This window comes from Mesorhizobium sp. PL10 (assembly GCF_053714315.1).
Map to the genome: position 1 here is coordinate 1 of NZ_JBSKBR010000031.1, position 47176 is coordinate 47176.

General features: G+C 58.9%; 38 protein-coding genes and 7 pseudogenes. 27 read left to right on the forward strand and 18 right to left on the reverse strand.

Annotated features, from left to right (window positions below; genetic code table 11):
- Positions 1–313 precede the first annotated feature (313 nt).
- The gene (locus ACWGTO_RS29080; protein WP_454578230.1) at positions 314–1015 is read left to right on the forward strand and encodes a class I SAM-dependent DNA methyltransferase; all 702 of its coding nucleotides are present in this window, start codon (positions 314–316) and stop codon (positions 1013–1015) included.
- A gap of 432 nt (positions 1016–1447) precedes the next feature.
- Positions 1448–1750, forward strand: a complete 303-nt coding sequence (locus ACWGTO_RS29085) for a LysR family transcriptional regulator (RefSeq protein WP_454578231.1) — start codon at positions 1448–1450, stop codon at positions 1748–1750.
- 290 nt (positions 1751–2040) lie between these two features.
- Here the strand turns inward: ACWGTO_RS29085 and ACWGTO_RS29090 are convergent, their stop codons facing one another.
- The 3 genes and pseudogenes from ACWGTO_RS29090 to ACWGTO_RS29100 form a co-directional block, all read right to left on the reverse strand.
- On the reverse strand, positions 2041–2385 hold the full coding sequence (locus ACWGTO_RS29090; protein ID WP_454578232.1) for a transposase: 345 nt from the start codon (positions 2383–2385) through the stop codon (positions 2041–2043).
- Positions 2294–2764: a transposase gene (locus tag ACWGTO_RS29095; RefSeq protein WP_454578233.1), complete on the reverse strand. Its 471-nt coding sequence runs from the start codon at positions 2762–2764 to the stop codon at positions 2294–2296. Before ACWGTO_RS29095 ends, ACWGTO_RS29090 begins: the two co-directional genes overlap by 92 nt.
- A 217-nt stretch (positions 2765–2981) precedes the next feature.
- Positions 2982–3227 (reverse strand): annotated as a pseudogene (locus ACWGTO_RS29100) (transposase); the annotation flags it as partial.
- A 242-nt stretch (positions 3228–3469) separates the two neighbouring features.
- On the opposite strand from ACWGTO_RS29100, the pseudogene ACWGTO_RS29105 reads away from it, so the two are divergent.
- Positions 3470–3600, forward strand: a pseudogene (locus ACWGTO_RS29105) (IS256 family transposase); the annotation flags it as partial.
- Between the two features lie 695 nt (positions 3601–4295).
- On the opposite strand, the gene ACWGTO_RS29110 reads toward ACWGTO_RS29105, so the two are convergent.
- The 5 genes and pseudogenes from ACWGTO_RS29110 to istA form a co-directional block, all read right to left on the reverse strand.
- Positions 4296–5096: an NAD(P)H-binding protein gene (locus tag ACWGTO_RS29110; RefSeq protein ID WP_454578234.1), complete on the reverse strand. Its 801-nt coding sequence runs from the start codon at positions 5094–5096 to the stop codon at positions 4296–4298.
- Positions 5097–5624: 528 nt separating this feature from the next.
- Positions 5625–5754: pseudogene (locus tag ACWGTO_RS29115) on the reverse strand (transposase zinc-binding domain-containing protein); the annotation flags it as partial.
- 12 nt (positions 5755–5766) lie between these two features.
- Positions 5767–6873: a mandelate racemase/muconate lactonizing enzyme family protein gene (locus tag ACWGTO_RS29120; protein WP_454578235.1), complete on the reverse strand. Its 1107-nt coding sequence runs from the start codon at positions 6871–6873 to the stop codon at positions 5767–5769.
- 1410 nt (positions 6874–8283) lie between these two features.
- Complete coding sequence (istB, locus tag ACWGTO_RS29125) at positions 8284–9096, reverse strand: IS21-like element helper ATPase IstB (protein ID WP_454578236.1); 813 nt, start codon at positions 9094–9096, stop codon at positions 8284–8286.
- On the reverse strand, positions 9086–10615 hold the full coding sequence (gene istA / locus ACWGTO_RS29130) for an IS21 family transposase (protein ID WP_454578267.1): 1530 nt from the start codon (positions 10613–10615) through the stop codon (positions 9086–9088). The genes istB and istA overlap by 11 nt, the downstream gene beginning before the upstream one ends.
- Before the next feature lie 638 nt (positions 10616–11253).
- Here istA and ACWGTO_RS29135 point away from each other — a divergent pair.
- Complete coding sequence (locus ACWGTO_RS29135; protein WP_454578237.1) at positions 11254–11589, forward strand: tyrosine-type recombinase/integrase; 336 nt, start codon at positions 11254–11256, stop codon at positions 11587–11589.
- Here the strand turns inward: ACWGTO_RS29135 and ACWGTO_RS29140 are convergent.
- Positions 11561–12034, reverse strand: coding sequence for a hypothetical protein (locus tag ACWGTO_RS29140; RefSeq protein ID WP_454578238.1), 474 nt, complete (start codon positions 12032–12034; stop codon positions 11561–11563). The two genes, ACWGTO_RS29135 and ACWGTO_RS29140, sit on opposite strands and share 29 nt — an antisense overlap.
- A 494-nt stretch (positions 12035–12528) precedes the next feature.
- Between ACWGTO_RS29140 and ACWGTO_RS29145 the strand changes: the two genes are divergently transcribed.
- On the forward strand, positions 12529–13329 hold the full coding sequence (locus ACWGTO_RS29145; RefSeq protein WP_454578239.1) for a CmcI family methyltransferase: 801 nt from the start codon (positions 12529–12531) through the stop codon (positions 13327–13329).
- A 19-nt stretch (positions 13330–13348) separates the two neighbouring features.
- Here the strand turns inward: ACWGTO_RS29145 and ACWGTO_RS29150 are convergent.
- Positions 13349–13625, reverse strand: a pseudogene (locus ACWGTO_RS29150) (transposase); the annotation flags it as partial.
- A 712-nt stretch (positions 13626–14337) separates the two neighbouring features.
- Between ACWGTO_RS29150 and ACWGTO_RS29155 the strand changes: the two are divergent.
- Positions 14338–15069: an SDR family NAD(P)-dependent oxidoreductase gene (locus tag ACWGTO_RS29155; RefSeq protein WP_454578240.1), complete on the forward strand. Its 732-nt coding sequence runs from the start codon at positions 14338–14340 to the stop codon at positions 15067–15069.
- A complete protein-coding gene (locus tag ACWGTO_RS29160) occupies positions 15062–15826 on the forward strand; it encodes an SDR family NAD(P)-dependent oxidoreductase (RefSeq protein ID WP_454578241.1) in 765 nt (254 codons plus the stop codon). The genes ACWGTO_RS29155 and ACWGTO_RS29160 overlap by 8 nt, the downstream gene beginning before the upstream one ends.
- Positions 15827–16213: 387 nt before the next feature.
- Here ACWGTO_RS29160 and ACWGTO_RS29165 read toward each other — a convergent pair whose 3' ends face one another.
- Positions 16214–16657, reverse strand: a complete 444-nt coding sequence (locus ACWGTO_RS29165) for an ATP-binding protein (RefSeq protein ID WP_454578242.1) — start codon at positions 16655–16657, stop codon at positions 16214–16216.
- Between ACWGTO_RS29165 and ACWGTO_RS29170 the strand changes: the two are divergent.
- A pseudogene (locus ACWGTO_RS29170) lies at positions 16611–16849 on the forward strand (ATP-binding protein); the annotation flags it as partial. The gene ACWGTO_RS29165 and the pseudogene ACWGTO_RS29170 overlap by 47 nt on opposite strands.
- Before the next feature lie 330 nt (positions 16850–17179).
- Here the strand turns inward: ACWGTO_RS29170 and proX (ACWGTO_RS29175) are convergent.
- Positions 17180–18157 carry a glycine betaine/L-proline ABC transporter substrate-binding protein ProX gene (gene proX / locus ACWGTO_RS29175; RefSeq protein WP_454578243.1) on the reverse strand — a complete coding sequence of 326 codons (978 nt, stop codon included), beginning with the start codon at positions 18155–18157 and terminating at the stop codon, positions 17180–17182.
- Positions 18158–19039: 882 nt separating this feature from the next.
- Here proX (ACWGTO_RS29175) and ACWGTO_RS29180 point away from each other — a divergent pair.
- The 5 genes and pseudogenes from ACWGTO_RS29180 (at position 19040) to ACWGTO_RS29200 (ending at position 24171) form a co-directional block, all read left to right on the forward strand.
- Positions 19040–20527 (forward strand): aldehyde dehydrogenase, encoded by a 1488-nt coding sequence (locus ACWGTO_RS29180; protein ID WP_454578244.1) that lies wholly within the window; start codon positions 19040–19042, stop codon positions 20525–20527.
- A 1-nt stretch (position 20528) separates the two neighbouring features.
- Entirely contained in the window at positions 20529–21416 is an 888-nt protein-coding gene (locus ACWGTO_RS29185) for a dihydrodipicolinate synthase family protein (RefSeq protein WP_454578245.1), read from the forward strand.
- Between the two features lie 2 nt (positions 21417–21418).
- Complete coding sequence (locus tag ACWGTO_RS29190; protein ID WP_454578246.1) at positions 21419–22756, forward strand: NAD(P)/FAD-dependent oxidoreductase; 1338 nt, start codon at positions 21419–21421, stop codon at positions 22754–22756.
- A gap of 366 nt (positions 22757–23122) precedes the next feature.
- Positions 23123–23962, forward strand: a pseudogene (locus ACWGTO_RS29195) (IS630 family transposase); the annotation flags it as partial.
- A 53-nt stretch (positions 23963–24015) separates the two neighbouring features.
- A complete protein-coding gene (locus tag ACWGTO_RS29200; protein ID WP_454578247.1) occupies positions 24016–24171 on the forward strand; it encodes a hypothetical protein in 156 nt (51 codons plus the stop codon).
- 941 nt (positions 24172–25112) lie between these two features.
- On the opposite strand, the gene ACWGTO_RS29205 is transcribed toward ACWGTO_RS29200, so the two are convergent.
- Positions 25113–26147: a GlxA family transcriptional regulator gene (locus ACWGTO_RS29205; RefSeq protein ID WP_454578248.1), complete on the reverse strand. Its 1035-nt coding sequence runs from the start codon at positions 26145–26147 to the stop codon at positions 25113–25115.
- Between the two features lie 71 nt (positions 26148–26218).
- Entirely contained in the window at positions 26219–26911 is a 693-nt protein-coding gene (locus ACWGTO_RS29210; protein ID WP_454578249.1) for a corrinoid protein, read from the reverse strand.
- A 432-nt stretch (positions 26912–27343) separates the two neighbouring features.
- Between ACWGTO_RS29210 and ACWGTO_RS29215 the strand changes: the two genes are divergently transcribed.
- The 6 genes from ACWGTO_RS29215 to ACWGTO_RS29240 all read left to right on the forward strand — a co-directional run bounded on the left by ACWGTO_RS29215 (position 27344) and on the right by ACWGTO_RS29240 (position 34695).
- Positions 27344–28339: a LysR substrate-binding domain-containing protein gene (locus tag ACWGTO_RS29215; protein ID WP_454578250.1), complete on the forward strand. Its 996-nt coding sequence runs from the start codon at positions 27344–27346 to the stop codon at positions 28337–28339.
- 279 nt (positions 28340–28618) lie between these two features.
- Positions 28619–29632, forward strand: a complete 1014-nt coding sequence (locus ACWGTO_RS29220) for an ABC transporter permease (protein WP_454578251.1) — start codon at positions 28619–28621, stop codon at positions 29630–29632.
- A gap of 172 nt (positions 29633–29804) precedes the next feature.
- Positions 29805–30857 (forward strand): quaternary amine ABC transporter ATP-binding protein, encoded by a 1053-nt coding sequence (locus tag ACWGTO_RS29225; protein WP_454578252.1) that lies wholly within the window; start codon positions 29805–29807, stop codon positions 30855–30857.
- Positions 30858–30926: 69 nt separating this feature from the next.
- Complete coding sequence (locus ACWGTO_RS29230) at positions 30927–31691, forward strand: SDR family NAD(P)-dependent oxidoreductase (RefSeq protein ID WP_454578253.1); 765 nt, start codon at positions 30927–30929, stop codon at positions 31689–31691.
- A gap of 270 nt (positions 31692–31961) precedes the next feature.
- Positions 31962–33482, forward strand: coding sequence for a trimethylamine methyltransferase family protein (locus ACWGTO_RS29235; RefSeq protein WP_454578254.1), 1521 nt, complete (start codon positions 31962–31964; stop codon positions 33480–33482).
- A gap of 232 nt (positions 33483–33714) precedes the next feature.
- The gene (locus ACWGTO_RS29240) at positions 33715–34695 is read left to right on the forward strand and encodes a GlxA family transcriptional regulator (protein ID WP_454578255.1); all 981 of its coding nucleotides are present in this window, start codon (positions 33715–33717) and stop codon (positions 34693–34695) included.
- A 76-nt stretch (positions 34696–34771) separates the two neighbouring features.
- On the opposite strand, the gene ACWGTO_RS29245 is transcribed toward ACWGTO_RS29240, so the two are convergent.
- Positions 34772–35725 (reverse strand): LysR substrate-binding domain-containing protein, encoded by a 954-nt coding sequence (locus ACWGTO_RS29245; RefSeq protein ID WP_454578256.1) that lies wholly within the window; start codon positions 35723–35725, stop codon positions 34772–34774.
- Positions 35726–36080: 355 nt separating this feature from the next.
- On the opposite strand from ACWGTO_RS29245, the gene ACWGTO_RS29250 reads away from it, so the two are divergent.
- From ACWGTO_RS29250 to proX (ACWGTO_RS29270), 5 genes are all read left to right on the forward strand, one after another.
- Positions 36081–36926, forward strand: a complete 846-nt coding sequence (locus ACWGTO_RS29250; RefSeq protein WP_454578257.1) for a 3-methyl-2-oxobutanoate hydroxymethyltransferase — start codon at positions 36081–36083, stop codon at positions 36924–36926.
- Positions 36927–36930: 4 nt separating this feature from the next.
- Positions 36931–37947 (forward strand): sterol desaturase family protein, encoded by a 1017-nt coding sequence (locus ACWGTO_RS29255; RefSeq protein WP_454578258.1) that lies wholly within the window; start codon positions 36931–36933, stop codon positions 37945–37947.
- Positions 37948–38048: 101 nt separating this feature from the next.
- Positions 38049–38372 (forward strand): 2Fe-2S iron-sulfur cluster-binding protein, encoded by a 324-nt coding sequence (locus tag ACWGTO_RS29260; RefSeq protein WP_454578259.1) that lies wholly within the window; start codon positions 38049–38051, stop codon positions 38370–38372.
- A gap of 66 nt (positions 38373–38438) precedes the next feature.
- Positions 38439–39701: an NAD(P)/FAD-dependent oxidoreductase gene (locus ACWGTO_RS29265; protein WP_454578260.1), complete on the forward strand. Its 1263-nt coding sequence runs from the start codon at positions 38439–38441 to the stop codon at positions 39699–39701.
- Positions 39702–39816: 115 nt separating this feature from the next.
- A complete protein-coding gene (proX, locus tag ACWGTO_RS29270) occupies positions 39817–40824 on the forward strand; it encodes a glycine betaine/L-proline ABC transporter substrate-binding protein ProX (RefSeq protein WP_454578261.1) in 1008 nt (335 codons plus the stop codon).
- 233 nt (positions 40825–41057) lie between these two features.
- Here the strand turns inward: proX (ACWGTO_RS29270) and ACWGTO_RS29275 are convergent.
- From ACWGTO_RS29275 to ACWGTO_RS29285, 3 genes and pseudogenes are all read right to left on the reverse strand, one after another.
- Positions 41058–42591, reverse strand: a pseudogene (locus ACWGTO_RS29275) (hydantoinase/oxoprolinase N-terminal domain-containing protein).
- A 140-nt stretch (positions 42592–42731) separates the two neighbouring features.
- Complete coding sequence (locus tag ACWGTO_RS29280) at positions 42732–43541, reverse strand: SDR family NAD(P)-dependent oxidoreductase (protein ID WP_454578262.1); 810 nt, start codon at positions 43539–43541, stop codon at positions 42732–42734.
- Between the two features lie 10 nt (positions 43542–43551).
- Positions 43552–44313, reverse strand: coding sequence for an SDR family NAD(P)-dependent oxidoreductase (locus ACWGTO_RS29285; RefSeq protein ID WP_454578263.1), 762 nt, complete (start codon positions 44311–44313; stop codon positions 43552–43554).
- A gap of 384 nt (positions 44314–44697) precedes the next feature.
- Between ACWGTO_RS29285 and ACWGTO_RS29290 the strand changes: the two genes are divergently transcribed.
- From ACWGTO_RS29290 to ACWGTO_RS29300, 3 genes are all read left to right on the forward strand, one after another.
- Positions 44698–45948, forward strand: coding sequence for a M24 family metallopeptidase (locus tag ACWGTO_RS29290; RefSeq protein WP_454578264.1), 1251 nt, complete (start codon positions 44698–44700; stop codon positions 45946–45948).
- A gap of 42 nt (positions 45949–45990) precedes the next feature.
- Positions 45991–46398 carry a hypothetical protein gene (locus ACWGTO_RS29295; RefSeq protein WP_454578265.1) on the forward strand — a complete coding sequence of 136 codons (408 nt, stop codon included), beginning with the start codon at positions 45991–45993 and terminating at the stop codon, positions 46396–46398.
- 72 nt (positions 46399–46470) lie between these two features.
- Positions 46471–46749, forward strand: coding sequence for a tautomerase family protein (locus ACWGTO_RS29300; RefSeq protein WP_454578266.1), 279 nt, complete (start codon positions 46471–46473; stop codon positions 46747–46749).
- Positions 46750–47176: the final 427 nt, after the last annotated feature.

Here is a 47176-nt window from a genome sequence, read left to right on the forward strand (position 1 = left end):
GCATCAGCTACCGCGGCAGCGGTTTAGTTCAATCAGATATTCTCGCCGATGGGAATCCCTCACGATTCCATCAGGTCAGATTATGCTCTAAGATACATTCCGACATCCTGTAGGTCTTGACGGCTACGCGACATAGGTTTGCCCAACCGACTCCTCCATTTTCCAAGCTCAAGTAGCTGAAACAGTTCCCGTAAATGGGTTCTTCGCGTCGTTCTGCCAATTGGCATGAGTTTTGATGCTCTCGATGCGAACGCCGACAGGTGCCGGACGGGCGCTACGGCTGATCATCGGACCCAATACAAAGGAGCTGTTAATGAGCACCCAGGATCAGCAGACGGCACCGGAGGAAGCCGTACGAGAGCGCATCAAGGCATCCCATAACCTTGATGGCGACGCAGGTCGCTTGGCCAACTTATACCGCGGATGGGCGAGCACCTTCGATCAGGATCAGGTCCGCGTCGGGTACTGTGGACCCACGATCGTGGCAGAACTGGCAGGCGCCGTGCAGACGGCTTATTTGGCCGGGCAGCGAAATGGCATCGCAATCCTGGACGCTGGTTGTGGAACAGGGCTCGTCGGCGTGGAACTCGAACGCCTCGGGTTCCGGCTGATCGATGGGTTCGATCTTTCGCAAGAGATGGCTAAAAAGGCGCTGCAAACCGGCGTTTACCGCCATGCGCGGGGAAATGTTGACCTTAACGGTCGGCTCTCAGACTACGCTAGCACGAGATATGACCTAACCGTCTGCTGCGGTGTTTTCACTCTCGGTCACGTTCGACCGGACGGGTTGCGCGAGTTGGCTCGCGTGACCCGTCCGAACGGATTTATAGTAGCAAGCACCCGCAAGAGTTATGCGAAATCAACATCCTTTGAAGTCGAGGTGCAGCGTCTACAGGATGAGGGTTTCCTTGAATTGGTGCAGTGTCTAAGGAACGGCAGATACCTCGCCGACGAAGACGGGCACTACTGGGTCTTCCGAATACCAACGTCCGCACCGACGGAGGAACGGCCATGATGGCGCTACCGCACAACTCATTTGCGACAACTTGCAGCTACGCGAGGCGACGAAGCGCGTGCCCACGAGTGCCCTTGCAGGATACGGTCCGCGTAACAGAGCTTCTCTTTGGATTTGACGTAGTAACCGGATCGCACCTCGCCAGTGAACCATACGGGCGTTCTATTCACAGCCCTTCTTGTCCGAAGCTGGACAAAATGTCGGAGCCCGACGAAACGGCCAGGCGATGGGCTGTCGATATTGATCAGGTGCTGCTCATAACTTTGCGCCAACCGGCGCGCAAGTTGCGCAGACAACGGAGTAGGGCCGCAGTTTCGTGATTGATCTCAGCCTTCCAAGTCTACTTCGTAGAGTTCCGGCTCTCTCGCTATGAGCCCGAGGCTCGATTCCCGGTCGCTCGATTCGGGTCTGCCGATCCGATCGGAGCATTCAATGTCTCATCGATGTTATGATCTCGCATTTTTCATTGCTCTTGAGGCATTCGAAGCCTCGACATTTCATCTTTCGTTTGAGCTTGCAGCTTCTGAGTTGAATTTGACACCGGGAGAGATTAGTCGGCAGATCAAAGTCATCGAGGACGAGCTCGGTGCTCCGCTGTTCGTGAGGGCGGCATCTGGCGTGGTGCTTACCAGCGTTGGGAAAGATCTCCACATTGAGCTGGCAAGCATTTTCTCAACGACGTCCCGGGCCTTGACGACATTAAGCGCGGCAGCCGTAGCCCGATGTCCCGACTAGCCCGCTTCTCTCACCGCGCCCAGGCTCAAAGCGCATCTTGACTGGCGCGGGTCGGTGCTGATCATCCCCGTTTTGAGGACGGGCGCAGCCAGCGCCGCGGAGCGCGGCGGTGCTGAGCTCTGCAATTTTCCTCTGTTGTTTGCGGGAAGGGGTCCGGCGGCGTCAGCGGGCCGCGGCGCATATTCGAGCGTGGGCCACGGCAAAATTCGTCCGCGTATGGACAGGCTGAAGCCATTGCGACCTTGATCCGACGCACCGAGACACGGACCTGCGCACCGATCTTCAGCAGCTCAGCCTGATCGTGCCACAGTGGCGTTGGCGAGCCTGGTGTGGGCGAGGCCAAGGCGGCGCAAGGCGCAGATCAGGACGTAGGCAAACGAGGCGAACCAGAGCCGCAGCTGATTGGCGCGCATGGTGTGAGCGCTGGTGCGGTCGGCGTAGAGGTCGAGCTGGCACTCCTTGATCCGGTTCTCCATGTCGCTGTGGGCACAGTAGAGATCCTCGTAAAGCCCCGTGCCGCCCAACGCGTTGGCTTGAGCGAGGTCACGACGAAGCGCGGATTGGCGCCCTGCGTCGTCCACGGCCCCGGCGACGATCCGCCGTCGGCGTGACCAGCTGTCTTTCGTTGACCACATGAAGCCGCGGAATACGCGCGCGGCCTGGTCGCTTTCCTGGATGCCAGGTAAGCTTCCTGCAAGGCTGGAGCGATCTTCTTCGCCAGCCGCTCGTTGCGGGCAAAAAGACATAGTCGACGCCGTTGGCCTCGCACCAGGTCATCAGCTCTTCCCGGGCAAAACCGGAATCGGCGCGCAGGACAATGCGCACTCTGCGCCACTGCCTGCGGATCTGCCGCACGATCCGCTCGACCTCCTCGATCGCTCCCTTGCTGGCGTCGATGTTGGAACGCCTGAGCTTTGCCGCCAGCAGGTGCCGGCCGCAGAAGATGTAGAGCGGCAGGTAGCAGTAGCAGTTGTAGTAGCCGTGGAAGAACCGGCCTTCCTGGTGACCCTGCAAGGGTCATCGGCGGCGTCGAAATCGAGCACGATCTCGCCCGGCGACGTGTCGTGGGCTTCCAGGAACAGGTCGACGAACAGAGCTTCGATCGCCTGCGTCTCGTGGCCGATCTTGTGGTAGCGCGTCGGCTCCCCCGACCCGAGGCTCCAGCCGGGTGGAGCGTCGACATGCCCGCAAGCACCGCGCAATCCTCCCGCTTCGGCGTCAGGCTTTCCGACACAAGGGCCAGAACGGGGTCGTGGCGGAGCGTGTCGTGGTCGTCGACGTCCTCATATCCCAGCGCGATCGCCGGGATGCGCTGTCCCACCAGCGTTTGTATGCTGCGCACCGTGCAGTCCGGATCGCGTCGGTCGATGAAGCAGGCAGCCACCCGGCGGAACAGCCCGACGATTTTGTCAACGTCGCGCACAAGCAAGGCGCCGGCATCTGAGGTGATCGCTCCGCCGTCGAAACCGGCGATCACTTTGTGGCCGTCGGCCTTCAAATTCGAGCTGGTCGGAGATACAGTGTGTGTGCATCGGACCCCGTTCCTGAATCTGGTAACTCTTTGTCACAAAAGCAGTTTCTCAGATTCTTGGGACCGATGCACCCCTTACCTTGAGATATTCAGGCTAGCTCTGCCGACGCGTTACGGTCGATCAATCTAAAATTCAGCGTGTGCCCGCTGTAAGGCTCAGCCTCTGCGGACGTTTCGCCCAAGAGCTCAAGGCGCTGTCGAAGGCGATCCGAGCCACTTTCGGCAAGGACAGCCTGATCCAGCGCACAAGGCGCGCAACATCATGGGTCGGCTGCCCAAGCAGCTTCACGCCTCGGCGCGCCGGGTGCTGAGCCAGGCGAGCTGGCTCTTGTGTCATCCGACGGATGATCGATAAATGGCTGAACGCAGGAGCCGTCGCTGTATTTCGACATTTTCGCAGATGAGCAGCGCTGTCCCAAGGCACGGGACTGAACCAAGCGCTGCTCCCACCGAGAGGGCGAGACCCGAGTTGGATGGAATCATCAGTGCCGACATCGTTGTCCTCGGGGCGGGCTTTGCCGGGTTGGCATGAGCTACGGGATTCGCTCAGCTCGACCACGACTTTTCATCGCATTCTCGATGCCTGTATCGCGACGATTAAGGAGACCGGCCACCGTAGTTGTCGCCGCGCGCGATCCCGATATCGTCGGGAACGGGGCAAGTGGCCAGAATTCAGGATTCCTCATCTACTTGCCCCACGACATCTCCTCAGGCAATTTCGTGTCGATGCTGCTGCAAAAAGCTGGAACGAGATAACCGTCGCCTGTCGAAGTAGGGGCGCGATTCAACCTCGCATTCCGGGAGTGGCGTGCCGGACGCGAATAGCTGCGAAACGCAGCGCGAGCCTGCTTTAATCGTGCCTACCTCGCGCCCCCTTCCGGCCGACCGCGGCTCCAACTTGGCGTCGCCCCTCCGCGATGTCGCGCCATGGGCTCCTTCTTGTCGCAAATTGGATGAGTCAACGCGCCAGCTGAGAGCGCTGGACAGGGTATCCCATCCTGGCCCGGCCAGGAGCTATTGTGCCGCTCGTCGAGCGGCGGCGCAGGCAATCTCTAGCGCGTCTAGTGACGTACGCACCAAAGCCGCGAGGTCCGTTGCTCGAGTTTCCAAAAACCCGGCCGCTGCCGCCGACGAAATGGACATCAGCATGGGAGGTTGGAAAGCGAACAGTGGCAGAGCCGAAAGCCGCGCGCGTTCCTCTTCAAAGCTGCTTGGCTCATAAGGGATTGCAATTTTTTGCGCGAGGTCTGCAATGGAAAAGGCGCTAGCTCCCGACAGCTCGTAGCAGCGGCCGGCATGCCTAGCTGGATCGCTCAGCACCGCAAGCGCGGCTTCGGCCAGATCCGCTCTTGCAACGGCGGAAATCCGGCCCTCGCCAAAAGGGGTGGAAATCACCCCGTCGCGCGGCGCGGCGAGAGAGCCGATCAGTTCTGCGTAGAGACCATTGCGGAGGATGGTCCAAGCCATGCCGCTTGCCCGAAGCTCGCGTTCAGTCCAGCGGTGGGCCAAGGCAAAGCCGAGATGATCGCTCGCACAGGTAAGGCTCGTGTACACGATATGCTTCACGCCCTGCGCGCGGGCAGCAGTGAGAACGGCACGGTGTCGACGCATTATGCAATCGTCTTCGGCAGAGCCTGCCGAAGTCACGAACAGGGTCTCGGCCCCCGCGAAGTCAAGCGTTTCAGGTTTGTCGAAGTCGATGTTCCGGTCAGCACCGGCGGTTCTGCTGCCGGTGATAATCGCAATGCCCCTCTGCCGCGCCTGTGCTACAATCTGCGATGCCAACTGACCCGAGGCTCCGGTGATGAGAATCATGGCTTCTTCCTTTCATGGATGCAGTGATCAGGGTCGACGAATGCGGTTTGTCGATAATGCCTCCTTTTCGCCTTTGTGCAGTGACCTGCGAACGCATCCTACATAATTATGCCGAATCTGAATTTGAGCAGGAGAAGCAAAAGAGCAGCGCACATAAGAAGGGATCTCACCGACGCGGATTTCTTGCCTCACATTAGCTATGGCCGCGTAAATAAAGTCTGTCGCATTCGGAATAGCTCCGGCATTTGGCCTGCTTACCTGCTCGGTGACCCCTGATGCGAAGGCAGGATCTAGGGGTTGTCTCGCGATGACCGGCCGCCGGCTGGATATGCAAGCGTGGTCTTCAGGGGTAGAGCGGTGATTGCAATGCTGACATGGATTCAAGTGGGGAAGCTAACTCCCAAGGTCGCCAAGCGCTCGTGTTCATGGTCAACTCGGCAAGTTCCAAGGCATGTCCAATCCTCAACCAGCGTCAGCCTCAGCAGGCGTTGAGACTACAGCCATAAACCTGGCGGAAACATTCGAGAAATGCGCGGTATAGGCGATGGCGCCGGGCAACGTCAATACGACGTGAAAGGATTCTGGGTCGAGAAGTTCGGCGCGACGATCCTCCAGCGATTTGCGCGCGAGTCAGTGATTGGCAGCGGGGGCAACGGCGAATGGCGGCAGGTCAGCTGAACGAAAGTTCAGGTTTCCCGAACATGCCGGCGTCCGGCACGACCCCGAGACCCGGGCCTTCGGGCAGTTTGATGTGGCCGCCCACGATTTTCACGCCCTTGGGGTCATACGTTCCTTCGATGTAGGGCTCGGCCACCCAAACGCCGTCTAGCAGTCGAGGTTGCACCGTCGCGCCGATATGAGTGCAGGCGGCGGCGATAATGTCGCCCCCCCAAGCGTCGTCGCAGGTATGGGGCATGCTTCGCGTCTCGCAGATGTCGCGAAAGGTTGCCATTGCGTGCAAGCCGCCAATCCGCGTGACCTTCATACCGAATCCGTCGCAAAGGCCCGTCCCAACAGCGCGGATGACGGTAGCCAAATCTTCGGCGTTCTCGTCGATAAAGATGCCGTGATGGACCTGCCCTCGGATCGCGGCTATCTCTTCCAGAGTGTTGCAGGGCTGTTCCATGATGAAGGGAATGTCAGCGCACTCCCGCGAGAGTCGCAGGGCATCACGCGTCGTGAGGCCACGATTACCGTCGGCAGCCACACGTACGCTCTTGCCGCGCACCACCTCCCAGACCTTGCGGAGCACGGCTACGTCCACATCTATCGGATGACCGCCGATTTTGACCTGGATGCGCGGAAAGCCCTCAGCCACCTTCTCCGCCGCGATCCTGGCAGTTTCGTCGGGCTCGTCTACGCCGATGGCGTAGTAGGACGGTATGTTTTCGGTGACAACTCCACCCAGGAGGTCGGCTACTCGCACTCCGTATGCCTTCCCCATCAGATCGTAGGCTGCTATGTCAATAACCGCTTTCGCATAGCGATGGCCGTTTAGCAGACTATCCATCCTCCTCCGCAGCAGCAATGGTTGCAGGGGGTTAGCACCGATCAGTCCTGAAGCCATTTCAGCCAGTGCGGCTCGAGCTCCCTTGGCGTGTTGCGGCTGGTAAATTGGCCCGACGGGGCAGGTTTCGCCCCAGCCGATGAGTCCCGAGTCGGTGACCAGCTTCACCAGCGTGGTGTCAAGTGACCAGACCTTGGCATTGGCCATGACGTGAGGCCCGTTCTTGACGGGGAGATCGTGTGCGTAGACGTGAATTTCCGTAATCTTCATGGTTTATCTCCTCCAGGAGGGTGCCGGTTGGGGCATCAGAGTACGAACGAACGGTCCTGCTGTTTTCGTTCGAGACAAGGCGCCTCCAGAAATGGGAGCGCTCGTGAATAGAGGAAATAAACCACCTTTCTTGCCGAAGATGGTCCTCTCGCCGATAATCTGGACTCTCAGCTAGGCCCTAGCAGCCCGCGCCGTCGGAGTGAGTGGTCGAATGTCGGGAAAGCGATCCTTCTCTGCCCCATGTGAATAGGACAATCTCGGAAACTGACGGATCCAGTGCTGCACTTGTGATATCAAGCCTCATTTTGATCATATCGTTCTCATGTCTATTACTCCCCTGGGCGAACGCCGCCTGTGGGAAAGTTGCTTATTGGCCGCCATCGACCCAATTGAATTTCTCCAGTAGGACTGACGTTGACGACATTACTCACCTTCGCAACGAAGTTTTCGTACTGCAGTCTGTCCAATTTTGGCGCAGACATCTTTCCTTGCCATCGTGTGAGCAACTAACTGTTCGCTCCAATATACTTAAATACAGCACGAAGAAATACGAGTAAATACCAGCTTGGTAAAGCTTTTGTTGCGTGTTCGTAAAATTAGATGAATATGAGGCGCGATGTGCCTATGATCCTTTGTCTCTTGCTTGCTCTTTCTGCGGCGTGCAACAACCCCTTGCGAAGACCCATCGAACAAGGCTTCCCATCCATGCTGGCCTCCTGAACCCAGCCAGCAGGTGGAATCCGAAGGGTTCTGTGCGGGCGCGATTGGGCGTGCACGCACGGGGGTCGCAGCTACACTGAAGCCTGATTGCCGCAACGGGCGGGCCATGGGGATTTAGGGCTCGACAGTGGATCCAAGGCGCCGGAGCAGGGGTCGCCTATCGCTCTTGGGGAGCGTCGTCGCGATGCAGGACCTTCTGCGACGCGAGAGCTGGGTACGCCGAAAGGCCACAATGAAGGTGCGGTGTGGCCAATAACGAGAGCTCGAGATTCTATGGCGAACCGCGCGCCGTGCCGGTCCATTCTTGCGCTTTCCAGGATTGGCCGTAGACGCGGCAGCCGTCGAAGGCACAAAAAATTCTGACAAATCGGTGGGCCAATCCGGGGAGTTTTTGCAGCCGCGGGTAATTCGGCAATGGACACCTGCATGCGCTTGCCATGAACTGCAGGGGTTGTCAGCGTGATTATAGTCACGGTATGCAAGCGCTTAGCTTTCGACGGTTCGGAATTGCTTCGCCATACGTATCCGGGGCAGGGCGCGCCCGACTCTTTCGCGCTCCAGCATGCTGTGAAAAAGGGCGCCGCTCATTCATCCGCAAAGCCGGCATTAGCGTGCCACGCGCCGGTTCCCATGTCTGTTGATTTTCACTGAGAACTGACCCGGCATTTCCACCGAGAAGTGACCCGCCTCTCATGTATGTTTCGGTTCGGGGTTGAGGGTCAAGGTTCTGGCTTTCTCCTTTGCTTTTTTAGGCTCGTGTGCAGAACTGTTTTTGAACCGGAAGCTGTCATTTCCGGTTTCCAGGATGTGACAATGATGCGTCAGCCTGTCGAGAAGCGCGGTTGTCATCTTGGCATCGCCGAAGACACTGGCCCACTCGCTGAAGCTGAGGTTTGTGGTGATGATGACGCTGGTGCGTTCGTAAAGCTTGCTCAGCAGATGGAAGAGCAATGCTCCACCTGATGCGCTGAACGGCAGATAGCCAAGTTCGTCCAGGATCACGAGATCGGAATGCACGAGGCGATTGGCGATCTGGCCGGATCTCCCCTGAGCCTTCTCTTGTTCCAGCGCATTGACCAGCTCGACCGTCGAGAAGAACCGAACCCGCTTGTGATGGTGCTCGATGGCCTGCACGCCGAGGGCGGTCGCAATATGGGTTTTGCCTGTTCCGGGGCCGCCGACAAGCACAATGTTGTGAGCCTCATCGACGAATTCGCAACGATGAAGCTGCCGCACGAGTGCCTCGTTGATCTCGCTGCTGGCGAAGTCAAAGCCGTTGAGATCGCGATAGGCTGGAAAGCGTGCCGTTTTGAGCTGATAGGCTGTCGACCTGACCTCACGTTCCGCCGTCTCGGCCTTGAGCAGTTGCGACAGGATCGGAATGGCGGCTTCAAACGCCGGCGCTCCCTGTTCGGTGAGTTCGCCTACAGCTTGCGCCATGCCGTGCATCTTCAGGCTCCGGAGCATGATGACGATTGCGCCGCTGGCCGGGTTATGACGCATGGCGCACCTCCAGGGCTTTCCTCAAGGCATCGTAGCGTTCGACGTTGGCTTTCGGCTCATTGGTAAGCGTCAAAGCCTGGGGAGCGCTGATGGTCGGGGGCGTGAGCGATTTGCCGTCGACGAGCCGATGGAGAAGGTTGAGCACATGGGTCTTGGTTGGAACACCGGCTTCCAACGCCATCTCCACGGCCAGGAGCACGGCCTGCTCGTCGTGTTGCAGGACAAGTGCCAGGATCTCGACCATCTCGCGATCGCCGCCCGGCTTCTTGAGCAAATGCTGCTGCAACGACCTGAATGCATCGGGAAGTTCGGCAAACGGTGCTCCGTTGCGTAGGGCGCCTGGCTTGCGCTGAACGACAGCCAGATAGTGCCGCCAGTCATAGATCGTCTGCCCTGGTCGATCATGCGAGCGATCGATGATGCGGCGATGCTCACAGACAATCAGCCCCTCCGCAGCGACAACGACACGATCCGGATAGACCCGAAGGCTCACGGGCCGATTGGCAAAGGACGCCGGCACGCTGTAGCGGTTGCGCTCCAGATGCACGAGGCAGGTTGGGGAGACCCGCTTGGTGTATTCGACAAAGCCGTCGAAGAGACGGGACGCCGGCATGAGAGCCTGGGCTTCCTCAGCCCAGATATCGGCAATGGTGCCGCGCATTTTTCCATGCGGGGCCTTGTGCCAAAACTCCTTGCATCGAAGCTCCAGCCAGTCGTTCAGGGCATCCAGCGATGGAAAGCGCGGCATTGGTTGCCACAGTCGATGACGCGCATCCTGCACATTCTTCTCGACCTGTCCCTTCTCCCAGCCGGACGCGGGATTGCAGAACTCAGGCTCGTAGAGATAGTGGCTGGCCATGGCCATGAAGCGGACATTGACGTCGCGCTCCTTGCCGCGGCCGACCTTGTCGATCGCTGTCCGCATATTGTCGTAGATGCTGCGCCGGGGAACGCCGCCAAAGACACGGAAGGCATGATTATGGGCGTCGAACAGCATCTCATGCGTCTGCAACAGATAGGCCCGGACGATGAAGGCCCTGGAGTAGCTGAGCTTGGTATGGGCCACCTGCAGCTTGGTGCGTTCATGGCCGATGATTGCCCAGTCCTCGGACCAGTCGAACTGGAACGCTTCACCAGGATCGAACGAAAGCGGCACGAATGTTCCGCGTCCCGTCGTCTGTAATTCCCTCTGCAGATCAGCCTTCCACTGCCGAGCGAAAGCAGCAACACGACCGTAAGACCCCTCATATCCAAGGCTCAGCAGATCGGCATGAAGCTGCTTGATCGTGCGTTTCTGCTTGCGGTTCTTTTTGGCCTCCGTCCTCAGCCAGGCTGACAAGCGGTCGGCAAATGCGTCAAGCCTGCTCGGCCGCTCTGGAACCTTGAACTTCGGTTCCACCTCGTCCACCCGCAGGTATTTGCGCACCGTATTCCGCGACAGGCCGGTCCTGCGGCTAATCTCTCGGATCGATAAATGCTCTCGAAAATGCCAGCGTCGGATCACGCTCAATAATGCCATGTCGATCACTCCGTAGCCCCCGCTGAAAAAACGCAGGGCAAGGTTCAAACATGGGTCAATTCTCGGTGGAAATATCCTGGGTTGCCGGGTCAGTTCTCAGTAAAAATCAACAGCAGGCAATTTAGGAGATTGGCCATCACGGTGCGCGCGAAAGGATCGCGACCGTGTTGAGCTGATGCAGTGAACTTGCAAGAGATGAGCAGATGGTGCGATCGATCGATCCAAGACGCGTGACACTCCGTCAGTTCCAGTGGCCCTTTAAAGGTCGTTGCCGTGTTAGGAACACGCGTTGCGGAAACCATCTTGGCCAGTGGTCATGTGCGACCACAGACAAAGGCCGCACATATGGAAGCAAGCGATCCGATCAAAAAATCTGTAAAAAACACTTGCAAGTGGGAGCCGTCCACATATGGAACTACAGTCCCTGAACGGCTTCAGCTACGCGCTTACTCTGTTCGACGCTTACTTGTCGAACAACAACATTGACTAACCCCGGCACTGGTTGATGAGTTTCTCCTCTCGCCCAAGGTCGCGCCCGAGAAGGTATAACCACCTGCGTTGTACGGTTGGGCGACTGTTCTCGTATCTCGTAGATCACGAGAATCTCGCCGAGTCACCGTTGAGATCCGCGCCGCGCCGTGGAAGGTTGTCAGCGCACGCCATTTATCTTCGACACAGACGCAGCCTCTCGGTTGCTCGCTCTTGCCAAGGCGCTACCGAGTCATGGCGGCACGGTCGAGCGTGGCAACAGGTATTTCGTACTGTTCGCTGTCCTTTACGGACCGGGCTTGCGCGTTGGCGAAGCCTGCCGCCTATGCCTCAAGGACGTCGATCTGGAACGGCGGCTGCTCGTTATCCGGGAAATCAAGTTCTACAAGAGCCGTCTCGTCCCATTTGGGCCGAAGCTCGGAGCACTCCTGGATCAGCATCTGCATCAACGTAAGACTATGACGCTGGCAACCAGAGCGGCCTGATCAGCCGCTGTTTTGCTCTGGCCGTGGAAGCCCATCTCGCGCATTTCGCGCCAGAGCGCCGATGCATTCCGCGCGCCTTGCCCCCAGCGGCTGTCGAGCCAGGGAAGCCATTCCTCAGCGAACTTTGTCGGACGCGGAACACGTAGGAGGGCTGACCGCGCAGGACACTACGGACGAGCTTGCGGCTATAGCCTGTGCGCTTGACGATCTGCTTGATCGGGATGGCCCTGTTTCGACAATCCAGAATGGTCTCGTTTGTCTGCTGCCGGCGTAGGTATCCGTCATATTGCAGCCGCTCGGCATAGGTGAGAAGCTTAGGATTGATGATGGCGCTGCCGACTGCCTTTCGGAACTGACGCATGGCTTTGCTGACCGCATCGAGAAAGGCGCGGCTGGCGTTTTCCATCAGGTGCCAGCCATCGGCCACCTGATCGGCGTGCGGCAAGGCCTTGGCGATCGCCTCGCCATACCCGCCACCCGGTCACGTGCAACGGTCATGATGGAAGGATCGTCCGAGAGTCGCTATAGGACGATCGTCTGCGACTTTGAACGCCGCAGGCTTGTGACAACGTGTCGTGCGCCGGCGGACTGAGCAGCCGCGTGATACCACAACTTCGTCAGCAGCGACCTTCCAGGCAACGACAGAGTGACGGATCGCGACGCCGGAATATCCTGGTGACGCAACGGCAGCGTTGCTAGGGAGCATCCCTCGGTGAGGCAATACGAATCTCATCCTGATCGCGGCGCCGCATGCCAGCGGGCCGAGCGGACGTTGATGTAGGGTTCGTCCATGATGTCCCGGACCCGACAAGCGCGCGGACATTCCAGCGGGCATGCAGGCATGCTTTTCGGTCTCGTTAAGGCACGCGCAACCTCATTCCGCGAGTGGCACGCCGATTGCGTCGATAAGGAGGCAGATGCAAACATGGAGATAGACGCATGAAACTCGCTTCCGGGTACAAGGCTTTTTGGGATGCCGCCCACGAGAACTACCCCGATCAGATGAAGCCCGACGGACTTCTTGATCAGGGGTGGCGAGAGTTCATTCCTGACTGGCTGGGAATGTTTGACACCATTAGCAACGTCCTGGATGCTGATGATTCTGACCGCTTTGCAAAGCCATCCGACCGAACATGGATGTCGTCTATCTACCCATGGATTGCTGACAAGCGCTCCACAAAAGTTGGCGCATTGTCCAAGATTTACAAAGGCCTTATACTTTTAAAGACGCCTTTTGATCTTGCTCTGTATCCACGCTTAATATGGGAACTTCAGCCTGCGACAATTATAGAGCTCGGTTCATATCAGGGTGGCAGCGGAATGTGGTTTGCTGATAATATGTCCGTACTGTGCGATAACCCAGGTGAAGTACACTCCTTCGATCTATATACCAAATGTGTCCATACAAATGCAACAAAACATCCACTGCTTACATTTCATAAAATAGACCTTTCTGATGCTGCCAACTTCGACGAAAATTTGCTGGCGAGTTTCCCTCATCCTTGGCTTGTGATAGACGACGCCCACGTGAAAATATTTTCTATATTTTCCTACTTGAACAAATTTATGAAAAAAGGTGACTACTACGTAATCGAGGATAATCCATTTCAAGTAAACAAGGAGATTATCGACGGATTTCAGATGATAGAGGAGTCAGGTTTCCTAGTTGATACTTATTACACCGACGCGTTCGGGATTAATGTCACTTGTGCTCCAAATGCGTGGCTTCGAAAATCGTAACCTAGCCTCTGATATAGAGCTGTGCCATGCCGCGCCGCTTGGCGATGTTCATGCCCCATGCTCTGAGACTCGACCACTCTTCTTCGATCGCACCAGCAGTGTGTGGGCCGCCTCATAAAGCGCGGTGCGTGCAAGTTCGTCGCCGCATCGGCTGACCTTTCCCTGGAGTCGGTCTCGCCGGACTGGTAGCGCGCCGGCGTCAGCCCCAAATGCGCCCCACCGCCTGCGAGGAAGCCGAACCGCTCTGAGCGGTCGATCGTGGCGCGGAAGGCAAGCGCGGTGATCGGCCTTGGTCCCATGTCATGGCGGGTGTGGATCTCGCGGATGCGGTGGAAGGATTGGCCTAAGCAGCCGATTCCTGCGCCAAATCAATGGTTTAAGCTACATCTTCCAGCCTCAAAGGCCCATCGTCGTGCATAAGACGGGCTAGTACCTCCTGCATCGCCGCGCGGATCACTTCGTGCAGGCCTCCGGGTTCGAAGCAGAGCTTTGACGGGCTCTGGTAGTTATACTTTGAGGGCATTTTGCCGGCCTTTGAAACAGCTGGATCAGCACGACGACGTTTTCACATTTGCGCCGGTGAGGAGGTAGGCTGTTGGCGGAACACCGGATGATCGGCTTTAGTTCGGGTTCGACAGTCAGACACGTCTGTCATCCGACAACTGTCACTTGTCTGACAGGGCGCAAGATCCGCCGACCGGTGATTTAATGAAGACTCTGTCTCTGGCACGGTTCATGCATCGTCGTTTACGATCGTACTAGGAAAGAGATCGTCTCATGATCTTCCGTCCCCGACCGTAGAAATCGCACCTTTTGGAGCTGAGCGGCCAAGAGCCTCAGAAATCACGGCCTCAAGCAAGGAACTGCGCCAGCGCAGGGACGACACGGTCAAGGAAGACGGGTAGGCAGTTTGCCAAATGCAGTCCGCAACGCGACCGCCCCCACCCACAGGCCGAACCTGTTTAGCGAAAATGGAGCCTAGATTTGCCTTTAAAAAATGGCTCGAGATTGACTAACATTGAGAAGAAAACCTTGTTGATAACAGGCGCGGCCGGACGTATTGGGCAAGCGATTTTCAGGCAGTTCGTCGCGAATGGCCTTCGCGTCGTTGCGGGCGAAGCCGGCCACACTGGCTTCGACAGGCTCCAGGCCGAGCTCAACCGAACCGGGCTGGCTGTCTGGAGCAGGGCCGGCGACCTCACGGACAAGGACTATTGCGAGGAGCTGATCGATTACTCGATCCGGGGCACGGGACGATTGGACGTGCTCATCAACAACGCCGGCATCAGCCAGGCAAACATCATCGAGACGGCTGACTGGTATTGGGAACGGACGTTCGACATTAATCTGACGTCGATTTCGACACCTGCCGCGAAAGTTATCGGACACTCATGTTGGGACCTTTGTCGCGTATCGAGCCCTGCGACCCTACTGCACCAGCAAAGCCGCGGTCGCTTCCTCTCAAAATGTCTTGGCCGGGATCTTACGCCTGACGGGATGCTCGTCAATGGCGTCTGTCCAAATGAGGTCAATACCCCGGTGACCTGGATGGGTGTTGAACTGCGCGGCGTCATCCCGGACAAAGCCATTGCGATGTTCAACCACCACTTGGTCGTATGGCAAAGCAGGAAGACTCGTCGATGTTATGTTCTTTTTGTGCCCCGACGCCCGCTACATCGCTGGCACGGCGTTCGAAGTCGCCGGCACGAAGCCGGTCTGATGAGGACATCCCATGGCTGACAGACTGACAGGCAAGATTGCAATCATAACAGGCGGCGGCCGCGGCATCGGCGCCGGCATCACTCAGCGCTTCGTAGAGGAGGGAGCAAAAGTCGCCATCGTGCAGAGGAACGCCCCGCCTGAATCCAGGCTCGACGAGCGCGCGATCTATGTGAAGGCGGATCTTTCGAGGTCCCAAGAAATTTCCTCGGCCGTTCAGGTTGTGGTCGAGCGGCTTGGGGGCCTGGATATCCTCGTCAACAATGCCGGGATTATGTTCGAGAAGACGATCGACGAGATGACCGAGGCAGACTGGGACCAGATGATGGACATCAATCTGAAGGCCCCATTCCTGCTGACCAAAGCGGCAATTCCACACCTCCGGAAGTCGGGCAGGGGAAGCATCGTCAACATCGGTTCGATAGAAGGGCTGGCGTCCAATCCCGGGCACCCCGCTTATTCCGCTTCGAAAGCGGGGATTCTCGGCTTTACGGCCGCGGTCGCTGTGGATCATGGGCCTGAGGGTATCCGCTGCAATGCGATCGCGCCGGGCTGGATCAGCACCGATCTCAGCCAAGTTTATATCGACAGCATGGCCGACAGCGCCCGCGTCCGCAAGGAACTGCTCGCGATGCATCCCGTCGGGCGCCTTGGCGAGCCGAGGGACGTCGGAAATCTTGCGGTCTGGCTGGCCTCGGACGAGAGCGCTTTCGTGACCGGCCAGGTCTCCGTCATGGACGGTGGCCGCACCAAGAAGCTGCCGATGCCGATCTCCTGAAAACTAAAATGTCGGCAATTCTTGCGATGTCTTAACAGGCTCGATTTAACCGGAAGACCGGCCCTTGTGACCGCCGGTGGGCGCGGTATTGGTCTACAGATCGCCCTTACTCTCCAACGAGCCGGTGCGGATGTAATCCTTGCCGACGCTGATGGGGCCCACCCGCCCGAGGCCATAGAACAGTTCGTCATTAAGCTCATATCAATCAACTCGACGTCACTGATTCGAAGGCCGTGCACGATTTCAGCGGTAAATTCGACCGTTGCACGGACATCCTTGTAAACAATGCTGAGGTCTCCCGTGCCGCTCCGACCCGCGCGATATCTCCGATGAGGACTGTCGGCGCTTGTCGTCTCGATGGGCCCCTTGATACCGCTCTCGCTTCTGTCAGTTCTGACCGCGTCGCCATGCTGATCCGCCGCCCTGCCATCCACCCCGAACCAAGACAGCGGTCCACAGCCATCCCAGTCGAAGCATCAACACTTTCGGTAACATTTTGCTTGAGGCAATGCGCCCCTTTGCGTCATGAAGAACCGCCCCACCTTCGGGTTCATGATATCGGTCGAAGGTTACATTAGGTTCCGCCGGTGACGGGCCGGAGGGAGGCGGAGCCGACCGGAGGCACCGACGCACGGCCTGATGAGTCCGCTGTTTCGCTTGTGGTGCAACGGTGCCCCATTCGGCAACGCTGCGGTTCGATATGATCAGCGTGGCGCCGGTTTCGTAGCGCCGGCCGACCAGCTGGAAGAACAGGTGCGCCGCGTCGTGCTCCAGCGGCAGGTAGCCATTCAGCGCGTTTAGCGGAGCGCTGCTGTTCCATCTGCTCAGCAAACTCTATGAGCGGACCAGTGAATGGCCAGCGTCTTCGGTGACGACAAAATGACAACCGACCTCGTCGATCGGCTCACTCATCATTACCACATTTTCGAAACCGGAAACGACAGCTTCCGCTTGAAGAACAGCTCCGCGCACGAACTCAAAACCAGGAAAGACAAAAGCAAGACTTTGACCACGACCGCTTGACGCGAAAGTACCTAATGGGTGGGGCAATTCTCGGCGCAAATCCCGGGTCAACTCTCAGCGCAAATCAACAACGTCGGGTACAATCGGATCGAGCACCTGCGCTCGGCCGCGAACGAGCTACCCGCGTTTGGCGTTCGCCGACGTAAACGTCGTCGGCGAAACTGAACCCGCGTCTGCGCGCCCCACCCAGCTCATTTGGCCGACCTCTCAAGCAGACCGGCAACGTCTGCGAGCAGCAGGGCGGTTTTCCCATTGCCCTGGGCATCGGACCGGGCAACCATCGTAATATGGAAGGAGCCAGACGTCTCGCCTGGCCCCATTAGATCACTATTATTTTGCTGCTTTGGCCGCGGCAATCCACTTGTCCCACTCGGACTTGTGCAACGCTATCCAGTCCTGCGCATGCTTCGCAATCTGCTCAGGACTTTTCTCGCCATCGTATATCCGTTTGTTTTCGGCGCTAACATCCTTGACGGGGATAGTGACCTCCTCAAAGAATTTCTTCGCCGAAGGGTTGGCCTTGAGCCATGCGGTGTTCGCAATGACTTTTGTATCATTGATCGGAAACCCTAGATTGCCCAGGCCTTCGATTTCAGTGCTGCCAGTCTGGCCGTCGGGGAGCGACGTGGACTTGACATTCAGCCATGTTACATCCTTCCCGGGGACCAGCACGCCGGGGATCCAGCCGGGCTCCCAAGTGTAGTACAGCGTGGGCTTGCCTTCTTTGATGCGTTCAATGGCTTCCGCCATAATTGCGAAATAACCGCCTTGCTTGTGCTCGACGGTGTCGCGCAATCCATACGCGTCGAGATGATGCTCGATCATACGTTCGCAACCCCAACCCGGGTCACAGCCGAAAAGATCGGCCTTGCCATTCCCATCAATGTCGAAGAGTTTGGCCTTCTCTGGATCTTTTAGGTCCTCGAGGTATTTGATCCCGGTCGCGTCCGCAGTCTTCTTATCGATTAGATAGCCTTGTATGTCGCCGTGCACCAGCGTCCCTACCGTCATAAGCTTCTCGTCGCCCCCTGCACCCTCCCAGAAGGCTTTGTGCATTGGCGCCCAGTGCGCCGGGTAATACTGTAGGTCTCCGGACGCCACGGCGCTGTGTGCGACCGGAACTTGCACTTGCTCCGGCTGCTCCTCGACGTCGTAGCCCAGTTCTCGCAGACCATCTCTTACGACATAGCCTTGAAAGAGTTCTTCGTTAATGCCTGCGAGCCAGCCATACTTCACCTGTTCGGCGCTAGCAGGCAGTATACCACTGGCGATCACTGTGAGCGTTGCAATGGCAATTTTGAAGTTCATTTTTGTTCTCCCTCGACCCTGTGCAAGCGCTCGGGTCTCATTAGTTTCTCTTTCGACTGACTGGAATCCGTCTGCCGGGGCTTCTGGCCTATTAACGGTCGGCAAGGGGCTGCGGGCATTACGCAGAAAGCTCTCAGAAAGCCGGATCTATGCTTATCGATATCACTGTCGGCCGCAAATCAGTTTTTGTACGCATCGCTATAACGAGAGGTCATGGCGATAGGCTGGAGGACTGCTGCGCTCGACCACTGAGGCGGATCGTGACTTGGACGAACCTCAGCAGCAAAGTTCCAAGGGTTGCTGCGCATGACCTGGAGCGCCTGTAACTACAGCGTCCGGGGACCCACTTTGTAGCACAGGGATTTCGTTGACCCGGGCAGAAGCTTTACATTGGCGAGGCCGAGCTGGCCTACAGTTCAGTGAAGGTCTAAAACAGGCTTCGGCTACAGCCGGGATTGCATCATCGACTTTTCACACAATAAGTCAGTCTGAGCGCACCGACGGCAGCCAGGCGCTGTTGAACCAGGACGCGCGCCGGTGCGGACGCCAGCGATGGGAGGGACGAACCTCCATGACTTCTGGTTATCTCGACCCCCATTAATACTCATTTGAAGTAAGGACACCTGCCGCCTATAGCATAGCCTGACGTTGCACCGGCTTGATCTGGCCTCTCCCGTTGCTCTACATAAGCAGAGCGGCTGGCCGAGGAGACGCGAGCCAGCAATCTGGCGGCCCGATTCGGCGGCCGTGGGAGGGGGCCCAGGGAACGGCCGACGTCGAAGTGAACTGGCCTTTCGGTCTTCAGACTTGATGCTCGGCCGGCAACGAGAATGACTCGCCGATAAGTCTTGTTGTTTTCGAGGACACCAGAGGAGAATGGGAATGCACGGCACAGTCGATTACAAGACGCAGGCGCAGTCCATTCGTTTGCCCACCAGCATGATCGTCAACGGAAACCCGGTCGCGGCCTTGTCGGGCAAGACATACCCCACCATCAATCCGGCGACCGGCAAGGTCCTGGCCGACCTCCCGGCAGGTTCAGCGGCTGACGTCAATAGCGCGGTTGCCGCGGCAAGGCAGGCCTTCGAGGATGGTCGCTGGTCGAAGCTGACACCGGCCAACCGCAAGCAGGTCCTTCTGAGGCTCGCCTCCGTCATCGAGGAAAATGCGCTCGAGCTGGCGCTGATGGAGAGCATCGACAGCGGCAAGACCATCACAGATTGCATCAATATCGACGTGCCGGAGGCGGTCAATAGCCTCAGATGGCATGCCGAGGCTATCGACAAGATCTACGACCAGGTCTCGCCGGCAAACGATTCTTCGCTGGGACTCATCGTGCGCGAGCCGATCGGCGTCGTGGGCATCGTTCTTCCCTGGAACTTCCCACTTCTCATGCTCGCCTGGAAGATCGGCCCCGCGCTTGCCGCGGGCTGCACTATGGTGGTCAAGCCGGCGGAAGAGACATCGCTGACGACATTGCGGGTGGCCGAGCTTGCGCTCGAGGCCGGGATCCCGGCCGGCGTCTTCAACGTCGTGACCGGCGATGGTCCTGATGTCGGCGAACCGATCGGCCGTCACGCGGATATCGACGCCGTCTCCTTCACCGGCTCGACCGAGACCGGCCGCCGCTTCCTCAAATATTCCTCGGAGAGCAATCTCAAGGAAGTCGTCCTGGAGATGGGCGGCAAGAACCCCTGCATCGTCATGGATGACGTTCGCAACCTCGATGCCGTGGCCGCGCACATCTGCAACGGCGCGTTCTGGAACGTCGGCCAGAACTGCTCGGCCATCTCGCGCCTGTTTGTTCACAGAGCGGTGAAAGACCAGCTACTTGAAAAGCTGGCGGAGGTCGCAAAGACCTGGACCGTGGGCGATCCGCTTGCCCCCGAGACCCGCATCGGTCCGCTGGTTTCGACCGTTCATTTCGAGAAGGTGAGCAGCTATCTGGAAAATGATGGAAAGGTCGTCGTTGGCGGAAAGGTCGTCGGCGGCACGACAATCGAACCGACGATCATCGAATTTCCCCGTCATGAGGGTAAGCAAATTCGCGAGGAGATCTTCGGGCCTATCCTCTCGGTCATTCCTGTCGATTCGCTTGCCGAAGCAGTCTCGCTGGCCAATCAGACCGAATATGGCCTGGCGGCTTCGGTATTCGCCGGCGACGGAACGAAGGCGCTTAGAGCGGCGCGCGCGATCAGGGCGGGTACGGTGACCGTCAACTGCTACGGTGAGGGCGACGCCGCCACGCCGTTCGGCGGCTACAAGCAATCGGGCTTCGGTGGTCGCGACAAGTCTATCCACGCGCACGATCAATATTGCCAGACCAAGACCCTGTGGGTCGACCTGAGCAGCTCCGACGAAGGGATTTGATATGTCGACCTTTGCATTTCCTGGTCTCAACTTGGCAATCACGACCCCATTCAACGCGAACGGACAAGTCGATTTCGGGCGTTTCGAGGACCTTATCGAGCGCTATCTGGCGGCGGGCGTCGATGGTTTCGTGTTTAGCTCCGGCACAGGCATGCATGTCTATCTGACGCCTGAGGAATCGAGATCCGTCATCGAGCGCGGTGCGCGAGTGGTGGGCGGACGAGCCAAGGTGATCGCCCAGACTTCGGCACTGCTTACGCCCGATGTCGTGACAAGAACACAGTTCGCCAAGGATGCCGGTGCAGATGGCGTGATGGTGCTGCCGCCCTTCTTCGAAGGCCCATCGGACGACGACAGCATCTTCAACTTCTATGCCGACGTGGCCAAGGTCGGGCTGCCGATCATCGGGTATAACGTGCCCCAGGCCGTGGGCGTTCGCATCACCCCCGGTTTGCTACGCAAGCTTTGCGAATTGCCCGAGTTCCATGCCGTGAAAGACAGCAGCGGCGACCTGATCTCGCAGGTCCGCCTGGTTGGCACCGGCCTTGGCGTCATCAACGGGGCCGACCCGCTCGTTCCCTTCTCGCTGTTCGCCGGTTGCTCTGGCCTGATCTGGGGCGGCGCCAACATCGCGCCCCGGACCTGCGTTGCGATCACCAAGGCTGCTAGGGAAAGAAGATGGGACGACGTCCAGTCGATCTGGCGCCAACTCGAGCCCCTGATGTCCCAGCTTTGGGAAGGCGACTACGTCCAGCATGTGTATGCGGCTGCGGAACTCACCGGCTATGGCTGCGGTGCGGCGCGCAAGCCTTTCGGCTCGTTGTCTTCGGACCGGATCGCATCACTGCGGCAGGCTCTGCGCGGCCTGACAGAGCAAGAAGCCTTGTGACAATGGGAAAAACTTTTCGCGCCCGCCGGCTGCCGGCGCATGGTGTGGAACCAGGCTGGGCGGCGCTGCTTCCTGCCAGGACGTCGACGCCGGAGCTCGATCGCGCCATCATGGCCGATGTGGTCGTCATCGGCGCGGGCTTCGCCGGTTTGGCCGCGGCCACGAGACTGACTGAGCTCGATCCAGGCCTTTCCGTGGCGGTCATCGATGCCGATGTCGTGGGAAATGGTGCCAGCGGCCGCAACTCCGGTTTCCTCATCGACCTGCCCCATGACATCTCGTCGGGAAATTTCGGGGTGGACGCCGCCACCAAGAGCCGCAACGAGATAACCGTCGCGCGAAGCGCCATCCAGCTTTACGCGCGACTGGCACACACCAATGGCTGGGACAAAGACGTCTTCGATCCCAGCGGCAAGTACACCGTGGCCATGACCGATGCCGGCAAGGAGCATCTAACGACATATTCTTCCAAGCTGAAGGCGTTGGGCGAACCCCACCAACTCCTTGGCGCGGCCGAGATCGCCGACGTCACGGGCACGCGTTCCTTCAAGTCGGGCCTCTTCACTCCAGGGGCTGCCATGATCCAGCCGGTTGCACTGGTGCAGTGCATCGCCGAGTCCTTTGAGGGATCACCCGTCAAGCTGTTCGAACGGACGCCGGCGCTCTCGATCGAAACCTTGCCGGCCGGGTGCAAGGTCACGACGCCCAGAGGCGAGATCAGGGCCGACAAGGTGATCCTGGCGACGAACGGGCATGCTGAAAGCTTCGGCTTCGGAAGCGGTGAGCTTCTCCACGTTTTCACTTACGCATCCTTGACGGAGCCTTTTGCACCCTCAGCGCTTGGCGGGCTGAGGAAGTGGGGAGCAACGCCGGCCGCACCCATGGGCACGACGGTAAGACGCATCAACGGCGTTGACGGGGATAGGGTCCTCATCCGGTCGCGCTATAGCTATATTCCAAGCATCGAAGTGGGCGCGAGCTCGATGAGGGGCGCGAGCAAGCTTCACGACCGCAAGTTCGCGGACCGCTTTCCTGAACATCGTCACCTGAAATTCCAGTTCCGCTGGGCCGGCGCGATGGCCCTCACCTGGAACACCGTGCCCCTGTTCGGCGAACTTGAGGAGCGCATCTTCTGCGCCTGCGCCTGCAACGGCATCGGCGGGACAAAAGCTACGGCCGCGGGCATCGCGACGGCGGAGCTCGTCGTCGGTCACCGGTCCGCGCTCGGAGACATATTCCAGACATTCGATAAGCCACAGAAATTGCCTTCGAGGCCGCTCGTCGAAGTGGGAGCACGCTTCAACCTTGCAATGCGCGAATGGCGGGCCGGGCGCGAATAGCTTCGGAGCCGCGCCGGCTCCAATCGGCTGTGACTTTGCCCCGCAGCGATCTCGAATGCGAGCCGACGCGCCGGCCGGTCGAAGGCGCGGCACTGGCTGAACTGATGTCGAGCGCACCGCCGCAGGCATCCTTCTTAGCGCGAGGAAGGAGCGTCACGAGAAGTATGAAGGCCGAAAGCGCCAGGATCAGCACGTTGGTGATGATGAGGGGTGAGCCACAGCGCGAACCCGACGATGTTGATGGCGTACATCGGTGCCGATATGCTGCCGGTGTCCCGGGTCTTGATGATCTTTCAGGCTAGTCATCTGGAACCAAAGTAAGCTTCATTTTGTTCGGCTTCTGTCACAAGAGCAGGAGTTTGATCGATGGTTGGCAGGCAGGCGGACGTCGTCGTTCTGAGCGACGCGGATAGACGTTTTCTCGAATCTCAGGTGCGCCGGCATAAAGCGCCACGCTCCTTGTCGGATCGATGCCGGATGATCCTTTTGTGCGCGCAGGGTTTGCAAAGCAAAGACGTTACCGAACGCCTGGGTGTTCACGAGCACACGGTTGGCAAGTGGCGCCGCCGGTTCGTACAGGATGGTATTGAAGGGCTGACAGATGAATATCGTGCCGGTCGACCGCGAACTGTCTCCGATACCCAGGTTGCCCAGGTCGTCGAGCGTACGTTGAACACCACTCCTAAGGATGCCACGCACTGGTCCATCCGCTCGATGGCTGCCGACAGCGGCCTTTCGCATACCACCATCCGTCGGATCTGGACCGCGTTTGGCCTGCAGCCGCATCGTGCCGAGACATTCAAGCTTTCCTCTGATCCGCTCTTTGTCGACAAGGTGCAGGACATCGTCGGTCTTTACATGTCGCCTCCGGACCGGGCGGTCGTGCTTTGCGTGGATGAGAAGTCGCAAATCCAGGCCTTGGATCGCGAGCAGCCTGTGCTGCCCATGGCACCGGGCGTCGCCGAACGGCGCACCCATACCTATGTCCGCAACGGCACGACATCGCTGTTTGCCGCGCTAGATGTTGCTACCGGGGCGGTGATCGGTCAGTGCTACAAGCGTCACCGGGCCACCGAATTCCTCGATTTCCTGAAGCGGATCGACGCCGAAATGCCCGATGGGCCGGACGTGCATCTGGTGATGGACAACTATGCGACCCACAAGACGCCGAGGATCAAGGCCTGGCTTGCGCGCCGTCCACACTGGGCGGGATGATCCAGCTGGCCTGGCACTTTCTCCGCTTCCAGAAGGATAGCGCCTTGGCACGATGGTTTCAGAAGCGGACCGAGGACGGCTGCGGCGGCACGCGCAACACCATGATAGTGGCTGTGGCGCGCCGTCTGCTCATCGCGCTCTGGCGCATGGCCACCATGGGCGAAATCCCGCAGGGCGTTACATTGCGTGCCGCTGCATAGCAAAGAAGGAGAGGACCACGCTATCGGGGTCTGATGCGCCAACTGCGCCAGGTCCCCAACGATCCGAAGCGGTAGCGAACCGGCACTGCACATGGGCTTTGCACCGTAATTAAGAATGGTCCCGCCGCCCTGGGGCCTTGCTCGCGATGCGCATTACTGCATCATGGCCGGGTCAAAGCACCCGCCGCATACAAGTACGCGAGAGCAATGTCTCGCCACGCGCAGGCTCCCCTCGGTATCGACGTCCGCGATCAATAGGTCGGCGGCGCTGTCGTGGATGGAGCAGCTGCCCCAACGCAAACGAGACCAATGAATGGATGCAAAAAGACCGTTGACAAACAAACTCCCATACAAGTGCAGTACGACACGGTGGACGGGCGACCACACTATCCCGGCAAGTCTCGAGTTTGAACATAGTCACGAAATACGATGTCTCATAAGGCGGACCTGCCGAGCTGAGGGATTCCGCTCTCCTTCTGCCCTTCCGGACAAGAGCAGCCCAATAAAGGCCAGTCGCCTTATGAAACATTCGCCTTATGAGACCTCAATGACTGAGATAAAGGCGTCCCGGCCACTCGACAGGAACTTACCGGCCCCATCACTTGCCGACAGCAGGGCGTCCATATTTTCGATGCTCGGCGATCCGGACGGAGGAAGCTGGCATCGCCGCGAGATATTTAGTTGCGGCGACGTCACGGTCGCCGCCTCTTAGAGAATGATGCCGAACTTAAACGTAACGAGAAGAAGGAAGAGAGTAGCGCATACAAGGAAGGATATCACTGTTGCATGGATTCCTTGCTTGACATCGGTGGGGACCAATGTCTCTCCCGAGGTGAATAGAGACTGTGGCATTCCTAAATTGCTCCCGATCTGCCTCGTACTCATGCTTATAAGCCCCGGGATAACGCGCTGCGGCTTGTAGTTATTGCCACCAGCGGTGGTCACCCCCGGCAGGCCGTGGGATTGCAGCCATAAACCTGCCGAAAACATTTTGAGAAATGCGATGCCGACGCGAACCCGCAGGCGATCGCAATCTCGACGATCGGCATGTCCGTTTGCTGAACGAGACGTTTGGCGCGAGCAAGCCTCAAGGTCATGTAGTAGCGCATCGGAGAGGATGAAACAGCCCGCTCGAATAGCCGCTCGATTTGACGTCTGGAGCGGCCGATGCACTTGGCAATGTCGCGCAGCGGAAGCGGATCCTCGACATGTTCTTCCATGATCCGGATGATCTCCGCAAGCGCCTTCGAGGTCACCATTTCACTGCCGGTGATCGTCCATTGCCTGTCGCACGCCGAGCGCCAGTGCCCGGCCGTGGTATGTCTGCAGACAGCCAATGCCGTGTCCTTGCCGAGATGCTCGCTGATCAGATCCATGACGAGGTCGAACGAGGCAAACTCGCCAGCGCATGTGGCGAGTTGCGCATCTCTGACAAAAAGCCGGTCCGTCACCAGAAGACGCGCGAAGGTTTCGCCTAGGGCAGCCCGCTTGTCCCAATGGATCGTGCAGGCGCTGTCTTCGAGCACTCCGCTTTCGGCCAGCAGCCATGTAGCGGTGCCGAGCGCTGCAAGCGGAGTGCCGAATCTCTTGCAAAGGCGAAGTATCCTGCTCAACGACGCTGACGCCTGCTCTTCGACCCGTTCGCCGGCGCACACGACAACCATGCTCGGTCCCTTGCAGGCCTGGATGCTCTCCGCGATCCCCCCAAAGTCAGCGGCAACCGCAAGGCTGAATCCGCTGGCGCATTCGACCGGCTGTCCGTCCGGACTGACCATCGTCCAATCGAAAAACCGCCGCCCGATGACCGAATTCGCCAGGCGAAGCGGATCCACGAAGGCGGACAGGCTGAGCTGGGAAAACCCGGGAAGCGCAAGGATGGTCAGGCGCAACGTTTCGTGGTGGCCATCGATCTGTGGCCGGCCCGGGCTCCATCCCACGATGCGCGAACGGTCCCCCACTGAAAAAGGCGCATTCATCAGGTCACAAGTCCCTTTCGATGTTGCTCGACAACTCGCGGGCGGAAACGCCGGCGCATCCAACGTTGGCTTCAGCCGTGAACGTTGTGGCGCCGCTTCATGAAGTCCTTGGCGGTCTCGACCGCCACGGCCGCGTCGCGGCAATAGGCGTCGGCGCCGACGGCCTTGCCGAATTCCTCGTTGAGCGGCGCGCCGCCGACCAGCACGACGTAATCGTCGCGAATGCCCTTTTCCTTCATCGTGTCGATGACGACCTTCATGTAAGGCATGGTCGTGGTGAGCAGCGCCGACATGCCGATGATGTCGGGCTGATGCTCTTCGATCGCGGCCATATATTTTTCGACCGCATTGTTGATGCCGAGGTCGATGACGTCGAAACCGGCGCCTTCCATCATCATGCCGACGAGGTTCTTGCCGATGTCGTGGATGTCGCCCTTGACGGTGCCGATGACCATCTTGCCCTGCTTGGGCGCGCCGGTGGCGGCAAGCAGCGGGCGCAGGATGAACATGCCGGCCTTCATCGCGTTGGCCGACAGCAGCACTTCCGGCACGAACAGGATGCCGTCGCGGAAATCCTCGCCGACGATGCGCATGCCTTCGACCAGCGCCTCGGTCAGCACCGTATAAGGCACCCAGCCACGCTCGAGGAGAATGTGCGTTCCCTGCTCGATCTCTTCCTTCAGCCCGTCATAGAGGTCGTCGTGCATCTGCTGCACGAGTTCCTCGTCGGAGAGCTCGGAAAGGATGATCTCGTCATCGGCCATGTCGGTTTTGCCTCATTTTCTGTCGAGAAAGGTCGGTACCCCACGCTCGACGGGGTACCGACCAGGCTTCCGGTGAAGCCTTGGGAGTTGAATGGCAAACGGGACACGAAGACCATGAATCCCGCAGCCTTGACCTTGTGCGGCGGCGCCTCGCGCCTGCCTCGAGTAGCGCCGAGGTCGCCAGCCGACGTCAGAAAATTGCCAGTCGCCCGTCACGGCAACCCTGTCGGGCAATGACTTTTATTTGTTTGACCAGGTCGCGCTCCATCGTGCCGGATCCGTAACCCAACTGGCCTCCCGTCGATCTGGCGCAATTGAGATCATTGATACCGATCGTCGGCATGCTTATAGAGAACGGCGCGAGACGCAATTTACTTTTTGTCGGGACCGGTATAACAATTTCTCATGTCGAAGGACTATCGTAGGCTTCCTTTGAGCGCCCTTCGGGCATTCGAGGCAGCGGCACGCTATCTGAGCTTTACCAAGGCTGCCAACGAGCTATCGGTTACCCAGGCGGCGGTCAGCCGCCACATTCTGACACTGGAGGACCACCTCCAGGTCCAGCTGTTCAACCGGGGTAACCAGAAGGTTTCGCTGTCGGCACCCGGCGAGGAATTGTTCGAGGCCGTGACGTTGAGCCTCGGGCATATGGCAGCAGCCTTCGACAGCGTGCGCAGGAGGCAGAAGGCCCAGCCGCTGACCGTCGGCATGCCGATGTCCTTCGCGACCCTGTTCATGAGCCGCCGCATCGGTGACTTCGTCGCAGCGAACCCGAAAGTCGATGTCCATCTGGTCTCCCTCGAGCGCAGCCCCGCGCCGGCAACGGACGATTTCGACGTTTCCGTGGTCATGGGGTATCTGCCGCGCCCGGGCTTCACCGCCATCGAACTCTTCAGCGAGGAGGTGTTCCCGGTTTGCAGCAAAGCCTATCACTCACAATCGCCGCAAATCCTGTCGCCTGCGGATCTGGTAAATGAGGTACTGCTGGTCATGGACGACCAGCATTGGTCTGCCTATCCATGGTCGCCTTTCGACTGGGTACAATGGCTAGAGCAATTCGGAATCGCGTCCTCCTTCAAGCGCACCATCACCTTCAACAATTATCCGGCGCTGATGCAGTCGGTGATCAGAGGCTATGGCATCGGCCTGGGCTGGCGTCATCTGGTGAATGACTATGTCAATGAAGGCACGTTGATAAGGCCTCTCGGGGAAAGCTATCTCACCGGCCGGAAGCATCATCTGGTCATTCCGGACACGGCGATCGGGCGCGAAGACGTGCAGATCTTCCGCGACTGGCTGATTGCCGAGGTCAAGGACCTGAAGCCGGCCGCGCCATCATCAACTGCCGAGCTTGATGGCGGCGCGCCGGTGTTCGGCCATGAGACCCTAATCGCGCATACGGAGCCGCACTCGCCCGATAACATTTAGTCGGGCGCGTATAACTATTTGTTCGGTTGTTTTGTCGTCCCCGCGTCGCTAGCGTTCCTGGAGTGAGAAGGACCACAACTCACGGATGTGGTGATTTCCGGGCGGGAGTGGATCAAATGCGACGCACGCAGCAACCGTTCTAGCTTTCGAGCATGCTGCGGTGGCTGCTGACCGCAGCCAATCCTTCCGCCGCTGGACAAACCGGGGCGGCGCTGCGCTCATCGCATGGGCGATATCCAGAAGCACTCAATAGTCAGTTTCTGGTCGAAAGGAGCTTTTGTGAGTCTGGCCGATATCTTAGATCCGTTCAAAAGCTGGCACCTGCCCTTCAGTCAGTGGGTTCAGGACGTGTTGACCTGGGTGGTCACGAATTATCGCCCGCTGTTCCAGACCTTGAAATGGCCTTTCGACAAGCTGCTCACGGCTTTTAATCTCGGGCTCAGCGGCATACCGCCGCTCATCACCATCTTATTCGTCGGGCTGATTGCCTGGCAGATCGCCGGCTGGCGCCTGGCGCTTCAGGTTGCGGGCCTGTTGGTGGTTGTCGGTCTCCTGGGCATCTGGGGTGAAACGATGACGACGCTGTCTCTCGTCTTCACCGCCGTGGTCTTCTGCATGATCGTCGGCATCCCGATTGGGGTGATCGCCGGTCGCAGCGATCGGGCCGCCGCGATCTGCCGGCCGATCCTGGACACGATGCAGACGGTTCCCTCATTCGTCTATCTCGTGCCTGTCGTCATGCTGTTCGGGATCGGTAATGTGCCGGGCGTGATCGTGACGATCATTTTTGCGCTGCCGCCCGTTATCAGGCTGACCGCGTTGGGCATGCGGCAGGTCCCCGAAGAGGTCGTCGAGGCCATGCGCGCCTTCGGAGCCACCAACAACCAGCTTCTGTTCAAGGCTCAGTTACCGCTGGCGCTTCCGAGCATACTTGCAGGCGTCAACCAGACATTGATGATGTCGCTTTCAATGGTGGTCGTTGCCTCCATGATTGCCGTCGGCGGGCTTGGCCAGATGGTCTTGCGCGGGATCGGTCGCCTGGATGTCGGCCTCGCCGCGACCGGCGGACTTGGAATCGTTATTCTTGCCATCATCCTCGATCGCCTGACCCAGGCTGCAATGTCGCGACGCAGACAGTTCGGCCACGTCGCCTGGTACAGTCGGGGGCCAGCATCCGTGTTTACAACGATGCTCAGACCCTCCATCTCGTCTGCCGGCTCCGACGACTGGAAAGTGGGCGCCACTGAACTCCTGGCTCAAGACAACGGGAGCGACTATGAGCGCTCCGCCTAGCGTGGAAAGGCGCCACCGGCACTTGATGTTGCGGCGGGGGTTTCTGGCTGCTTGGCGCTGTGCCGAAGCCCGCAACGGCCACCTCAAACAATAGAACGTTGCGCTGTGGCCGCATGCTCGTCCGGCACCCATTCATCCAGCGGGCGAAACCTCTAGATCGTGGAGCTTACCTTTGAAAGCGCACTCCGTTGAATTCAAGGACGTCTGGAAGGTCTTCGGATCGGGTTCGAAGCTCGACCTCGCCAGCATCCAGCGCAACGATCATTCCAAGGCCACGCTTCTCGAAAAATACGGCTGCGTTGCCGCCGTTGCCGGTGTCTCCTTCAAAGTCGAGGCAGGCGAGATCTTTTGTGTCATGGGGCTTTCCGGAAGCGGCAAGTCGACGCTGGTCCGGCATGTCAACCGGCTGATCAAACCCAGCGCCGGCCAGATCATCGTCGGCGGCGAAGACATCAACCTGAAATCCGAAAATGAGATGCGCGAGCTGCGCGCCCGCACGATGGGGATGGTCTTCCAGAACGTAGCACTTCTTCCCCACCGCACGGTGCGCGATAACGTGGCCTTGAGCCTGGAACTGCGAAAGGCAAGCGTGCGGCAGCGCCGTGAGATCGCGGAGGAAAAGCTCGAGCTCGTCCAGCTTGCCGGATGGGGCGACCGTTACCCCGACCAGCTCTCGGGCGGAATGAAACAAAGGGTCGGCCTAGCTCGGGCCCTGGCGGCCGATCCCTCCATCTTGCTGATGGACGAACCCTTCTCGGCCCTCGACCCGCTCATTCGCCGGGACTTGCAGGATCAGTTCAAGGCGCTTTCGACGAAGTTGGCAAAGACCACACTTTTCATCACCCATGACCTTGATGAAGCCGTCCGGCTTGGACACCACATCGGTGTGATGAAGGACGGAAGGATGCTCCAGATCGGCTCCGCCGACGAGATACTCGGCAGCCCGAATGACCCTTATGTCGAAAAATTTGTCCAGGGAAGCAGCCGGTTGAGGCTTCTAAAGGCCGAAACGGTGATGTTGCCGCTTGAGGAATTCAAGAGTGTCGGACAGGGCCAGCCGCTGGCGGATGCTCCGCGACTGAGGCTTGATACGCCGATCGAGGAGCTCCTGGGCTTGTCCAACCGACACGGCAACACGCCGATGGTGGTGGTCGACGAAAGCGGCGTCGATGTCGGCGTGATCACCGCATCGTCAATCTTGCGAGGCGTCCATGAGCGCCTCTAGGGACAACATGACGATGCGCGCAGGCGTGCTCGCTGCCAATTCCTCTCGTGATCCGCTGGTTGAACTACAATGAAGACTGCCCGCAAGACCGCGATCGTCACCGGAGCTGCCGGCGGGATGGGCCAAGCGATCTGCGCGAAGTTCGTGGCCAACGGATATTTCGTCGTCGCCGGCGACACGAATGCGGAGGTATTGCAGGACACGATCGCCATATTGAACCAGACGGGCGAGAATGCGCTGGCGAGACCTGGGGACCTGCGAACCAAGGCCTTTTGCGAGGATTTGGTCGACACCGCGATCAACCTGACCGGTCGCCTCGACGCCCTCGTCAACAATGCCGGCGTCATCACGCGTGGGACGATCCTGGAAACAAGCGACGAGGATTGGGAGCGGACCTTCGACATCAATCTGAAGGCGATATTCTACACTTGCCGGCGAGCAGTTGGCTTCATGAAGGAAAACGGAGGCGGTTCGATCGTCAACATCTCCTCGACGTGGGGCGTCTATCCCGGGCCCGGTCACGCAGCCTACTGCGCGAGCAAGGCTGCGGTAGCCACGTTTTCAAAATGTCTGGGGCGAGACCACGCGGGAGACGGCATCAGGGTTAATGCCGTTTGCCCCGGTGAGATTGATACCCCCATGCTTCGCTCGGGCTTTGTCCATCGTGGGTTCGAACCCGTCACGGCGGTGGCCGAACTCAGCAGGTCGAACCCTCTTGGCCGGCTTGGCGAACCCGAAAACATCGCCGATGCAGTGTACTTTCTGAGTTCGGATGCCGCCCGTTTCATTGCGGGGACCACGCTCGAGGTCGCGGGAGCCAAAGCCGTCTACTAGCCCCGGTCCGCGCGGCTCGCTTTCCGGCGGCCACGACACTGAAATTTCGAGGTTTCAGCAGAAATCGGCGTCAGCCGGCTCCTTAATTGGGGACTTCGCGACCGGGCGGCGCAATCCGCGTCCCGGGCAGGGATTCGCGTGCCGATACGAGCTTGTAAATGCAGGTGGGGATCCGGTCATAACTTCAGTTCATAAGTTACATTATTTTTTATTGGTGGTTAGCGTCATGGCAGAGCCATATATTGCGTCGTAAATCAGGGATGACAAGAAATGTCCGCGAGATCAGGCGGCCGAGGCGCTCGGCAAAAATTGCGTTCTGACAGAACGGTTACTTTCTTACCGCCGCTTGAGCGCGGACTACCTTATATGGATTTGCTGAGCTGCGAGGATTTGCTTCGGGTTCATAATATATCTATGCAGATACTGGAAGAAATAGGAATAGAATTTCGCGATGATGAGGCGGTCGAGCTCTGGCGCGCGGCCGGCGCGGACGTCGTCGACCAGCGCATCAGGATCGACAGGAATCAGCTGCTGGAGCTGGTCGCCAAAGCTCCAGAGACCTTCACCGTCGTTGCCAGGAATCCGGCCAGGACGATCAGCCTCGGTGGCCGAAAAAGCATTTTCGTGCCGGCTTACGGATCGCCGAATGTGCTCGATTTGGAGGGAAGGAGGCGGAACTCGACGATCGAGGATTTCACCAATTTCGCCAAGCTCGCCTACCAAGCCCCGGCAATCCACATGACAGGCGGTGTGCTTTGCGAGCCGATGGACATCGCGGTGCCCAAGCGCCACCTGCACATGAACTACAGCCTGATACGCTATTCGGACAAACCGTTCATGGGAGCGGTGACCTCGCGCGAGAGGGCAGAGGACACGCTCGCCATGGCCAAGATCGTCTTCGGGGAGGAGTTCGTCCAGGACAACACAGTCATCATCTCGCTTGCTAATTGCAACTCTCCGCTGGTCTGGGACGCAACGATGCTCGACGCGGTCAAGGTTTATTCCGCCAACAACCAGGCCATGATCTTCGCCCCCTTCGTGCTGGGCGGCGCCAGCACCGCGGCGAGCACCGTGGCGGCGGTTGCGCAGCTCAACGCGGAGGCGCTTGCCGGCATCGCGTTTGCGCAGCTCGTGCGGCCTGGCGCGCCATGCATCTATGGCCAGTGGCTGGCGACGGTCTCTATGAAGAGCGGCGCGCCGATGGCCGGCACGCCCGAGATCTGCCACATGAACCTGCTGGTCGGCCAACTGGCCAGGCACTACAAACTTCCCTGGCGCTGCAGCGGCAGCAACACGAGCTCCAAGCTTGTCGATGCCCAGGCAGGCTATGAGGCGGCGCGCAACATGTATGGCGCGCTGATCGCCGGAGCGAACTTCGTGCTTTCGACGACGGGTTATCTTGAGGCCGCTTTGACCCAGAGCTACAGCAAGTTCATGCTCGACGCCGAACAGATGGTGATGTTCTACAAGCTCGGCCAGGGCATCGTCGCGCGCGAGATCGACGAGGCGATGGATGCGATAAGGCAGAGCGAGCCAGGGTCTCACTATCTGGGGACCGAGCATACGCTGAAGAATTTCGAGAACGCCTTTTTCGTCCCCGAATTGATGAACCACGACAGCTTCGAGCAGTGGTCCTTCAATGGCTCCAAGGATGCCAACACAAGGGGATTGGAGGCAGCCGTGCGGGCGCTGAAGGAATACGAGGCGCCGCCCATCGACGAAGCCGTTGATGAGGGGCTTCTGGACTTCATCAAGCGCAGGGAATCCGAAATCGGCGATGCCGTGCTCTAGCCTGCCGCCGAACGGGATCGACTTTTCCGGGGGGCGAGTGAGCGAAGCGGTGAGGGCGCTAGCTCTGCCACTGGATGGGGCTCGTTGCTGGCCCAGATCCCCGGCCGGCAGGCGGCGGGCCAGACGGAACCAGATCCGACTATCGCGTGGACGAAACCCGATGAATGCTCCTGCCAACATCAGTACCCTCAGGTCACCGGTAACGCTTGACAATCCGGCCGAGGGCGGCCGAATGGGACTGCTGATCCTAGTCCTGCCAGGGTTTTCGCACCTCGCGCTGCATGCTTTCCTCGAGCCGTTCCGAATTGCCAACACCGTGTCGAGAATGGAGCTCTTCCGCTGGCGGATCGCAGGGCTGGACGCGGGAGCCGTTCGGGGTGCCAACGGTATTTCGGTAGCTGTCGATACGACGATTGGGGAACAACAGGTCCGTTTGCAAAATTGCAAACCGGATCACCTAGCAATCGTCGCCGGTGAAATGGTGGAGCACCAGTTCACGCCACAGCTGAACAGCTTCTTGCGCGCGACCGCGCGTCACGCGGTCCCGATGGCGGCGGTCGGGACGGCGACGTGGCTGCTCGCCCAGACCGGGCTTCTGACAGGTACGCGCTGCACGATCCATTGGTCCCGGCTCGCTGCTTTCTCGGAGGTGTTTGCCCAGCTGCGGATCCGGGACACTCTGTTTGTCAGAGATGGCCAGTTCTCGACCTGCGCCGGCGAACTGGCAGCCTTTGATTTGGCGGTCGATCTCATTGCCAACCGTTCCGGCGCGTTTATCGCGCAGGAGGTTTGTCGACATGCCGTCGTCGAGGGCCAACGATCCGGATCAAACCGACAGACTGGGCCTTCGAGTATTGCCTTTGCAGGGGTCAGTGAAAAGCTGCTGATGGCAATGAGGATCATGGAGGAAAACATCGAGAACCCGGTCGCCATGGCCGAAGTCGCGCGACGGGCTGGGGTGTCGCGGCGCCAGCTGGAACGGTTGTTTTCCACGCAAGTCGGGATGCCGCCGGTGCGTCAGTACCTAAGAATTCGTCTGGACCACGCCAAACGGCTGATCGAGGGCACGCGCCTGCCCATCATCGACGTCGCGATCGCCTGTGGCTTTGTTTCCCCATCCCACTTCGCAAAGTGCTTCAAGATCTGCAATGGCATCTCGCCGCAAAAGTGTCGCTCGATGGTCCCCTCCTGGGTGGGACCCGGGCTTGGCTAGCCGGTTGCCAAAGACGGAGGACCTCGTAAGGCCGCGACCGACAGGCACGCCAGACGTGAATGGGAGCGGGTGGCGCTCAAGGCGTGTTCGCCAGCTGCTGTGTACCTGAAGAAAAATCGAGAGTAGGGGCACCATACCTACGGGTTAGCCATTCTTCAAACGGTTCGATCGGAAATTCAGGAGCTCGATCTGCAGGCCAAGCCAATTGATACTGGTCCTTGGTCTGTAGGGACTGCGGAAAAGGCGCCACAAGGCGTCCTGATTCCAGCAAATTGCCAAGCTGGCGAAGCCAGCCCAAAGCCACGCCTTGACCTGCTAGACAGGCTTGTATCGTGTTGTAGTAATTGTTGAAGCCCATTGGCTGATGGTTTCGCGGCAGCTCCATGGAGAATTCCCTCAGCCAATGCCGCCAGCCCACCCAAGATGGATGCTGCGCCTGCATATACAACAGTTCGCAATTCTGCAGGTCAGACAGTTCCCGCAACGGTCCATTCCTGTCTAAAAGCTCTGGCGAGCAGACAGGAGTGAGCACATCAGAAAAGAGCGGTCGGGTTACGAACCCGGGAAGGTCGGGCTCGCCAAAGATTAAGGCGAGATCAACCTGCCCCGTGGGCTCGATGCCCTGTGGGTCCCAAGTCACTAGAAAAATCTCTCGCCCGAGAAAACATTGTCGAACTTCCGCAAGGCGAGGAAGCAGCATGAATGCTCCGTTTGCGGTTGATGTCGACAACACGATTTGCCCTTTGGAGCGCTCCTGGATCAAATCTTCAAGCGCGTCGACAATCTGAGATGAGGCAAGCGAGTAGGCTTTCAAAAGCCGCTGTCCCGCCGAGGTCAAGGTTATCTTCTTGTGCGAACGAACGAAGAGTGGTTGGCCAAGTCGCCTCTCAAGCTCAATGATCTGTTTGCTGATCGAGCTTTGTGACAGGCCAATCTCTTCTCCCCCCAGCGTGAAGCTTCCCTGCCGTGCAGCTGCTTCAAAGGCGGGCAGGAGCCGTTGGATGTTTCGGTGAAGCGACTTCTTTCGCATGCAATTCCCGGTGGTGCGACGCACGATCTAGCTGAACGGAAAACTTCACATTGCACTAGCGGCGGAAGCCCCATGGCTGGCGCGACCGTCGGTTTTTGTCCACAGGACCGACCCTTCGCTTGCGATGGTTTTGCGAATGCCAAAATCGCCGATAGGGATTATGCGCTTTCCTAGACAAGTTTGAAACCCTGAATGTTCCAAGCCTATGGCAAGGCCTCCCAAGCGCTGTTGCATTCGTCCAGGGAATGCAGCGCGATCTTAGTTTTCATTTGAACCCGCCGCCTTCTGGTAACATCTTTACCGGACCGACACAGGGCATGAATTTTGCTACGCCCGCTCCAACGAAAGCACCAGAATGCGCAACATCTTTACATTCGGCCATCGCCCCGCCCAGCGAAACTGGACGGTCGCAGACTTGCGCGCCAACAAGGGCAAGCTGCAACTAACGGAAGTTACAGCCATGAACGGCGAACAGGCCGCGCGGGCCGCCGCCGCCGGAATTGATACCATCGTCACCCGATCCCAAATGCTGAAAGAGGTCCGCGCCGCCGCCCCAAACACCTTCCTGACCGCCGCGTTGATGTTGGTTGATCACCCGACCGAAAAGGATGTCCTGGACGGCGCAATGCGGGCAATGGGCGAAGGGGCCGATGCACTCTACACCACCAGAAGCCTGGATACGATCAAGATGCTCGCGGATCTCGACTTTCCTGTGATGGGGCATGTCGGGCTTGTACCGCCCTACAGCACATGGATCGGCGGGCTTCGGGCCGTTGGTACTACCGCCGACGAGGCTCTGAAGGTGGTCGAGAGCTTTCGCGCCATGGAAAGGGCCGGAGCGTTCGCGGTCGAGGTGGAACTCGTTCCTCAGCAGGTGCTGGAGGAAATCAACAAGCAAACCACCCTGGTTACTTTTTCTATTGGGTCGGGATCGGGAGGAGACGTCACGTTTCTGTTCTCCGAGGACATCTGCGGGGAAACCGAAGATCCACCGCGTCACGCCTTCGCCTACGGAAATGTGCGTCGGTTACACGCGCAGATGGAGCGCGAACGCATAGATGCTCTAAGCGCATTTCAATCCGACGTGCGTGCCGGAACTTTCCCTTATGAGCGTGTCTCGATCTCGATGAAGCGAGAAGAGCTTGAGGCATTTCGAACCCGGTTCGGCAAAGTAGATCGCTTGAGCGTCGCCAGAGGATAACGAGATGACCGACGATGCCACAAAGCGGCCAGGGACACCTGCTACAGGGTCGACTTGGAACTACCATCCCGAGCTCCCGCTAAAAGATAACTCGGTGTTCGACTTCAAGCGTGGACCGCTGGAAGCGGTCAAGCTGCTGTGGAATTCTTGGAAGCCGATCTCGGACCGTTGGATCGTCATCGGGGTGTCGGTTCTTACGTGGTTCTATCTCTCGCCGTCATTGCAAGTGGCGCACGAATTTAAGTTCGACTGGATCGCCACACTCTATTTTCGTAATTTGCTAATCCTGACCATCTTGGCAGGCGGAATGCATCTCTATCTGTATACTTTCAAAATGCAAGGCAATCGCTTCCGGTATGACGGCCGCCCATTCCATAAAAAGAATGCATCGTTCACGTTTAGCAGTCAGTTTGCCGACAACGTATTCTGGTCCATAGCGAGCGGGGTTACTGTCTGGACCGCCTATGAGATCATCGGGCTTTGGGCGTTTGCCAACGGATATATGCCTATGCTCTCGCTTACAACTAATTGGACTGCGTGTTTATTGTGGTTTGTCCTATTGCCGTTCTACGGATTGTTACATTTCTACTGGATTCATCGATTATTGCATTGGGGGCCTCTATATAGATGGGCGCATTCACTTCATCATCGTAACGTGAATGTCGGTCCTTGGTCGGGGATGTCAATGCATCCGATGGAGCACATTCTATATCTCAGTTCCGTCCTGATCCACTTTGTAATCGCTTCGCATCCGCTTCACTTGATATATCATCTTCAATCTAAGGTACTTCTGGCTATCAGTTCTCACGCTGGATACGAGTCCATCGCACTGGGAGAGAATAGTACTTCTGCCTTGCGGGTTGGCGATTTCTTTCATCAGCTACATCACAGATACTTTGAATGTAATTACGGCGAACCAGAAGTTCCTTGTGACAGGTGGTTTGGAACTCTCCACGACGGTTCGGAAGAAGCAACGGCGCGAACGCGCGCTCGATTGAAAGAAATGCGCAAGAAAAAGTGAATCGCGGCGTTTGGGTTCGCCTGAGCTAGTGCGAACTCCCAGCGGACACAAATCTTCACGTAAATTTGCGTCCACCACCACAGTCAATTGGAGGACGATCAATGGTCAAAATCACGTACATTGAACACAACGGGCGCGTGCACGACGTGGACGTCGTCCAGGGCACAACGGTCATGGAAGGCGCTCGCGATCACGGCATCCCGGGGATCGAAGCAGATTGTGGTGGTGCGTGCTCTTGCGCGACCTGTCATGCGTTCATCGAACAAAGTTGGATTGCAAAACTCCCTGCTAAGCAACCGATGGAGCAGGATATGCTTGATTTTGCGTACCAGGCAGATCCCGCTCGATCGCGGCTGACATGCCAGATCAGGGTCAACGAAACCCTCGACGGACTAGTTCTGCGTCTACCCGAGCGGCAAGCTTGAGGGATAGCACTTCGGCATTTGTTCAAACCGATCGGCCCAAGTCGATCTGTCGGCCAAGGAAGCGCAATGTCTGGAATTGTGGTGATCGGCGCCGGCCAAGCGGGAGCATCGCTAGCAGCCAAGGCACGCATGCTAGGCTACTCAGCTCCGATAACGCTGATCGGCGAAGAACCAATGGCGCCGTATCAACGTCCTCCCTTGTCCAAAGGATATCTGCTCGGCGAACTCAGCCCTGAGAGGCTTTTTCTTCGTGCGCCGTCCTTCTGGAAAGAGCACGAAATTACCCTCGCGCTGGATCGACGTGTCACCGCGATCGATCGGGCATCGTCCACGGTAACTGCAGGTGGTGACATTGTACCGTTTGATCACCTTGTGTTCGCGACCGGTTCAAATGCAAGGCGACTGCCGCAGGAGATAGGCGGCGCATTGGGCGGGGTGCATACGATCCGGACGCTTGCAGATGTCGACGGACTTATGGCCGACTTCCGCCCAGGTCGGAGATTGCTCGTTGTTGGTGGGGGATATATCGGCCTCGAGGCCGCCGCGGTTAGTGCAAAGCTCGGGCTCGAGGTCACATTGGTTGAGGCGGCGCCCCGAATACTGCAACGGGTAGCCGCTGCGGAGACATCCAACTTCTTTCGCGACCTGCATTCCGCAAATGGCGTTGCGATCCTAGAGGGCGTCGGGGTCAATCGTCTTGTCGGCGAGAAACGCATCGCTGCCGCACTCTTGTCAAATGGCACTAGCCTGGCGGTTGACTTGGTTATCGTAGGTGTCGGCGTCATGCCGAGGACGCGGCTTGCGGAGCAAGCGGGTCTCGCGGTCGAGAATGGAATCTGGACCGACGCCCAGGGCCGAACTTCCGATCCAAGTATTTGGGCTGCTGGCGAATGCGTATCCTTCCCTTGGAAGGGGGGCCGCGTTCGAATTGAAAGCGTGGGGCATGCGATCGAGCATTCGGAGGTGGTGGCGGAGAACATCGTCGGGGGCTCCAAGGAATATGACGCCAAGCCATGGTTCTGGTCCGATCAGTATGACGTCAAATTGCAGATCGCGGGCTTAAATACCGGACATGATCGGGTGGTCGAACGTAGGAACGACAACGGTTCGAGGTCGATCTGGTATTTCCGGGCCAATCAGCTGGTTGCGGTGGACGCCATAAATGATCCGCGGGCCTACATGATAGGCAAACGAATTGTCGAGTCGCGCCAGACGATATCGGCCAACGACGTAGTCGATGCATCGAAAGACGTTAGGTCGCTGCTGGCGAGCGTTCCGGACCCGCCGAACCGTAGAGCGGCCGCCCCTCAGTTCCCGAACACTGGCTGAGAGCGATCATGCAACAGTCCTTAGCGGAGCACGACCCGCAGACAATCGGAGGCGCCCGAAAAACAACCCACCCGACCCGCACTAATTAATTACCACAACCAAAAAGGGGAATACCATGAGGTACAAATCAGTAATCGCTCCGACACTATTGATCGCGGCAGCAGCTCTTACTCTCGGCGCTGCCATTGCAGATGAACTGCCTGGCAAGGGCATCACGGTCCAACCCTCGGACCAGAATTATACCGTCGAATGGTTTCAAGAGGAACTCGTCAGTATGGGTCTCCAAGAACTTGGCTACGACGTCAAGGAGCCCGTGTCCATGCAATTGCAGGCCGCTTTTCTGGCCGTCGCCAACGGCGATGCAACAATCTACTCGGGTTACGCGGATCCGCTACACAAAGCATTCTATGAGAAAGCAGGCGGGAAGGCGAAGCTCCAGCCCGTCGGAACCTTGGTCGATGGCTCCGTTCAAGGTTATCTCATCGACAAGAAAACTGCGGATGCCTACAAAATAAAAACCGTCAACCAGCTGAAAGATCCAGCTCTCGCCAAACTGTTTGACGTCGATGGCGACGGAAAAGCTGATCTATACGGATGCGATCCAGGCTGGGGTTGCGAGAGGATCATCGATCACCACCTCGACGCTTATGGACTCCGGGAAACTGTGACCCAGCTGCAGGGCAGCTACGAAACCATCATGGCTGATGCGATCGAACGCATCAAGGCCGGAAAGCCGACCCTTTATTATACGTGGACCCCGATGTGGTTAAGCGGAATATTGAGGCCAGGACACGAGGTCCAATGGCTGACTGTCACATTCACTGCTCTTCCCGAAGAACAGGCTGGCGCGGTCACCGAGGCAGCTGGGATAGGCAATACCGGTTTCCCGGTAATTACGCAGCACGTCATAGTCAACACCCCGTTTCTGGACAAGAATCCAGCCGCACGAAAATGGTTCGAGTTGCTCAACGTTTCGGTTGAAGACATCAACGCAGAGAACCAGCTCGTGCACGATGGGCAGAGCACGCGAGCCGATGTTCGAAAACACGCCGAGGATTGGAAGATCAAGCACAAAGCGCAATGGGACACCTGGATTGCAGAAGCCAAGGCAGCGGCAAAGTAGAGCTCCAGTTCCATTGTCTCCGTGTGAGGAAGGCGGGGTCGAAACGACCCCGCCTCCATGCACAAAGGGTACGCCGCGTGTCTCCAGACGTTGTTGGTATCTGCCGACGTCCGAATCCTAAATGTTTAGTCAACCCGGACAGTGCAGCTGTGTCTATTGGGCGCGTTTTGGATGCGGCGCCTCCTCTCTATTACACGACAGATCAAGCAGGTTTTGCCGCACAGCGGCGCTGCCTAAATCGCCATTCGCGGCCGTCCCGACGCCACCGCCACCACATGCGCCTCGATGAACATGCGCTGGCCCTCGAAGGTCGAGACCGTGAACTCGGTCGCGATGTCGATGTCGGCGCTGTCGGTGCCGGCGGCTTTCGCGAACAGGGCGGCGATCGCGCGTACATCGGCTTCCGCGGCCGCGATCGCCTTTGCCTCGTCGGTGAAATCGCGCATCGTCTGGCCCGACGCCACGCGGAACAGCCCTTCCTGCGGCTGGCTGATACGGGCCTCGGCCGAGACGCGCACCTGGCCGACCACGGCGCCGAGCGCGTTGGCGACGTCGGTGTCCTCCGGCACGATGCAGCCATTGCCGATCAGCGGCGGCAGGCCGGCATAGTGCAGCGCAGCCGAGGCGCCGAGGCCGATGACCGGCCGGTCGAGCGCGACGGTGAGGCGGGCGATGCCGGGATGGGCGCCAACGGCGCGCTGGACCAGCGCGTGCGCCACAGTCGCCGCACCATCGAGCCCGTCCTCGGCAAAGGCGGTTTCCAGGATGTATTCGGCAGACCAGCGCGTCAGCGTCACCAGCACGCGTTCCGAAATCACCTCCGGTGATGCGGCGATCGGCTGGCCACGGCCATCGCGCCTGCGGGCGAACAATTCGGCGCCGAGGCGGGCGGCGGCGGCATCCCAGTTCGCCTCCGCCAATGTCGGAGACCACCGCATTGTCGAGCCCGGTCATGTGGCGGGCGCCGACGAGGCTGGCGGCGGGACCCGAGAGGATCGTCTCGATCGGCCGCTGGCGGGCGAACGCCGCCGAGACCAGCGCGCCATCGCCACGCACCACCATCAAGGGAGCGGCAATGTTGCGCGCCTGAAGGAACCCCTCGGTCGCCGCCACCAGCCGGTCGATCATCGAGATCAGCCTGGCATTGAGCAGCGTGGTCAGCGCCCGGCGCGGACCGCCGAGTTTGGCCGACAGCTCATGGCTCGATGTGACCGGCAGGCCGGTCCTGTCGCGGATCAGCTCACGGGCTGCGATCTCGTGCGCGGGATTGCGGGTGGCGAAATAGGCGCAGACGGCAAAGCCGGACACTGAGGCGCCGAGCTCCGGCAGCATCGCTTCGAGCCCGGACAGGTCGAGCTTTGCCGCGTTGCCGTGCACATCATGGCCGCCCGGACAAAACACCACCGGGTCGGTGCCAAGCGCCGTCTTCAGCCCATCGCGGGCGAGGTCGGCTTCTGAAAAGCCGATCATGACCAGCGCCACGCGGCCGCCCTGGCCCTCGAGCAGCGCGTTGGTGGCGAGCGTCGTCGACATCGAGACCAGTTTGATGTCAGCCGGATCGGTACCCGCCTTTTCCAGCACCGCATCGACGGCACCCGAAATGCCGACGGCCAGATCATGGCGCGTGGTCAGCGCCTTGGCCTTGGCCAGCACCTTGCCCTTGTTCGGCCCCTGCTGGGGACCTTCGGTCTCGGACCAAAGCACGGCATCGGTGTAGGTGCCGCCGGTGTCGATGCCGAGGAAGAGAGGTTTGGGCTTGGCGGTCATTGAGTAGGGTCGCGTTAGCAGCCTCAGCCGAGTGCGTAGCGCCCCAGCCTGGTAGTGCAGTCGACGTCAGGTTCGATCCCGCCCACTTCCAAGCGCGCCCTGCAGAGGTCAAGCATTCCGCGTCGAGGACGGCAACAAACCTACCGCTGCGGTGCCGTCAGCTTGGACCTGAATTCCTCGTCCAGGATGGCGGGCAGGGATATCTTCTTAGTTCGCGCGCCATCGACGGAGATCATCTCCCCGCTGACGAAGCTCGACTCCTCGCTGACCAGCCAGAGCACGGCATTGGCAATTTCCGTTGGGGCGCCGATTCTCCCCACCGGATGAAGATAACCGAGCTCACGCTCGATCAGGCTCCGGTCCGGATGCATCTCGACGTACGCTCGGTTAAGATCGGTATCGATCCAGCCGGGGCAGACGGTGTTGCATCGTATGCCGTCCGGTCCGAGATCAACTGCCAGCCCAAGGGTCAAACCATGCACGCCCGCCTTGGTGGCCGCGTAGGCAGTGTGCCACGGGTTGACCATATATCCCTCGACCGAGCCGATATTGACGATCGCGGCCGACCCGACACGGCGCATTTCAGGGACGACGTATTTGGTCATTAGAAATGGCCCGCGAAGATTGACCGCCATCAATCTGTCCCAATCCTCGGCGGTCTGGTCATCGATGGACTTGTGCATGACCAAGCCGGCGTTGTTGACGAGGATGTCGATCCTGCCGAAGCGCTCCAGCACCTGGTCGACGAACGCGCGAATTGACGCCTCGTCTGTGACGTCGAGGATAAGGAATGAGAGCTTGCCGGCCTTGCCTGCATCAGCCCGTCCTTGAACGAGATCACCCACGGCGACCGCGGCGCCTTCGTCCGCCAGCCTCTCAGCGATTGCGCGCCCGATCCCCTGATTGCCACCCGTGACGATGGCAACCTTGCCTTCCAATCGATTACCCAAGAATTCCTCCTTATCCAGCCGTGAAGCCGCCGTCGATCGGTACTGCAACGCCGGTGATGTGCCTTGCTTGCTCGCTTGCCAGAAACAGAGTCAGGCTCGCGATTTCCTTCGTGGTCGCCACGCGGCCCTGCGGGCTGGAATCAATGTTCCGTTGCAACGCCTCGGCCGAGGTGACTGGCATGCGGTGTGCCGACACAAGCATGGGGGTGTCTACCGCACCCGGACACACGGCGTTGATGCTAATCTGGTCCTTGGCGTGGTCGAGCGCCATGGCCTGCGTCAGGGACACGACCGCTCCCTTCGAGGCACAATAGGCGACGAGCCCCGGACACCCGACCAAGCCGACATTGGAGGCTATGTTGACGATGCTGCCGCCGCCGGACGTCCTCATGGTCTTCACTGCGGCACGGCTGAAATAGAACACGCCGTTAACATTGGCCTCGAAAGTCTCGCGCCACTCCTCATCCGACGTGTCGAGAGCGTTCCCGCGCCGGATGATGCCCGCGCCGTTGACCAGCACGCTGACTTTTCCAAACTTTGTCACGGTGGACTGAACAACCTCGTCGGCGAAGCCCGAATCCGCTACGTCGCCGAACAACAAATCGGCCTGGCAGCCGTTCTTCCGGATCGAATCCAGCACCTTCTCGCCACGCTCGCGGTCGCGGCCGACCAGCATCAGCGACGCGCCCGCCGCGGCGAAAGCTTCCGCGACCGCCTCACCGATCCCCGATGTTGCGCCAGTGACGATTACCACCTTGTTCGAATGTGTCATTTAAGCATGCCTATCAGGTGATGAGCAGCCCAATTTCGCCGGCCCATTTCTGTTGAACCGCATAGCGCTTGTGGCTTCCTCTCCGCAAGCGACCAAAAAATCATGCGACAGACAAGCTAAAGTTATCGTTGTGCTCCGCAGCGGCCGGCGTTGCCGCCGACGCGACTTGTTTCATCTCAGAGGGTCGTCCAGGAGCAACCAATTGTGCCAATATACTCGCGGGGCTTGGGCCGGCCAACATGACTTTGAATTATACGGGCAGCATTAAAACTCATTTGATGCGTGACTGCGCGCTGCCCTATAGATCGATCTCAGGACGATGGACCGTCCACGTCGTCTCCTGTCGCGGGGATACGATGCCCGCAGCTAGAGGGATAAAGTCGAATGAGCGCAGACAAACTCGTATCGCCAACTCCCGATGGTTTTGTCCTCAATGATAACTGGAGCGATCTGCGCCAGTTTAGACCCATGCCGGACATAGACTTCAAACAGCTTGATCAATATCGCAAGGGTCGGCTGAGAACGGCGATGCGCCAGGCCGACGTCGCCATGTGCGTCGTGGTCAGTCCCATCACCATCCGCTATGCCGTGGACTATAACTCCTATCCGCTGTTCCAGTCCCATATTCCCGTCACCTACCTTTTCCTGCCGCTCGACGGGCCGATCACTCTTCACCAGGGCACGGTCGGCCACCGGTCATCCGCAGATCAGTCGAGGGCAGGCAGGCCTATGTCATTTTTCGAAGGCGGCAACGAATTGGCGGAAGGCGCGAGGCTCCTTGCCGATGACATTGTCGTCTTTCTGAGCGAGATCGGAACGACCAATCGCAAAGTGGCGTTGGAGTACGTCAACCCGAGCCTGACCCAGGCCCTGCTGCAGCGCGGATTGGAGGTTGTCGACGCAGTCGACATCGTCGAAGGCGCCCGGGTCATCAAATCGGAAGACGAAATCGCTTGCATGCGATGGGCATGCGCCGTCGCTGAGCACGGAATCGCGCGCATGCAGGAGGCCATGGGGCCAGGCGTCACCGAAGCCCAGCTATGGGGCATTCTCAACTATACCAATCTCGCCAATCACGGCGGCTGGCACGAGGGGCGCATGCTGGCCTCCGGGCCGCGGATCAATCCTTGGCTTCAGGAGGCCACTCAGCGCGCAATCGAACCAGGCGACCTGGTCGGATTTGACACTGACATGGTGGGCCCGTTCGGATATTTCTGCGATATCTCGCGCACCTTCTACTACGGGAAGGAACGCCCGACGCTCCGGCAGCGCCAGCTTTATCGATATGCCTATGAAGAGTTGCACACTAACATGAAGTTGATACGCCCCGGCGTCAGCATGCGGGACATTCAGGAATCCGCCTGGCCTGTCCCAGAGGAGTTTCGTGCGCAGGCCTACAACTGCCTGATACACGGTGTGGGAATGTGCGACGAGTATCCGCAGGTGAAGCCTTCGTTTCGTGGTCCGGGCGCCTTTGACGCTACGCTTGAGGCCGGGATGGTGATCTGCGTCGAAAGCTATATCGGAGCGGTCGGCGAGCGCGATGGTGTGAAGCTCGAGGAGCAACTGCTCGTCACCTCCGACGGCTACGAATTGATGTCGAACTATCCCTTTGACGAGCGCCTCCTGGACTAGGAACATAGATCCCGGAGGACGAAGCCTTTCGGAGGCTGGCAGATGTCCGAGTTGAAAGATCAGAAGCTTCTGGGCCGCGAAATCCTAATTGCGGAGGACGACAGCAAAGTCGCCTCCGGCCCGAAGGATGCGCTCAGCGCCGAGGGCGCGAAAATCGTCTGTCCGTGGGATACGATCGAAGATCTTCTCGACACGGTCATGTCCTCGCGGTCAATAGACGGCGCCGTGCTCAGCCTAAGCCTGCAAGGGGAGAACACATTCGTCGCAGCCGAAAATCTTGCCCGCCGCCATGTCCCATTTGTATTCTTGGAGGGCCGCAACGCTCCGGAGGTCCCCGACCATTTCAATGGCGTCGCCGTTCTGGAAAAGGACAGCGATGCCGCCGTTATTGTCCAGCATCTGGCAACGATCGTATTGGCAGCCGCGGGCCCTGGCGAACCGCGAAGATAGCCGCGCGACTCGCCACCTTATGCCAGGGGCACTAACGGTCGCGAGCCGGTTATGGCCCCGGACTGGAGGTTGATGGCGAGACTTTCGGTGCACCCATCGCGGAGTTTTAAGCGCGGCCGGCCGCGCCGCGTTGACGATCCAACCGGCATAACGACCAAGGAGTATGACATGCCCGTTATTCACATCGAGACCTTCAAGGCGGATGACGATAAGAAGGAGGATCTGGCCGCTGAAATCACGAAGCTGTTCTGCGACAAGATGAACCTAAGACCGGAGCAGATCCACGTTGTGTTCGATGAATATGAGCCGAGCAACTGGGCAACCGGCGGCAAGCTCTGGTCGAGGATGTGAAGCGCAGCCGCGCCGCACTCGTTCCAAGAAACGCCCACTTCGGCCTTCGCGGCTGAGTTAGGTTGTTGACCATCCTGGACCGCCGCGTAGCGGTGCTTCGGGCGTGACACTCTGCCGTGGCGCGGAGCTATCGACGTGACGCAGTCACGCGCAAGGCAAGGCTGCGGCTACCATCGGCCGCTCCGCTTCGCCTAGTACAGACGCGAAAGGGCATGGTTTGGCAAGCCAATCATGAATTGGGATCGGCTATCGGTTACCTGGCGGCGCTGTGCTCCGTACGTCATACACGCCGCTAGCACTACTTTGGCAGATTTTTAGCGGCGGCGCGTTTTTGGAATTCCCAAGAGAGAGTTTGCGTCATTCATGGGAGGTCGGCTTGTGGAGGGCCGATCAATGGATGTGGACTGGCAAGCCGATCTCGAGCACT

Bases quoted from the DNA above. Each gene is read 5' to 3' on its own strand.
- ACWGTO_RS29080 (WP_454578230.1), top strand. From the start codon at position 314: ATGAGCACCCAGGATCAGCAGACGGCACCGGAGGAAGCCGTACGAGAG.
- ACWGTO_RS29085 (WP_454578231.1), top strand. From the start codon at position 1,448: ATGTCTCATCGATGTTATGATCTCGCATTTTTCATTGCTCTTGAGGCA.
- ACWGTO_RS29090 (WP_454578232.1), bottom strand. From the start codon at position 2,385: ATGTGGTCAACGAAAGACAGCTGGTCACGCCGACGGCGGATCGTCGCC.
- ACWGTO_RS29110 (WP_454578234.1), bottom strand. From the start codon at position 5,096: ATGATTCTCATCACCGGAGCCTCGGGTCAGTTGGCATCGCAGATTGTA.
- ACWGTO_RS29120 (WP_454578235.1), bottom strand. From the start codon at position 6,873: ATGAAGATTACGGAAATTCACGTCTACGCACACGATCTCCCCGTCAAG.
- istB (WP_454578236.1), bottom strand. From the start codon at position 9,096: ATGCGTCATAACCCGGCCAGCGGCGCAATCGTCATCATGCTCCGGAGC.
- istA (WP_454578267.1), bottom strand. From the start codon at position 10,615: ATGGCATTATTGAGCGTGATCCGACGCTGGCATTTTCGAGAGCATTTA.
- ACWGTO_RS29145 (WP_454578239.1), top strand. From the start codon at position 12,529: ATGAAACTCGCTTCCGGGTACAAGGCTTTTTGGGATGCCGCCCACGAG.
- ACWGTO_RS29160 (WP_454578241.1), top strand. From the start codon at position 15,062: ATGGCTGACAGACTGACAGGCAAGATTGCAATCATAACAGGCGGCGGC.
- proX (WP_454578243.1), bottom strand. From the start codon at position 18,157: ATGAACTTCAAAATTGCCATTGCAACGCTCACAGTGATCGCCAGTGGT.
- ACWGTO_RS29180 (WP_454578244.1), top strand. From the start codon at position 19,040: ATGCACGGCACAGTCGATTACAAGACGCAGGCGCAGTCCATTCGTTTG.
- ACWGTO_RS29185 (WP_454578245.1), top strand. From the start codon at position 20,529: ATGTCGACCTTTGCATTTCCTGGTCTCAACTTGGCAATCACGACCCCA.
- ACWGTO_RS29190 (WP_454578246.1), top strand. From the start codon at position 21,419: ATGGGAAAAACTTTTCGCGCCCGCCGGCTGCCGGCGCATGGTGTGGAA.
- ACWGTO_RS29205 (WP_454578248.1), bottom strand. From the start codon at position 26,147: ATGAATGCGCCTTTTTCAGTGGGGGACCGTTCGCGCATCGTGGGATGG.
- ACWGTO_RS29210 (WP_454578249.1), bottom strand. From the start codon at position 26,911: ATGGCCGATGACGAGATCATCCTTTCCGAGCTCTCCGACGAGGAACTC.
- ACWGTO_RS29230 (WP_454578253.1), top strand. From the start codon at position 30,927: ATGAAGACTGCCCGCAAGACCGCGATCGTCACCGGAGCTGCCGGCGGG.
- ACWGTO_RS29235 (WP_454578254.1), top strand. From the start codon at position 31,962: ATGTCCGCGAGATCAGGCGGCCGAGGCGCTCGGCAAAAATTGCGTTCT.
- ACWGTO_RS29240 (WP_454578255.1), top strand. From the start codon at position 33,715: ATGGGACTGCTGATCCTAGTCCTGCCAGGGTTTTCGCACCTCGCGCTG.
- ACWGTO_RS29245 (WP_454578256.1), bottom strand. From the start codon at position 35,725: ATGCGAAAGAAGTCGCTTCACCGAAACATCCAACGGCTCCTGCCCGCC.
- ACWGTO_RS29250 (WP_454578257.1), top strand. From the start codon at position 36,081: ATGCGCAACATCTTTACATTCGGCCATCGCCCCGCCCAGCGAAACTGG.
- ACWGTO_RS29255 (WP_454578258.1), top strand. From the start codon at position 36,931: ATGACCGACGATGCCACAAAGCGGCCAGGGACACCTGCTACAGGGTCG.
- ACWGTO_RS29260 (WP_454578259.1), top strand. From the start codon at position 38,049: ATGGTCAAAATCACGTACATTGAACACAACGGGCGCGTGCACGACGTG.
- ACWGTO_RS29265 (WP_454578260.1), top strand. From the start codon at position 38,439: ATGTCTGGAATTGTGGTGATCGGCGCCGGCCAAGCGGGAGCATCGCTA.
- proX (WP_454578261.1), top strand. From the start codon at position 39,817: ATGAGGTACAAATCAGTAATCGCTCCGACACTATTGATCGCGGCAGCA.
- ACWGTO_RS29285 (WP_454578263.1), bottom strand. From the start codon at position 44,313: ATGACACATTCGAACAAGGTGGTAATCGTCACTGGCGCAACATCGGGG.
- ACWGTO_RS29290 (WP_454578264.1), top strand. From the start codon at position 44,698: ATGAGCGCAGACAAACTCGTATCGCCAACTCCCGATGGTTTTGTCCTC.
- ACWGTO_RS29295 (WP_454578265.1), top strand. From the start codon at position 45,991: ATGTCCGAGTTGAAAGATCAGAAGCTTCTGGGCCGCGAAATCCTAATT.
- ACWGTO_RS29300 (WP_454578266.1), top strand. From the start codon at position 46,471: ATGGCGAGACTTTCGGTGCACCCATCGCGGAGTTTTAAGCGCGGCCGG.